The 57671-nt window shown below is 46.2% G+C and carries 51 protein-coding genes, 1 pseudogene and 1 other annotated feature (1 of these 53 running past the window's edge); of the genes and pseudogenes, 37 read left to right on the plus strand and 15 right to left on the minus strand.

Annotation, left to right across the window (positions count from 1 at the left end; genetic code table 11):
* Nucleotides 1-408: 408 nt before the first annotated feature.
* Nucleotides 409-957 carry a CBO0543 family protein gene (locus VN447_RS04435; RefSeq protein ID WP_325523217.1) on the plus strand — a complete coding sequence of 183 codons (549 nt, stop codon included), beginning with the start codon at nucleotides 409-411 and terminating at the stop codon, nucleotides 955-957.
* A gap of 61 nt (nucleotides 958-1018) precedes the next feature.
* On the opposite strand, the gene VN447_RS04440 is transcribed toward VN447_RS04435, so the two are convergent.
* Nucleotides 1019-1306, minus strand: coding sequence for a hypothetical protein (locus VN447_RS04440; protein WP_325523219.1), 288 nt, complete (start codon nucleotides 1304-1306; stop codon nucleotides 1019-1021).
* Between the two features lie 230 nt (nucleotides 1307-1536).
* Here VN447_RS04440 and VN447_RS04445 point away from each other — a divergent pair, with 230 nt between their 5' ends.
* The gene (locus tag VN447_RS04445) at nucleotides 1537-2607 is read left to right on the plus strand and encodes an MBL fold metallo-hydrolase (RefSeq protein WP_325523221.1); all 1071 of its coding nucleotides are present in this window, start codon (nucleotides 1537-1539) and stop codon (nucleotides 2605-2607) included.
* Nucleotides 2608-2698: 91 nt separating this feature from the next.
* Here the strand turns inward: VN447_RS04445 and VN447_RS04450 are convergent, their stop codons facing one another.
* Both VN447_RS04450 and VN447_RS04455 read right to left on the minus strand, forming a co-directional pair.
* Entirely contained in the window at nucleotides 2699-3907 is a 1209-nt protein-coding gene (locus VN447_RS04450) for a DUF401 family protein (protein WP_325523223.1), read from the minus strand.
* Nucleotides 3908-4057: 150 nt separating this feature from the next.
* Nucleotides 4058-4447 (minus strand): helix-turn-helix transcriptional regulator, encoded by a 390-nt coding sequence (locus tag VN447_RS04455; RefSeq protein ID WP_325523225.1) that lies wholly within the window; start codon nucleotides 4445-4447, stop codon nucleotides 4058-4060.
* Between the two features lie 170 nt (nucleotides 4448-4617).
* On the opposite strand from VN447_RS04455, the gene VN447_RS04460 reads away from it, so the two are divergent.
* The 3 genes from VN447_RS04460 (at nucleotide 4618) to VN447_RS04470 (ending at nucleotide 6526) form a co-directional block, all read left to right on the plus strand.
* Nucleotides 4618-5310, plus strand: coding sequence for a two-component system sensor histidine kinase NtrB (locus VN447_RS04460; RefSeq protein WP_325523324.1), 693 nt, complete (start codon nucleotides 4618-4620; stop codon nucleotides 5308-5310).
* A gap of 87 nt (nucleotides 5311-5397) precedes the next feature.
* Complete coding sequence (locus tag VN447_RS04465) at nucleotides 5398-6156, plus strand: MBL fold metallo-hydrolase (RefSeq protein WP_325523227.1); 759 nt, start codon at nucleotides 5398-5400, stop codon at nucleotides 6154-6156.
* Nucleotides 6157-6160: 4 nt separating this feature from the next.
* A complete protein-coding gene (locus VN447_RS04470; protein WP_325523229.1) occupies nucleotides 6161-6526 on the plus strand; it encodes a VOC family protein in 366 nt (121 codons plus the stop codon).
* Between the two features lie 112 nt (nucleotides 6527-6638).
* Here the strand turns inward: VN447_RS04470 and rbr are convergent, their stop codons facing one another.
* Nucleotides 6639-7223: a rubrerythrin gene (gene rbr / locus VN447_RS04475; RefSeq protein ID WP_325523231.1), complete on the minus strand. Its 585-nt coding sequence runs from the start codon at nucleotides 7221-7223 to the stop codon at nucleotides 6639-6641.
* Between the two features lie 282 nt (nucleotides 7224-7505).
* Between rbr and VN447_RS04480 the strand changes: the two genes are divergently transcribed.
* From VN447_RS04480 to VN447_RS04515, 8 genes are all read left to right on the plus strand, one after another.
* Complete coding sequence (locus VN447_RS04480) at nucleotides 7506-8366, plus strand: Cof-type HAD-IIB family hydrolase (RefSeq protein WP_325523233.1); 861 nt, start codon at nucleotides 7506-7508, stop codon at nucleotides 8364-8366.
* A gap of 150 nt (nucleotides 8367-8516) precedes the next feature.
* The gene (locus VN447_RS04485) at nucleotides 8517-9248 is read left to right on the plus strand and encodes a GntR family transcriptional regulator (RefSeq protein ID WP_325523235.1); all 732 of its coding nucleotides are present in this window, start codon (nucleotides 8517-8519) and stop codon (nucleotides 9246-9248) included.
* A gap of 56 nt (nucleotides 9249-9304) precedes the next feature.
* The gene (gene nagE, locus VN447_RS04490; RefSeq protein ID WP_325523237.1) at nucleotides 9305-10702 is read left to right on the plus strand and encodes an N-acetylglucosamine-specific PTS transporter subunit IIBC; all 1398 of its coding nucleotides are present in this window, start codon (nucleotides 9305-9307) and stop codon (nucleotides 10700-10702) included.
* A 59-nt stretch (nucleotides 10703-10761) separates the two neighbouring features.
* Nucleotides 10762-11655: an N-acetylmuramic acid 6-phosphate etherase gene (murQ, locus tag VN447_RS04495; protein ID WP_325523239.1), complete on the plus strand. Its 894-nt coding sequence runs from the start codon at nucleotides 10762-10764 to the stop codon at nucleotides 11653-11655.
* Nucleotides 11639-12808, plus strand: a complete 1170-nt coding sequence (gene nagA / locus VN447_RS04500) for an N-acetylglucosamine-6-phosphate deacetylase (protein WP_325523241.1) — start codon at nucleotides 11639-11641, stop codon at nucleotides 12806-12808. The genes murQ and nagA overlap by 17 nt, the downstream gene beginning before the upstream one ends.
* Nucleotides 12780-13520: a glucosamine-6-phosphate deaminase gene (gene nagB / locus VN447_RS04505; protein ID WP_325523243.1), complete on the plus strand. Its 741-nt coding sequence runs from the start codon at nucleotides 12780-12782 to the stop codon at nucleotides 13518-13520. The genes nagA and nagB overlap by 29 nt, the downstream gene beginning before the upstream one ends.
* Nucleotides 13517-14434 (plus strand): haloacid dehalogenase-like hydrolase, encoded by a 918-nt coding sequence (locus VN447_RS04510; RefSeq protein ID WP_325523245.1) that lies wholly within the window; start codon nucleotides 13517-13519, stop codon nucleotides 14432-14434. Before nagB ends, VN447_RS04510 begins: the two co-directional genes overlap by 4 nt.
* A 22-nt stretch (nucleotides 14435-14456) precedes the next feature.
* A complete protein-coding gene (locus tag VN447_RS04515; RefSeq protein ID WP_325523247.1) occupies nucleotides 14457-14939 on the plus strand; it encodes a PTS glucose transporter subunit IIA in 483 nt (160 codons plus the stop codon).
* 64 nt (nucleotides 14940-15003) lie between these two features.
* Here VN447_RS04515 and larA read toward each other — a convergent pair whose 3' ends face one another.
* A complete protein-coding gene (gene larA / locus VN447_RS04520; protein ID WP_325523249.1) occupies nucleotides 15004-16302 on the minus strand; it encodes a nickel-dependent lactate racemase in 1299 nt (432 codons plus the stop codon).
* 74 nt (nucleotides 16303-16376) lie between these two features.
* Nucleotides 16377-17675 (minus strand): MFS transporter, encoded by a 1299-nt coding sequence (locus tag VN447_RS04525; RefSeq protein ID WP_325523251.1) that lies wholly within the window; start codon nucleotides 17673-17675, stop codon nucleotides 16377-16379.
* 272 nt (nucleotides 17676-17947) lie between these two features.
* Between VN447_RS04525 and VN447_RS04530 the strand changes: the two genes are divergently transcribed.
* From VN447_RS04530 to VN447_RS04605, 16 genes and pseudogenes are all read left to right on the plus strand, one after another.
* Entirely contained in the window at nucleotides 17948-18667 is a 720-nt protein-coding gene (locus VN447_RS04530; RefSeq protein WP_325523253.1) for a hypothetical protein, read from the plus strand.
* 69 nt (nucleotides 18668-18736) lie between these two features.
* Complete coding sequence (locus VN447_RS04535) at nucleotides 18737-20092, plus strand: MATE family efflux transporter (protein WP_325523255.1); 1356 nt, start codon at nucleotides 18737-18739, stop codon at nucleotides 20090-20092.
* 51 nt (nucleotides 20093-20143) lie between these two features.
* Nucleotides 20144-21055 (plus strand): DMT family transporter, encoded by a 912-nt coding sequence (locus VN447_RS04540; protein ID WP_325523257.1) that lies wholly within the window; start codon nucleotides 20144-20146, stop codon nucleotides 21053-21055.
* 36 nt (nucleotides 21056-21091) lie between these two features.
* Entirely contained in the window at nucleotides 21092-21892 is an 801-nt protein-coding gene (locus tag VN447_RS04545) for an AraC family transcriptional regulator (protein ID WP_325523259.1), read from the plus strand.
* Between the two features lie 72 nt (nucleotides 21893-21964).
* The gene (locus tag VN447_RS04550) at nucleotides 21965-22930 is read left to right on the plus strand and encodes a DMT family transporter (protein ID WP_325523261.1); all 966 of its coding nucleotides are present in this window, start codon (nucleotides 21965-21967) and stop codon (nucleotides 22928-22930) included.
* 64 nt (nucleotides 22931-22994) lie between these two features.
* Nucleotides 22995-24245: a M20 family metallo-hydrolase gene (locus VN447_RS04555; RefSeq protein ID WP_325523263.1), complete on the plus strand. Its 1251-nt coding sequence runs from the start codon at nucleotides 22995-22997 to the stop codon at nucleotides 24243-24245.
* Between the two features lie 215 nt (nucleotides 24246-24460).
* Nucleotides 24461-26239, plus strand: a complete 1779-nt coding sequence (locus VN447_RS04560; RefSeq protein ID WP_325523265.1) for a methyl-accepting chemotaxis protein — start codon at nucleotides 24461-24463, stop codon at nucleotides 26237-26239.
* 91 nt (nucleotides 26240-26330) lie between these two features.
* Complete coding sequence (locus VN447_RS04565; RefSeq protein WP_325523268.1) at nucleotides 26331-26690, plus strand: helix-turn-helix domain-containing protein; 360 nt, start codon at nucleotides 26331-26333, stop codon at nucleotides 26688-26690.
* 23 nt (nucleotides 26691-26713) lie between these two features.
* Nucleotides 26714-27526 (plus strand): annotated as a pseudogene (locus tag VN447_RS04570) (IS3 family transposase); the annotation flags it as partial.
* Nucleotides 27527-27721: 195 nt separating this feature from the next.
* A complete protein-coding gene (locus VN447_RS04575) occupies nucleotides 27722-28594 on the plus strand; it encodes a pyridoxamine kinase (RefSeq protein ID WP_325523270.1) in 873 nt (290 codons plus the stop codon).
* 14 nt (nucleotides 28595-28608) lie between these two features.
* Complete coding sequence (locus tag VN447_RS04580) at nucleotides 28609-29139, plus strand: ECF transporter S component (RefSeq protein WP_325523272.1); 531 nt, start codon at nucleotides 28609-28611, stop codon at nucleotides 29137-29139.
* Nucleotides 29140-29266: 127 nt separating this feature from the next.
* Complete coding sequence (locus tag VN447_RS04585) at nucleotides 29267-29749, plus strand: DUF134 domain-containing protein (RefSeq protein ID WP_325523275.1); 483 nt, start codon at nucleotides 29267-29269, stop codon at nucleotides 29747-29749.
* 101 nt (nucleotides 29750-29850) lie between these two features.
* The gene (locus VN447_RS04590) at nucleotides 29851-30171 is read left to right on the plus strand and encodes a cupin domain-containing protein (RefSeq protein WP_325523277.1); all 321 of its coding nucleotides are present in this window, start codon (nucleotides 29851-29853) and stop codon (nucleotides 30169-30171) included.
* A 325-nt stretch (nucleotides 30172-30496) separates the two neighbouring features.
* Nucleotides 30497-31750 (plus strand): C4-dicarboxylate transporter DcuC, encoded by a 1254-nt coding sequence (dcuC, locus tag VN447_RS04595; protein WP_325523279.1) that lies wholly within the window; start codon nucleotides 30497-30499, stop codon nucleotides 31748-31750.
* Nucleotides 31751-31768: 18 nt separating this feature from the next.
* Nucleotides 31769-33073: an amidohydrolase gene (locus VN447_RS04600; RefSeq protein ID WP_325523281.1), complete on the plus strand. Its 1305-nt coding sequence runs from the start codon at nucleotides 31769-31771 to the stop codon at nucleotides 33071-33073.
* Nucleotides 33074-33233: 160 nt separating this feature from the next.
* The gene (locus tag VN447_RS04605; RefSeq protein WP_414714879.1) at nucleotides 33234-34466 is read left to right on the plus strand and encodes an aminopeptidase; all 1233 of its coding nucleotides are present in this window, start codon (nucleotides 33234-33236) and stop codon (nucleotides 34464-34466) included.
* Nucleotides 34467-34544: 78 nt separating this feature from the next.
* Here VN447_RS04605 and VN447_RS04610 read toward each other — a convergent pair whose 3' ends face one another.
* Nucleotides 34545-35960: a DEAD/DEAH box helicase gene (locus VN447_RS04610; protein ID WP_325523283.1), complete on the minus strand. Its 1416-nt coding sequence runs from the start codon at nucleotides 35958-35960 to the stop codon at nucleotides 34545-34547.
* Between the two features lie 135 nt (nucleotides 35961-36095).
* On the opposite strand from VN447_RS04610, the gene VN447_RS04615 reads away from it, so the two are divergent.
* The 5 genes from VN447_RS04615 to VN447_RS04635 all read left to right on the plus strand — a co-directional run bounded on the left by VN447_RS04615 (nucleotide 36096) and on the right by VN447_RS04635 (nucleotide 42932).
* Nucleotides 36096-36509: a GNAT family N-acetyltransferase gene (locus VN447_RS04615; protein WP_325523285.1), complete on the plus strand. Its 414-nt coding sequence runs from the start codon at nucleotides 36096-36098 to the stop codon at nucleotides 36507-36509.
* Between the two features lie 96 nt (nucleotides 36510-36605).
* Nucleotides 36606-37196, plus strand: coding sequence for an HD domain-containing protein (locus tag VN447_RS04620; RefSeq protein WP_325523287.1), 591 nt, complete (start codon nucleotides 36606-36608; stop codon nucleotides 37194-37196).
* A 126-nt stretch (nucleotides 37197-37322) separates the two neighbouring features.
* A complete protein-coding gene (locus VN447_RS04625) occupies nucleotides 37323-38555 on the plus strand; it encodes a pyridoxal phosphate-dependent aminotransferase (protein WP_325523289.1) in 1233 nt (410 codons plus the stop codon).
* Nucleotides 38556-38987: 432 nt separating this feature from the next.
* Complete coding sequence (locus tag VN447_RS04630) at nucleotides 38988-40712, plus strand: HAMP domain-containing methyl-accepting chemotaxis protein (protein ID WP_325523291.1); 1725 nt, start codon at nucleotides 38988-38990, stop codon at nucleotides 40710-40712.
* 306 nt (nucleotides 40713-41018) lie between these two features.
* Nucleotides 41019-42932, plus strand: a complete 1914-nt coding sequence (locus VN447_RS04635) for a [Fe-Fe] hydrogenase large subunit C-terminal domain-containing protein (RefSeq protein WP_325523293.1) — start codon at nucleotides 41019-41021, stop codon at nucleotides 42930-42932.
* Nucleotides 42933-42993: 61 nt separating this feature from the next.
* On the opposite strand, the gene VN447_RS04640 is transcribed toward VN447_RS04635, so the two are convergent.
* The 3 genes from VN447_RS04640 to VN447_RS04650 all read right to left on the minus strand — a co-directional run bounded on the left by VN447_RS04640 (nucleotide 42994) and on the right by VN447_RS04650 (nucleotide 48696).
* Entirely contained in the window at nucleotides 42994-44847 is a 1854-nt protein-coding gene (locus VN447_RS04640) for a PAS domain S-box protein (RefSeq protein WP_325523295.1), read from the minus strand.
* A gap of 196 nt (nucleotides 44848-45043) precedes the next feature.
* Complete coding sequence (locus VN447_RS04645; protein ID WP_325523298.1) at nucleotides 45044-45922, minus strand: SDR family oxidoreductase; 879 nt, start codon at nucleotides 45920-45922, stop codon at nucleotides 45044-45046.
* 362 nt (nucleotides 45923-46284) lie between these two features.
* Nucleotides 46285-48696 carry an HD domain-containing phosphohydrolase gene (locus VN447_RS04650; RefSeq protein ID WP_325523300.1) on the minus strand — a complete coding sequence of 804 codons (2412 nt, stop codon included), beginning with the start codon at nucleotides 48694-48696 and terminating at the stop codon, nucleotides 46285-46287.
* A gap of 166 nt (nucleotides 48697-48862) precedes the next feature.
* On the opposite strand from VN447_RS04650, the gene VN447_RS04655 reads away from it, so the two are divergent.
* On the plus strand, nucleotides 48863-50167 hold the full coding sequence (locus VN447_RS04655) for a uracil-xanthine permease family protein (RefSeq protein ID WP_325523302.1): 1305 nt from the start codon (nucleotides 48863-48865) through the stop codon (nucleotides 50165-50167).
* Nucleotides 50151-51110 (plus strand): P1 family peptidase, encoded by a 960-nt coding sequence (locus VN447_RS04660; RefSeq protein WP_325523304.1) that lies wholly within the window; start codon nucleotides 50151-50153, stop codon nucleotides 51108-51110. The genes VN447_RS04655 and VN447_RS04660 overlap by 17 nt, the downstream gene beginning before the upstream one ends.
* A gap of 63 nt (nucleotides 51111-51173) precedes the next feature.
* Here VN447_RS04660 and VN447_RS04665 read toward each other — a convergent pair whose 3' ends face one another.
* From VN447_RS04665 to VN447_RS04685, 5 genes are all read right to left on the minus strand, one after another.
* Complete coding sequence (locus VN447_RS04665) at nucleotides 51174-52340, minus strand: aminotransferase class I/II-fold pyridoxal phosphate-dependent enzyme (protein ID WP_325523306.1); 1167 nt, start codon at nucleotides 52338-52340, stop codon at nucleotides 51174-51176.
* Nucleotides 52337-52816: an Lrp/AsnC family transcriptional regulator gene (locus VN447_RS04670; RefSeq protein ID WP_325523308.1), complete on the minus strand. Its 480-nt coding sequence runs from the start codon at nucleotides 52814-52816 to the stop codon at nucleotides 52337-52339. The genes VN447_RS04665 and VN447_RS04670 overlap by 4 nt, the downstream gene beginning before the upstream one ends.
* A 51-nt stretch (nucleotides 52817-52867) precedes the next feature.
* Nucleotides 52868-53076 (minus strand) — a binding site (T-box leader).
* A gap of 362 nt (nucleotides 53077-53438) precedes the next feature.
* Entirely contained in the window at nucleotides 53439-54410 is a 972-nt protein-coding gene (locus VN447_RS04675) for an NrtA/SsuA/CpmA family ABC transporter substrate-binding protein (protein WP_325523310.1), read from the minus strand.
* Nucleotides 54411-54449: 39 nt separating this feature from the next.
* Nucleotides 54450-55172 carry an ABC transporter ATP-binding protein gene (locus VN447_RS04680; RefSeq protein WP_325523312.1) on the minus strand — a complete coding sequence of 241 codons (723 nt, stop codon included), beginning with the start codon at nucleotides 55170-55172 and terminating at the stop codon, nucleotides 54450-54452.
* A complete protein-coding gene (locus tag VN447_RS04685) occupies nucleotides 55169-55924 on the minus strand; it encodes an ABC transporter permease (protein WP_325523314.1) in 756 nt (251 codons plus the stop codon). Before VN447_RS04685 ends, VN447_RS04680 begins: the two co-directional genes overlap by 4 nt.
* A gap of 278 nt (nucleotides 55925-56202) precedes the next feature.
* On the opposite strand from VN447_RS04685, the gene VN447_RS04690 reads away from it, so the two are divergent.
* On the plus strand, nucleotides 56203-57671 hold the 5' portion of the coding sequence (locus VN447_RS04690; RefSeq protein WP_325523316.1) for an ATP-binding protein. It continues 64 nt past the right edge of the window; only the first 1469 of its 1533 coding nucleotides appear in the window; it begins with the start codon at nucleotides 56203-56205; the stop codon falls past the right edge of the window.

The raw sequence follows: 57671 nt of genomic DNA on the forward strand, positions 1-57671 counted from the left end.
ATTTAAGCTACCCACCGCAGTTTAGCTGTGAATCTTGTGGCGGGGTAATGCATCCACGTTACTATAAAGGGGTCCATGGATTCGAGTACCGGATTTCGGATGTGCTCGATACCAAAGGACCGCGTTAGCGGTTTTTCTTAATATTACCCTTTTTTGATTAATCGAAAAATTAGCAAAGACCGGCCGTCCGGGTTATGGACTTTATGCAGGGCACTGGCTGCTGCACAATACGCCGCCACTACCGGTAACAATGGCAACTTTTTCAGTGAAATTGGTGAATAGTGTACTGATATTTCTGGGATAACTATGCTAACGCAACACAGGGGACTTGGCATTGCTGGACAAACTGCCTGGAACAATGAGCGGAAGAAGAATGGTAATATTTCTATAAGCTTTAGGAGGAGTCCAATGTCCGGTGTTCTCTCAGAGGAGCAATTGGCGCAATTAACCCAAGAATTAACTCAGGCGCGTATAGAACACTGGTTAGTGCATGATCTTTTCGCATGGCAATGGTGGTTTTTATTAGCATTACTCATCATACCTTGGATAATTTTTTACTACACTGCGGACAGGAAGAAACTTCCCCAGCTTTGGCTATATGGGCTATTTATCCATATAATAATTATTAAGCTTGATGCGATAGGCTTTGAAATTGGCTGTTGGATATACCCTTATAAACTATTACCGTTTGGTTCTTTTGCTGCTTTTATAGATACCAGTCCACTGCCTGTTATTTATATGCTGGAATATCAATACTTTACTTCCTGGCAGAGTTTTATAAAAATTAGTATATTGACTGCTACAGTATTCTCCTTTATTTGTGAGCCAATCTTGGAAGCCATAGGGATATATATTCCTTTGAAATGGCATCATATTTGTAGCTTTCCAATCTATATCGCTATGCCATGTTTGATGAGATTAGTCGTTGAGAAGATATACTTGGCTGCAAAGAGATAAATTCAATAAAAGCCGGCCTCCTCGTGTTATGAGGGGCCGGCTTTGGTGTGCAACGCTGGTTTTACCGTACAAGTACACTGATTTTGGTTATAATATCCTTGAATCTATTACCGCTAATAGAAAAGTTTTCGGCAAAGTCTTGCGGGGATGTGTATTGTTGTTCTGTGTCGGCAGCGTTATATTCTATTACCGATAATTTGTTGTCGTAATAAGTTACTACATACTTTTGTTCGTTATATTCAAAGATAATTTCCTCATAAGTATTGATATCTTCATAAAAATCTTCTAAGGTTTTATATTTATCAGGCAGCGTCTGATGGACGCTATTTCTTAATTTAATGACAACCAAGGTAAAGGGCCTCCTTTAAGTATTTCTTTTATTATACCATATCGGAGGCTTGATATTACCTAACAATATTAAATGCAATCTCTAATGGAATTATTAACCAAAATGATATACTATAATAAAGAGAGACTTAGCTTCAGGTGGGGTTTTACCCCGTCTGAAGTTTAGTCGAACTTATCCAGCGACTTGGTCATCGGACTAAATTAGATCTTCGGTTAAAGGAGCGTGAATGTATGATATTTAAGCAAATAAACCCACATTCCTGCCGTACATACCTTATCGGTAATGAGAACGATAATAGTGTGATTCTCGTAGATCCTGTAATCGATCATTTTGCGGATTACCTCGATTTATTAAAGAAAGACGGGTTAACTCTTACCCATGTTATTGATACACATATCCATGCAGACCATATCTCTGCCGGCTCATCATTAAAGGATGTAACCGGGTGCGAATATGTAATGCACGAAGCTGCGCCGCCCCAATGTGTCAGTGTGCGTGTGCAGGATGGTGATGTCTTACGATTTAACACCATAGAGATCAAAGTCATGCATACACCTGGGCACACTCGGGATTCGATCAGTCTGATCGTAGGGGATAAGCTTCTGACAGGAGATTTCCTGTTTCTTGATGATGCCGGTGCAGGCAGGGATGATCTTCCCGGCGGCAATCCGGCCGACCATTGGGAGAGCTTGAATAAATTGAATGAACTGCCAGACAATCTGATGATATATCCAGCGCATGAATACAGAAACCGGCAGCCGTCTACGCTTGGCAGGCAGCGTCAGAGCAATCCGCACCTGCAAAAACGAAGTAAAGAAGAGTTTATAAAGTACCTGGAAGATCTTCGGCTTGGTCCTGCTGACTGGATGAAAGATGTTCTCCAGGCTAATTACGCGTGTGCCAAAGATCCGAATGCAGCCTGGATTCCCATAGACACACCGGCCTGTGAAATCAAGGGTACAATGGAGAAGGGCGTAAACGAGATTGAGGTCCAGTATATAGAGGCCCAGGAATTGAATAACTGGCTTCAAACAAGCAGATTAGAAGTGCTGCTCATTGATGTGCGGGAAAAAAATGAGTTGACTGGCCCGCTTGGACAAATAGAGGGTATACTCCATATCCCGATAGGCCAATTGACAGGCAAACTTACAGAGCTTCAAGAGCATAAACAGAAAAATATTGTTGTAGTTTGCCGTTCAGGGGCAAGAGCGACTACCGGCGCTCAGATATTAAAAAAGGCGGGCTTTGAAAGGGTATATGTTCTTAAAGGCGGGATGATTTCCTGGAATAAATCTAAATAGTATTAAAAAAGCAAAACCGGCAGGATATGTAACCCTGCCGGTTTCTTCGCCTGCATAAAATATGCGTCCCGCAGGCAATTCTTTTAGTCTATTAGATTGTTACGACAAAATAGACAGCAGCCACCATAATAAGTTCTAAAAAGGCAATAGGCCGTAGTGTCTTTAAAAAATCGGCTTTAAAGTAATCCAGTGTTACCAATAAGCAGAGGTGGGCCGGGGACAGCATCTGCCCAGCCGTACCCAGGACAAAGCAAATCATAGCCAGGGTAACATTGCCGGGTGACAATACGGCGATAAAGGGAAAGGTTATGGCAACAAAGCCTTGGGAGGTACCTGTTAAAATCCCGGATACAAAGGCAATTGCGCCGATAACGATAGCGTTAGATACAGCTAAACTGTTAAGCAGTACAGCAATATCCTCAATCGCGCCGGTTTGGCGTAGAATGTTTTGAAAGAAGAGGATGGCAATTATGCCCCACAGTAGCTTACGATCAAAAGCATGAGAAAGCATGGCGCGAATATCAGGTACGCCTTGCCGTAAGATCAGTACCATAGCTGCGACAACAAGGGCCATGGAAATAGAAGCGGCTAGTTTGAAAAAAACGACAAGAACAAAGTTTACAAGTATGGGGCCTGCCGCCAGTGTAATATAATAATACCCGCGCTCGGTGTCGTCAGTGGTGCTGGTGGGAGCGGTTGTGCCCTGCTGTTTTTTTAGGGCCGATAAGAAAAACAACCAGCCGATAATCGTCGCAAACGCTGTAAGCCAAGCCATGTTAGCGATAAGGGCACTGAGCGGTATAGCGGAAAGCTGGCTGGCAAGCAGCATGCCTGTGAAAATTGGGTTAGTAAATTCCCAAATGTGGCGAAACCAATAGTTAACCGCTGTTTTGGCTTCGGCGGTCAACTGATAGGGTTTGCTGGCGCTTTCTACTAAGGGAGCCGAAAAGATAGCACCACCCAAGGAGGGCAAGAAGCCGAGAAAAGCAGGCATTAAGGCCAACAGGATACGCTCGCTGCGCAATATTCTGCGGGCGGTTGACATTAATCCGTCAACAATGCCGCCGATACGCAGCTGGTATTCAAGGCACATGACAAAATATAAGGCCAGCACGATCTCCCAGGTGCTGTGGCTAGTAATGGTTGTTAATACTGCCGTTTTTATGTGTAACAGGTTAAGACCGGATAGTACCCATAAAACGCTTGCGCCGACTAGCATAGCGTTGCCCATTTTTACTTTACGGTTAAGCAAGAGTACAATAATGGCGAGTGTGATCAGCACTTTTAGTATGGCAAGCATATACGTCAACAACTCCTGTATAAAAAATGTAACTCCCTGATGTATTCCATATGGGGGCTGCGATACCTGCAACTTCTGAAATGCAAGAGATCAATAAACAGTGAACGGGATATCCAGCCGTTTTGGCATCGAATATCCCGTTTGCGATTGCTATTTTGCTTTGCCGTTTTTTAATGATAACGCTATTTTTGCGTTTAATTCCAGTAGTTGTTGGACAGCGTCAGGTCCAACGCCGTAGGCTTGAGCGGTGGCGATTACTTTTTCCCATGATTTATCAATATATATCTGGTAGTCGCCGACAGCCTCATGCAATAAAACTGCCTTTGACGGACTGCCTGCTTTGTCAAGCTTATGGCCCACAAGCCAGTCAATACTTACCTGGAAAAATGCTGCGATGCGGCTTAAGGTTGCTATATCCGGTTCCCGGCGGTCAACCTCCCAGGAAGCCAATGTTGAGCGGTCTACTTTAAGTATGGCAGCTAATTCTTCTTGCGTTAAATTATTTCGCAGTTGTTTGATTCTTGCACCTAGGGTTTCCATAAGCCCACACTCCTTACTACTACGATAACGTGCTTATGTCCCCGGTTCAATTATTGTGTCTATAAGACATTTGTTGAAAAGGGATTTTGAAATAACTGCCGAATTAAGTGTCTTAAAGACACTGGCAAGAGGGAAAGGTATACATGTGAGGGGGCATTTCGGTGGATAGTATGTATCCAAGGGCAAACGATATCGAAGCAGCTAGGATTTCTCGCCGGGATTTAATTGGGCGAATTGCTATTGGGGTAGCGCATGAAATTAGAAATCCACTGACTGTGATAAAAGGATATTTGCAACTACAGGGAAAAAAGTCAGCATACTGTACAGGAGAATCGCTAGATATTATCTTGCAGGAATTACATAAGATCGAGGAATTAGTAACCGATATTATATCATTGGCCCACAATAAAGTGAGTAAAAAAACTCCTGAGAACCTCAACCGCATACTTGAAAAGGTTTATCCGGATGTCCGGAGGGCTGCTGCCAGGAACGGTATTGTGGCTGAACTACGGCTAAGCGATAATTTACCATTGCTGAACTTAAATGCAGAAGAGATAGAACAGCTGATAATGAATCTGGCCTACAACGGGATAGAGGCTATGAGGACAAGCGGTAGATTAACGCTTGGTGCCGTCCGTGAGTCGAATGGTGTTATCTTGTATGTTCAAGATGAAGGTCGAGGCATCCCGCCGGAGCAAATAGAACAGATTTTCGACCCGTTTTATACTACCAAAGCAAATAATACGGGTCTGGGGCTTGCGGTCAGTCTCAGTATTGTTGAAAGGCATCAAGGAGAAATTGAGATCATATCAACTATAGGAGCGGGGAGTGTATTTAAAATTTTGTTTCCGGTTGTGGAATAGCGCAGGGGAAGGTGGTTCTGTTGCTCGATTTAGTAAAATGTGGTAATATAAATTAACCAAAATACATAAAGTATGGATGGTGGGAACATGAATTATTTGGTGTCCCGGCTGACTGCCGGAGCTTACGTAATAGCTGTTGAAGATACTTTCACCTGGGACGGTGCATCTTATACCAACCTATATGTATTACAACGGAGCGGGCAAACCATCTTGATCGACACAGGGCTGAAACAATACCAGCCTGCCATCGTCGAGGCGCTTGCCAAAATTGGTGTGACGCCTGAGCAGGTTACTCATATCCTGCTGACCCATGGACATCACGATCATGTTGAGGGAGCTGACCTATTTGGGCGTGCCAAAAAATTTGTGCATCATGCGGATTTGCCTTTGCTGACGGCGCCGCTGGCGGCACAGTTTGTTCCCTATTCGCCACTGACCGATGAAAATAAGCTGTCGGCGGACGGTGTCGGCGATTTGGACATCATATTTGTCAATACGCACTCCCCTGGTTCGGTCGCAATATATGACCACATATCAAAGGCTTTGTTTGTTGGCGACTTTTTCTGCTACTTTGGCGAAGCTTTGCCTGAAGGAGAACTGGTCACTAATAGTGACTATGTCCGGCGGGGGTCTTGTCAGTATGTTGCTGCGCAGGCTGCTGCCGGCGGTGCGGAATTTAAGCATTTTATAGCAGGCTTAAGTAGACTGCTCGGTTATCAACCAGATTTCTTTTGCACCGGTCATGGTGTCGTCCTTTGTGATGATATCCAAGCTTTCATAAAAAATATGTGGCTGAGTGGAACACAAAGCCGCGAAGCAAATGCTAACTCAAAAAAGGAGCGATAAAATCATGGATTTTAGGTTTGCACACAATAACATTAATGTTCTAAACTTGGAAAAAAGTATGGCCTTCTACAAGGAGGCGCTGCAATTAGAAGAAACACGGCGTATTGAAAAATCTAGCTTTACCATTGTTTATCTAGGAGATGGGCAGACGCCGCACAAATTAGAGCTTACCTGGATTAAGGAGCGGAAGGAAGCCTATAAGCTTGGCGAAAACGAGTTTCACCTGGCCTTTATCACTAGTGACTTTGAAAAAGCATACCAACTCCACAAGGAGATGGGGTGTATTTGTTACGAAAACAAAGATATGGGGATCTATTTTATTTCCGATCCGGATGGCTATTGGCTGGAGGTTCTCCCTGAACGATTCTAACCGGCAAGGCAAATGTTGTAACAGTGAAATCGTCCATTTTAGAGCTCAGCCTGCGGATATAATAAAAGCCGGAACCCTAGATTATAGGGTTCCGGCTTTGCTTTAGCATCGTTTAATATGCTTCAACAAACACTTCAAAGAAGCCTTTTGGGTGGATACAGGCCGGACAGAGTTCGGGTGCTTGGTCGCCTGTGTGAATATAGCCGCAGTTGTTACATTTCCACTCAACTGTGCAGTCCTTTTTGAGCACAGTGTCGTTGACCAGATTATTGTACAACTTTCTGTATCTGGCTTCATGGTGTTTTTCCACTTCAGCTATTTTTCTAAAAACAACGGCGACCTCAGGGAAGCCCTCTTGGTCAGCAACATCGGCAAAATGGGGATACAACTCAGCCCATTCTTCGTTTTCGCCATGAGCAGCGGCCAAGAGATTAGCTTTGGTGTCACCCCAGGCAACTGGATAATCGGCATGAATGTTAACCATTTCACCGTCTAAGCTTGCGATAAGAAACTTATAGAAACGCTTAGCGTGCTCCTTCTCGTTGTCAGCTGTTTCGATGAACAGATTGGAGATTTGTACATAGCCTTCTTTTTTAGCTGTTGAAGCATAGTAGGTGTAACGGGTTCTGGCCTGTGATTCGCCAGCAAATGCTTTCATCAGGTTTTCGGCAGTCTTTGTTCCTTTTAAACATTTCATAGTAGTCTCCCTCACTTATAAAAATTTTTTACATAATTAACAAGTTGATCGGAATGCCTTTCTCCGGCAGTTGCTTCTAAAGTAATATTTACTACAAAAATGAGGAAAATCCTGCATGATTGCTGAAAAAGTTGTTTCAATAAACAGCCGATTGGCAGTGAAGTATAATGATTGAGCAAATATGTCCGCTTTACAAGCTGCTCACAGATATAATTTACTAGGATACATTGGCAGGTCTTTTTTGTGTCAGGACGAATGTATTAGCTATGTGAGGTGGTGTATGTGAAACTTATTGCGATTGATTTGGATGGTACCTTGTTAGGTTGCGAGGACCAAATTAGCCGGGAAAATGCAGCTGCTCTTAAGCGTGCACAGACACTGGGGATAGAAATAGCTATTGCGACTGGCAGAACATATCGTGAGGCTGTTGATTTTTGCCGACAGATAGGTATTACAACCCATGTGATCAGCTCAAACGGGGCGTTAGTCCACTCGAAGGCAGGTGACAGGCTATTAGCGGTAACGCTTGATAAACAAACAACTGCGCACATTGTTAGCTGGCTCGAAGAGCAGCGGTATTATTATGAAGTGTCTGCCGAAGGGGCTATTTGGAGCCCCATGCACGGACGGCAGTGGTTAGAACAGGAGATCCAGCAGTTTGAACAAAATAATCCCCTGGAGGATTTATCCCGGCTTCGGTTTGAGTCAGGGAAAATTTACCGCTCAATCAATCTGGTTGACCGTTATCAACAGATATTGGAGAAGAATGATAGCTATTATAAGGTGTACGTCTTTGCTGCAGATGCCATGCGGTTAAAGGCTGGCTACACCAAATTCGGGGATAGTGAGGATTTGGCTGTCGTTTCATCAATGGATTATAATTTTGAACTTATGCACCGGGAGGCCAGCAAAGGCAATGGTTTGAAAACCCTGGCCGGAGAGCTGGGAATTTCGGTCGATAGTACTGCGGCTATCGGGGATAACTATAATGATGTGTCAATGTTTGCAACCGCCGGGTTTAGTGTAGCCATGGGTAATGCCCGGGCTGATATTAAGGCAAATTGCGATATGGTAACAGATACAAATGAAAACCACGGTGTGGCTAATGCATTAGACCGGCTGATGCAGTTGCATTATGGTTGAGTAATAAGCCGATTGCCGGCAAGGTTAGATGAATAAATAAAATATTATAAAAATATCATTGTTTTTACAGTATTTGGTGTTATAATGAATGTGGTGGTATATACAACATGACAACATATCAATACATTTACTTTGTTTGGAGTGACGTGCATGAAAAAGATAGATAAAGATTCACCCCTACCATTATATTATCAATTGAAAGATATTATCTGTGAGATGATTGAAGATGACGAATTACAGCCTGATGACCCTATCCCCTCTGAGCGGGAGTTGTGCGAGCAGCATGACATCAGCCGGATGACAGTCAACAAGGCCATTACCAGTCTGGTAACCGAAGGCATACTGTACCGGGAACAGGGAAAGGGCACGTTTGTCGCCAGGGGCAAGGAAAAGCACTCGCTATCCAGTCTGCTCGGCTTTACCGAAGAGATGCAGCAGCGCGGCCTGGATGTATTTACTAAGCAGATTTCCTTCCGCAAAAAAATGGCCAATAAGTGGCTGCAGCAGGAGCTTCTATTAGACAAAGACCAGGAGGTATTTGAAATCATCCGGTTACGCTATGTATCCGGTCAGCCGTTTGCACTTGAAACTGCCTATCTGCCGGTTTTCCTGTGTCAGGAGCTGACTGCCGGGCGGCTTGAAGGCAAAGCCCTCTATGAGGTGCTCAACCGGGAATTCGGCCTGCAGATGAACTATGCCTATCAGACGATAGAACCTGTAGCTGTCAACGATTATGAAAGTGAACTGCTGGAGGTTAAGCAGGGGGCTTTGGCGCTTTTGTTTTCCCGCCGGACGTATCTTAAAAGCAATGTCCCGATGGAGGTTACTAAAGCCATCTACCGGGGCGACAGATACAAATTTGAAATCACCTTACGCCGGTAGTGGCATGCGGGATATCCCGCGTGACAAATAGAGCTACAACAGGAGGTACATAGGTAATGGATGGTTGGTTTGGAAAACTCCAAAAGATCGGCAAGGCGCTCATGCTGCCTGTCGCCGTACTGCCGGCAGCAGCCCTGCTCCTCAGGTTTGGTGCTGACGATGTCCTTAATATCCCGTTTGTCATGCAGGCCGGGGCTGCTGTTTTTGACAATCTGGCGCTGTTGTTTGCCATTGGTATTGCGGTCGGTATCGCCCATGACAACAATGGTGCTGCCGGATTGGCCGGTAGTGTAGGCTACCTTGTTCTTACTAATGGAGTAAAAGCCATTGACCCTAAACTCAATATGAGTGTCCTCGCCGGTATTATTAGTGGTTTATTAGCAGGGTATCTTTATAATCGGTTCTATAATATCAAATTACCTGAATTCCTGGGCTTCTTTGGGGGGCGTCGCTTTATCCCCATTGTGACGGCAGCTTCAGCCATTGTGCTGGCCGGTGTCTTTGGGGTTATCTGGCCGCCGCTGCAGAATATGATTCATGCCATCGGCGAGTGGATTATCGGTGCCGGCGCAGTCGGTGCATTTATCTTCGGGGTATGTAACCGGTTGCTGATTCCTTTTGGCCTTCATCATATTCTTAATAGCTTTATTTGGTTTGTTTTTGGCAATTATACCGATAAGGCCGGTAAAGTAGTGACAGGTGACCTGAACCGCTTCTTCGCCGGCGACCCGACAGCCGGAAACTTTATGGCCGGTTTTTACCTGATCTTCATGTTTGCCTTGCCGGCGGTGGCGTTTGCCATTTACCGCTGTGCGAAACCTCAAAACCGTAAGAGTATTGGTGGTGCGTTGTTTTCGGTGGCGTTTACCGCTTTTCTGACAGGGATTACCGAACCAATTGAATTCATGTTTATGTTTTTGGCACCCATGCTGTATTTCTTCCATGCCATTCTCACCGGTGCGGCTATGGCAGTTTGCTATTCCTTTGGGATTTTACACGGCTTCGGTTTTTCGGCCGGTTTAATTGACTATCTGCTTAACTGGAAACTGGCGACAAATCCAGGCATGATTATTCCTGTGGGTTTGGTGTTTGCCGGCGTTTATTATGGTGTTTTTTCCTGGGCCATCAAAAAATATGATATCCTGACACCAGGACGGTATGACGAGAGCGAAGAGGCTGTTTTGCAAAACGCCGATCTTGGCACATTGCCAGCAGCGCTGCTTGCTAAGCTGGGAGGCAGTGCCAATGTCGAAAGCCTGGATTCCTGCATCACCCGCTTGCGGATGACAGTAAAAAATGCTGATATCATTCAGGAAAGCGAGCTTAAAGCCTTGGGCATCAGCGGCATGATTCGCAAAGGCAACAATCTGCAGGTTATTGTTGGTACCAAAGCCGAGCTCATTGCTGACGAAATCAAGAAACTACTTGCAGTAAATAAGAACATCAATATGTAGTTGAAAATTCGGGAGCTGACCGGCTCCCCATTTTCAATTGCCTGGGGGAATACAGGTATATGCGGCAGTCGATTACAGCGATAAAAGAGATAGACGAGATGTCTACAATAGAACTGATAGAATTGTTTAACAGTGAGGATAAAAAGGTTGCCACCTCAGTAGCGGCCAGCATTGGCTCTATCGTCAAGGCCGTTGATGCGGTTAGTGAAGTGCTTGCTGCCGGCGGCCGGATGATCTACATCGGTTCGGGTACTGCCGGGAAGATTGGTGTCATGGACGCGTCCGAATGTCCGCCGACTTTTGGTGTGGCTGATGATTTAGTATCAGCGGTCATCTCAGGGGGGGCACAGGCTGTTGTCGGCTGGTGTGAAGACACCGAAGACGATGAAAGCCAGGCTGTGCGGGATATCGCGGCTAAAACGGTAACCGGGCAGGATATTGTAGTCGGTATCAGCGCCAGCGGCAACACCCCCTATGTATTGGCTGCTGTACAATTTGCCAGAGAGCAGGGAGCCAGAACAATTGGAGTCAGCTGCTCCCCCCAGAGTAAGCTCGCCGCTGCAGTTGATATATCCATAATGGTGGATGTTGGTCCCGAAATCATCCTGGGTTCGACAAGGCTTAAGGCTGGCACGGCGCAGAAGATGGTGATTAATATGCTGTCATCCTGTGCCATGATTAAGCTGGGGAAAACCTACGGCAGCCTGATGGTAAATGTCAGGCCAATAAACGCGAAGTTAAAACAGCGGGTTCTTGACATTATCCAGGAGGCTGCAGCGTGCAGTGCCGAAGCGGCGCGGCAGGCGCTGGCACAAACAGGCGGGAACACCAAAGCGGCTATCCTGATGCTGCTTACCGGACTGGAGCCTGCGGCAGCCATAAGGCTGTTGGAGAAAAATAAGGGTTACTTAAAAATAGCGATAAAGGACGATCAGCTTGAAAGCTATTTATAATGCGAGAATCATCACAACAGCAGGCATACTTGAAAAGTACGCAGTAGTTTATTCAGATAAGATTATTGCTGTTGTTCCCGAGCCGGCGCTTGCCGGCTATATTCTGACAGACAGGATGAATGCCCGCGGGCATTATCTTGCCCCAGGTTTCATAGATTTGCACATTCACGGCGGTGCCGGAGCCGATACCATGGATGTAGCGGGAGATGCCCTGGCAGTTATGAGCCGAATTCTGCCGCAGAGCGGTGTGACGGCTTTTTTGCCGACAACCATGACGATGAAGTTTGAGCTTGTAACAGCGGCGCTTGAACGGGTTAGAGCCCAAATAGGGCATTGCCCCGGTGCTGAGATTTTAGGCTGCCATTTTGAAGGGCCGTTTATCAATGCCGACTACAAGGGGGCGCAGGATGCACAATATATCACAACTCCGAGTTTTGCGAAGATTGCCGGTTTTGCCGATGTCATAAAAATCGCCACAATAGCCCCGGAACTGCCGGGCAGCCTTGCTTTTATTCGTGAGGCGGTAGACCACAACATTGTTGTGTCTATCGGTCATAGTGCCGCAACCTACGAGCAGGCCTTAGCGGCTATTACCGCCGGAACGTCTCATGTTACCCATATGTTTAACGCGATAGCAGCCTCTAATCACCGCCGTCCCGGTGTCTTGGGGGCCATCCTGGACAGCAGTGTTACGTGCGAATTGATTGCCGATAATATCCATGTTCATCCTGCCAGCCAGCGGTTGCTTTACCGGCTGACTGGCGGTGAGCGCCTGATCTTAATTACCGATGCTATGCGGGCCTGCCTTATGCCTGATGGGTACTATGAATTAGGCGGGCAGCAGGTCAGTGTGGCTGACAGCACAGCCCAACTGGATAACGGCGTTATTGCCGGTAGTGTGCTGACGCTTGACAAAGCTGTGGCTAACTTCAGAAAGACATCCGGGTTAGCGTTACATGAGGTTGTCAATATGGTGACAATGAATCCTGCCCGAAAACTAAGGATGGATCATTGTAAAGGCAGTATTGTACCGGGAAACCAGGCTGATATGGTCATTTTTGACGAGAATATTACTATACTTGAGACAATTGTTAAAGGTAGGACTGTTTACCGGAGGTGGCCGCATGCGGATAGTGATTGCCAGAGGTTATGAGGATATGAGTATGCGGGCTGCCATGATTGTCGCCGGTCAGGTATGCCTTAACCCTGACAGTGTGCTGGGCCTGGCAACAGGCAGTACACCCCTGCTGATGTATAATAAACTGGTTGAGATGCACCATAAGGCCGGACTGGATTTTTCTAATGTTATTTCGTTTAACCTTGATGAATACCTGGGGTTGGCTAAAGAGGATCAAAACAGCTACTACTGGTACATGTACCATAATTTTTTTAATTATATTAATATTGCCAGTGGCAACATTCACATCCCAAACGGCATGACTCAGGATATTGACCAGGAATGCCGCCGGTATGACCGGGAGATTCAGCAATGTGGCGGGATTGACCTGCAGATTCTGGGTATTGGCACCAATGGCCATATCGGGTTTAATGAGCCTGACATAAAATTCGAGGCGACAACCCACAAGGTAAAGTTAGACCAGGAAACAGTGAGTGCTAATGCCCGGTTTTTTGCTGATATTAGTGAAGTGCCGCGCTTTGCCATCAGCATGGGTATTAAAACCATTATGCATGCCAAAAAGATATTGCTTTTAGCCAATGGCAAGAGCAAGGCAGATGCCATATACCGGGCAATATACCAGGGGATTACACCAGAAACGCCGGCATCTATTCTGCAATTGCATCAGGATGTTACCGTCATTGTGGAGGAAAGCGCGTCAGAATATATTAGGGAGAAGATCGCATGAGTATTGCCAGAATCTTGGATTTACGGCCTGAAGAATTAGTTAGGGCGACCGCAAAAGACCTGCTGGCGGCAATAAGGGCAGCCGAGGGGCGGACAATTCTTGCTGAGGTGATTTGCCCGGTTATGCCCATTCTGTATGATGTCGGTAACGCCGAGCTTGTGGCAGCGATGGGGGCTGATATTATTCTACTTAACCTTTATAATGCACAGCAACCGGCCGTGTTCGGACTCTCGCCGGTGGTAGGGCAGAGCGTTATTGAAACAGTCAAAGGACTGACAGGACGTCCGATTGGGGTTAACCTAGAGGCTGTTGATTGGGACAGCGATGTGCAGGGAAAACGGGTTAAGGTAGAGCAAGGCAGAATGGCTACACCGGACAACGCCCGGCAGGCCTATGAACAGGGTGCCTGTATGATAACCGTGACTGGGAATCCTGGGACAGGGGTAACTAACAGCCAGATCAGACAAGCGGTAGCACAGATTCGCGCTGAGTTAGGTGAGAACATTATTATTGCCGCAGGTAAAATGCATGCAGCCGGAATCGACGGCGTGGCGGGAGACTCTTTTTTGAGTCAAGCCGAAGTGGATGGCTTTCTCTCAGCAGGTGCAGACATTATCCTGATGCCAGCACCTGGAACAGTACCGGGAATAACGGTAGATAGTGCCAGGGCGGTGGCTGCCTATGTGCATGGTCACGGCAGACTTGTTATGACAGCAGTGGGCACATCCCAAGAAGGTGCAGACACGCAGACCATCAGGACAATTGCTCTCAACGCCAAAATGGCTGGTGCTGACATTCATCATATTGGTGACTCAGGCTACATGGGGATAGCCGTACCGGAAAATATCATGGACTACTCGATCGCTGTGCGCGGACGTAGGCACACTTTCCGGCGTATGGCCATGCGGGTATAGCATACTAATAGGTGGGAACAGCATGTTTAATTTATTTACAAGCAAAAAGACAGTAGTAACATTATATGCCCCGGTAAAAGGGCGGATCATAGATATAACAGAGGTGCCTGACCCCGTTTTTGCCGGACTCATGATGGGCGATGGCCTGGGGGTTGAGCCGGCAGAGGGCGTGATAATTGCCCCGTGCGACGGCGAAATAGTGCTTGTATCCAAAACCCTGCATGCTGTGGCACTCAAGACCTGTGAAGGGTTGGAGGTATTAATTCATGTGGGCCTGGACACGGTAGAACTAGGCGGGCAGGGGTTTGTTGCTCATGTACAGCCTGGAGACAAAGTAACACGCGGCGACAAGCTGCTGACATTTAACCGGGACTATATTCAGAGTCAGGGAAAATCACTGATAACGCCTATTGTTATCACCAACATGGCCGATAAAGTTGCTGGTATCAGCAAGTTTTTGGACAAAACTAACGGCATCATCATGGAAGTGGCAGTCCGGAAGTAATAGCGAAAGCAGAAAAAAACAGCCCGACCTGGTTTTCAGGTTCGGGCTGTTTCCTCTTGTAAAACTATCCCTGCAGCAGCGGCACAGTATTGGCCGCATGCGGCATAACGGTGATGGTGTAGTCTTTGCGGCCAAGCTTTTGCTCGGCGATTGCCATGGCTTCTTCAATGGTAGTAGCGGCAATCAAGCCGGCTTTTTCAATGAAATCCTTGTTTTCCGGGAGGGTGACAATAATGAAGGGAACTTTACTGGCCATAAGACCGGTTTTAAGGGCGATAAAACCAGGCACAGTAAAGGCTTTGCGCAGCGCTACTTCCCGGTCGTAGAGGGATTCGTAGTTAAACCAGCCGCTGAAATCAGGCGGTTCCATAATATCACGGCATTCTAACAGGATAATAATAACGCCGCCGTCCTCTTTAACAGCCATATACGCGTTATCGGTAGTTTTTGAGCCTTGATAAAGGTTAATATCTTTGGGGAAGCCGCCGGCAGACGCAATAACCAAATCGGCTTTAGCGCTAATGGGTACACCGAAAATCTCTTCCACCGTCTTGCAGCCTTCAAGCCAGGCGTTATACCAGTGGCCGGCCACAAAGCGGGCGAATTTCCCTTCTGGGGTGAAAACGGCATTTAGCAGGAAGGCCGGCTTCACCATAGCAGCCATCTCGGTCATATCTTCATGCATGTTGTTGCCTTCCAGCTTGCCGGAAATGCAGCTAGGGCTAATGCCCTGGCCGACAACGTCATGCAGACAGAAGCTGTGATTGCCCTGAATGCTGGAATAACCGGCAACACCGGGCATGATGGCTTTGCGGCCGCCGCCAAAACCAGCCATGAGGTGGTAAACAATACCTCCTGTCAGGATGACTTTATCGGCGTTAACAACATGTTTATTGATATATGTCTCAACACCGCGTGAGGTTTTGCCGACAAGAACAAAGTCTTCGCTAGCTGGTGCGTAGCTTTGTTCAATTTGTATGCGGCTGACAACCTCTTGGCCGTATACCAGTATGTTCTCTTTATCAGTGTGATGACGGTGAGCCCCAAGGCTGACGACCAGTTTGATATTGCTGTCAGCCACGCCTGCTGCATTAAGTTCATTTAGCAGTGTCGGCAGGAATTGATCATATTTAATCCATTGGCGCGTAATATCGCTGGCAATGATGGCAACTGTGTCGCCAGCTTTTACCACTTCGTTTAAAGGCGGTGAGTCAATCGGACTATTTACTGCCGCTTTTACTGCAGCAGGTACATCGGTAATAGCGTCAGCGTGTTTGCCTTCGACAACCTCAATCACTTGTTCTTCCGGCAGAGCGAGTTTGACCTGGCTGTCACCAAGACCTAAAACAAATTCTTTTACCATGTTTCATCCCTCCAGGTAAGCATATACTAGATTCAATTCACTATTTCCTGCAAGAAATGAGGTAAATTCCCAAATTAATATTTTTGCAAGGAAAGTATTGTCATACAAGCACAGCCGAGCGCGGCAATGCCGACCAAGAACATCAGACCGCCTACATAGCTGCCAGTCAGGCTAATGAAAAAGCCGATTAAAACAGGAGCAAACGCCGAACCGCCGTTACTCAAGCCGTTCATCATACCAGCACCGGCACCAATGGCTTTACCAGGTACAATGCGCTGCAGAATGGCCCAGGACGAAGGTAAGCCGATTGCAATGGAGGCAATACCGACCGAGATCAGCAAGGCGGCTGTCATGTTATCAGAGGCTGTTGCGCCAAAGTAAATTCCTAAAGCTGAGCCGAGATGGGCAATGGCGATAAAGGGAGCGCGACGGCCATATTTGTCAGCAAGATGGCCGAAGAACAGGATGCTGAGGGTGCCGAGAATGTAAGGCAGCGAGGCCAGTGCGCCCATTTGGGCCCAGGAAAACCCACGAGCCGCTTTGAGATAAGAAGGCAGCCAGGCCATAGTGCCCCACCAGACACAGGCAATACAGAAATAGTTAATTGTCAGCAGCCAGAAACGGTAGTTCAGAACAAAGGATTTTAGGCGCTCGCCGAGGCTTTCGGTTTTAATTTTAGATTCTTCTTCAGCCTCGACTTTTAACGCGCTTTCGATATGTTCTAATTCGGCCTTATTGATCCGTTTATGCTGGCGCGGATGATCGGTTACGTAAAACCAGAGCAATGCTAAGGGGATAAGCCCTAGAGCGCCAAGGACAAAAAAGCTGGGACGCCAGCCCCATGTCGAAACAATCCAGGTGAAGAAGGGCATTGCCAGGGCCGGACCGCCCATAAGACCAATCAACCAGACGCCATTGGCTTTGCCACGTTCATTGGGTGGAAACCAATTTTTGACGAAAGTACTCTGCATCGGCCAGTGCATGCCTTCGCCGATGCCCAGGATGACCCTAGCCACAAGCATGGTACCAAAAGTCGCAGCCCAACCACCGATAACAACCGAGATTGTCCACAGCAGTATGGAAATCGACATGGCTTTTCGGGGACCGATGTAATCGCCAAGCGGACTGAGCACCACGTTAGCTACACCATAAGCAATTAAGAATAATGTCATTAAAAGTCCCATTTGAACTGGTTGACCTTTAATCCCCATGTCAGTAAGAAAAGTATTGTCGGCAAGTAAAACAGACACATTTACCCTGTCAAGGTAAGCAACAAGTAGGGTTAAGAGCAGGATTGCCACTAACACTACCCGCTGTTTTGTCGGCTGCACAGACTCTACAGTTTCACCAGAGGCTGTTCGCGTTGTTTGCATTTCAGATTTCCTCCCATCGTGTTCTCTGTACGAAGATATTAGTGCTTGCTAATCATTATAGAGATTGTTTCATATACCGTCAATAGGGGAAATGGTTTTGGATGATTGCAATATTGAACAAAAAATGTATAGTTTTGTACTAAAAAAATAATATCTGACTGCTCTAGATACAGAAGTTGCTCTCGTCATCTTACCTCTATTAAGGCATACCTACATAAACAAACATGCGGGTGGGAAAATTAGAGGAAAAGGCGACAGGAGCAAATGAACAGATGAAAATATTCAAAGATATTCTAAAACAAGCGACTGCGGCAACCGATAAGCAGAAGCGGGCAAAGTTCCAGGTAGTCGATACCTTATCTTCCTTTTGGCAGAATGTTAATAACAATAATATGAAGGCTAAAATCTTCGATGCTTCATCATTGCTGGCGTCTTTTTCGAAGGCGTCTCCCGCTGTTAATTCTTTTGCCCGTGATGTGGAGTATGGGAACTTATCACCGTTTGCCCAATCGATATGGGTTGAGGTTGTTGACTCAGAGCTGCCTGCACATCTAGGGGTTGCATTATCATATAGTGAAAAGACGGAGCAATCAGCTGAGTGGGCTAAACAAAATGGGATAAATAGCCCGTTTGCCTGGGTTTGCCAGGCTCGATCTTTCATAAAAAAACGGTATCAGCAAACGCTGCCGCTCAAATGGGAGTGGATGGAGTACATTGACGATAAAGGAGAGTCTGTTAGTAGCATTCTGCAGCCGGCAGACATTCCACAATATATTGACAAGGCACTTGCGTCCGAGTTGAAAAGCGTGGAGTTCATTCATCACCATTTGTGCGCCTTTATTGCTAACCTGGGCTTGTATGCAGTTGACTTAATAAACCGCGATCAGGTCAGTGTAACATCACACCCAGGTGCCCAGTATAGTTATTATGTTTTAGAAAATAAGACAAATGTGTTACAATCGGGGTTTAACTGGACGAGATGTGTAGATTAATGATAAGATAGTTACAGAATATGGAGACGAAGCCAGGCTCTGTCTGGCTTCTTAATTTTGAGGTGCCAAGTGAGAGAAACCCATTCACTACAGGACAAAGTACAGCAATTTCTTATTATCTTTTTTCCGATATTTATTACCCAGCTTTCGCTAATGGCAACAGGCTTTTTTGATACGGTGATGTCAGGCAAGGTAAGTCACTATGATTTGGCCGGAGTTGCCATTGGTTCAAATCTTTGGATGCCTGTTTTCACCGGGATTGGCGGAGTTTTGGCAGGGATTACGCCTATTCTTGCTCAGCTCCACGGCGCTGGACGGAAAAAGGATATGCCGTTTCTGTTAATACAGAGTGTATATATCGCTATAACACTTGCTTTCATTATAATTGCTGGCGGTTCAGTAATGCTTGTCCCGATACTGAACACCATGAATCTCGAACCGGCTGTCCACGACATTGCTTATCGTTTTCTGGCTGCGCTGGCTATGGGGATCTTGCCCTTATTTGTTTCTGCTGTCTTCCGGAATTTTATTGATGCACTGGGCTATACGCGCATAACAATGATGATAACGCTTTGTGCAGTGCCAATTAATATTGCGCTAAACTATCTGCTTATTTTTGGTTATTTCGGCTTTCCGAAGCTTGGCGGGGTGGGGGCAGGGTATGCATCAGCTATAACGTACTGGTGCCTTGCTTTGATCAGCATGGGGGTTATTCATTTTCTGAAACCGTTCAAAGATTACAATGTGTTTGGCAGCCTTGCCGGCATTTCGTTTAAAACATGGCGGGAACTGCTAACTGTTGGTTTGCCGATTGGTTTATCGATATTCTGTGAAGTCAGCATTTTTGGTGTTGTTGCCTTGCTGATGGCCGAATATGGAACAGCCGTTATCGCTGCCCATCAGGCCGCCATTAACTTTGCCGGTTTAGTTTATATGGTGCCACTCAGTATCGGGATGACCCTAACAATTGTCATAGGCTTTGAAGTCGGTGCCCGCCGGTATCGCGATGCCCGGCAATATAGCAAGCTTGGTATTGGTATTGCGGTAACGATTGCTGGCTTTTTTGCTATCGGGTTATTTGCGTTTAATCGTCAGATCGCCGGCCTTTACACCCAGGAACCAGGCGTCCTGGAGCTAATTCAGAACTTCCTCGTATATGCTGTCTTTTTTCAACTGTCTGACGCCATTGCCGCTCCTATTCAGGGGGCATTGCGCGGCTATAAGGATGTTAGGGTGACCTTTCTGATGGCTGTTTTATCCTATTGGGTCATTGGTATGCCTATCGGCTATCTGCTTGCTAAGTTTACAGCCTTAACGGCATATGGCTACTGGGTGGGGTTTATCGCAGGCTTGGCCGTAGGGGCGGTTGTATTATTAATACGACTGATTCGGCTGCAGCAAAAGGTTACAGTGAAAATATTGTAAAACCTGTGCGTATTTCTTGATTAACACAAAATATAAAGGGGATTGTAGACAATGAGTGCTTTAAAATCAAATTTGCTGTTGTTACTAGCGGCAGCCATATGGGGGCTTGCCTTTGTGGCCCAGCGGGTGGGTATGGAACATGTAGGGCCTTTTACGTTTAATGGGATAAGATTTGCGCTAGGCAGCCTTTCGTTACTGCCGCTTATCTTCCACTATCGCAAAAAGCCTGAGCAGATACAAGGCAACTGTTCCAGGGAAGCGGTGCGGGCGGGTATTTTAGCCGGTTTAGTCCTTTTTACGGCAGCGTCTTTGCAACAGATTGGCCTTATTTATACCACTGCGGGAAAAGCCGCATTTATCACTTGCCTCTATATTGTGCTTGTGCCTATTTTAGGGATATTCTTAAAACACTATGTCAGCATCACAACTTGGCTTAGCTCAGTGCTGGCCCTTGTAGGTTTGTACCTATTATGTGTGAAAGAAAATTTCTCAATTTCGTATGGTGACTTTCTGCAGTTAGTGGGCGCGGTGTTTTGGTCTGTTCATATTTTGCTTATCGACCATTTTGCTAATAGAGTAGATGTATTGAAATTATCTTTCTTCCAATTTATTACTTGTGGGATACTAAGCCTGGTTACTGCGTTCTGGCTTGAGACCATGACGGTAGAGGGGCTTGCCGGGGCACTGATACCCATCTTGTATGGGGGTATCTTTTCGGTAGGAATCGCTTATACCCTGCAGGTAATTGGTCAGAAATACTCACCGCCTTCGCATGCTGCCATTATTTTGAGCATGGAAACCGTTTTTGCGACTGTGGGCGGCTTTCTGCTGCTTGATGAACGCTTAGGATTTAAAGAATTAGTCGGATGTGCCCTGATGTTGGCTGGGATGCTGTTAACTCAACTGCAGAGTATGCGATCAACGCCAGTGGTAGCAGAAGAGCCAAACGGAAAGGTTGGCTGATATGGACTCCGGCTAGTTCGCAAATGGAGGTATGTCATGCAAGCAGTCCAGTTTTATCGTGACGCTGATTTGCCGTTTTTTGAACTAAAACTGTGTGATGCCTGCCACCTTTCCTATAAAAAGCATGCTCACGAGGAGTATTCGCTTGGCATTGTCGATTATGGCAAGAGCTCTTTTTGGTATGGAGGAAAAGTCAGCGAGGTTTGTCCTAAGACGGTTGTGCTTATTCCGCCAGGAGTGGTACATTCCTGTAACCCGCAGGCGGAAAACCAATGGAGATATAAAATGCTTTTTATCGACGCAGCTTGGATTAAGACGTTCTTTGAGAACAAGGGACTGCGCGCAGCTGGCTGTCCGGTCGTGAAAGATATGTCAGATGCACAGGCATTCGCTGCTATGAATGAGGTGGTTGAAAGCCTGACAAGCCCGTCAAGTCCTTTGGAAAAAGAAGCGAGTATTATGGCTCTTTTGGAGCAAGTAGTCAAAGATATGAACCAGGTGCCAAAAAATAGCCAGCCCCAAGAATTACCTAAGTTAACAGCTATCAAAGACTACTTGCAGGATAATTTTTTGAAGAAGGTTACACTGGAAGAATTAGAGCAGATATCCGGGTTAAGTAAGTTTAATATTATTCGCTCTTTCAAAGAAGAATTTGCGATACCGCCGCATACCTATCAAACACTGCTGCGAATTAATTATGCCAAAAGACAGCTGCGTCAATGCAAGCATATTGTAGAGGTAGCCTATGAAGCAGGCTTCTACGATCAAAGTCATTTCAATAAAGTATTCAAAAGCCATACCGGCGTGACACCGGAAAAATACCAAAAGCTAAGATAACAGGCAAAGCAATTTTTTACAATACACCTGCTTGTTTTTTCTATATGATGGAGAAAAAAACGGGAGGGTACTATGCACGAGAATATTGTAGAAACACAGGAGTGTGTTAGTGTACGGGAGAGAAAATATTTAATCGCGAATATAATGATGCTTGTGACAATTGTATTGTGGGGAATTTCTTTCATAAGCATAAAAATTGCTGTTGCCGAAGTGCCGCCGGTCACGCTGGCGCTAATTCGGTTTGTCATTGCCTCTGTAATGCTGTGGGGGCTGCTCAAAAAAAATGAGTCTAATGCAAAAATCGATAAAGCCGATTGCCCCAGAATGATATTAGCCGGTTGCTTAGGCATCACCCTGTACTTCTATTTTGAAAATATCGGCGTACAACTGACAACAGCTGTCAATGCCTCACTGATTGTAACAATCATTCCGATTATTGCAATAGGCCTTGATGTACTGTTTTTCCGTGCCCCGCTATCGCCCCTGAAAATAACCGGAATAGCCATTGCTGCGATTGGCATGTATCTGTCGGTAACGGCAAACGGCGAGCTTGATTTTAGCTCTGCACATTTTGTCGGCAATCTTTTTGTCATTGGGGCCATGCTGTCCTGGACGTTTTATACACTTGTGAATAAGTCACTACAAAATAAATACTCGGGACTCTGTATGACTACCTATCAAACAGTTATTGGAACATTCTTTTTGCTGCCGTTGTCATTGACAGAATGGACTGAGTGGCGCATATTTTCTTTGACAGCCTTCTGGCATATCTTATTTCTGGCAGTGTGCTGTTCAGTGGTTTGTTATTTATTATACATGTATGCGCTGAAGTATTTAGATGTTGCTATTACGACATTGTATCTTAACTTAGTTCCCGTCGTTGGCGTGATGGGCGGCTATTTCATTTTAGGTGAAAGTGTGCTGCCTATCCAGCTTGCCGGTGGGTTACTAACGCTGCTGGCTATTTTGATTATGAATTTTGACCGCTCAGGCAAGATACCCGATCATCCGGGTCAAAGGGTGCTGGATAATACATAACCTACAGAAAAAAACTGCAGCTAAGTGCACTACATACCTATATCTACTGCAAAGGAGTAATTATATGATTTGTTCTAAACGACTTGAAGAAAATTTTTGCAAATTAGCAATGATTGGTGCGCAGGCAGGCGGTGGTATTACACGTTTGGCCTTCAGTGACACCGACTGGGAGGCCCGTGATTTTGTCATTGGACTTATGGAGCAGGCTGGGCTTGTCGTTCGGGTTGACGCCTTCGGCAACCTCATAGGCCGGAGGGAAGGGACTAATCCCCAAGCGCCGGTCGTCATGCTGGGATCACATATTGACAGTGTTCCAAGTGGTGGTAATTTTGACGGCGTGGCGGGCGTATTAGCCGCCATAGAAGTCTTGCAGTATCTGGAGGAAACCGGGGTCCAAACGGTTTATCCTATTGAAGTTGTAGTTTTTATGGCGGAGGAGTCAAGCCGCTTTGGCATGGCCACTCTGGGGAGTAAGGCTTTTTGCGGTAAACTGTTGCCTGCCCAATTGGAACAGTTTAAGGACAAACAAGGTGTAACACTGGCTCAGGCCATGAGACAGCGAGGGCTTGAGCCTGAGAGAATTGAGTTGGCGCGGTACTCTGATGCCATTAAAGTCTTTCTTGAACTGCATATCGAGCAGGGAAAAGTACTGGAATTCACGGGAAAACAAATCGGAATCGTCACCGGTATTGCTGCTCCAACCCGCTTTCAGGTAGTTGTAAACGGGCAGGCCGATCATTCGGGCGCTACACCTATGAATATGCGTCAGGATGCATTAACGGCGGCAGCGGAAATCATTTTGCTGGTAGAAAAACTGGCAGGGCAGGAAGGGCGTAACGGTACTGTAGGTACAACCGGGATTGTTAAGGCCGAGCCAGGAGTAATGAATGTTATCCCCGGACGCGTCGAACTGGGGATTGACATCCGCGGCATTTCTCAGGAGAGTAAGCAGCAGGTGGTTCAGGAATTAATGGCAGCAATTGCTGAAATAAAAGACCGTCGTGGCGTCGAGATTGAAATTATTACACTTACTGACGAAAAACCAGTTGAAATTTCCCGGGAAATAGTCGAATTTCTGCACGATATAGCGAAGAGACAGGGATATCCCAGTATGCTGCTACCAAGCGGCGCCGGTCATGACGCGATGCATCTGGCAGCAATGGCCCCGACAGGGATGATCTTCGTACCCTGTAAAGCCGGAATTAGTCATAACCCGGCAGAATGGGCAAGTATTGAGGATATTGCTACCGGAGCACAAGTTCTGCATGAGGCTGTTAGTCAATTAGCAGTGAAAGTGTGTGGCAGAAAGGGTTAATAAGAGCAGTGGCAAGTCTTGAGGATAAGACTTGCCACTGCTTTTTTTGATGAAATCGGTGTAAGTTGATTATTTGTCGTGCTATGATATGATATTTGCGAAAAATTCGCTAAAATCGACAGAATTCGATTGCTTTCCGGGAATATGGGCTATAAAATGTAGATAGGAAAGGCAATGGTTTTATAAGAAATGTAAATTTATGGGGGAGGTATTGTATGGGTAGCATACGTACAAAAGTGGTAGCCGTCATCTGTGCGATTATTCTTTTTGTAGCAGCTATTTTAGTCGGTTACAACTTATACCGTATGAAACAGGATGCGCAAGCGAACATAGCTCTAATGCGCCAAGCAACGATGGCGCAGTTTGAACAGGTGCTAAAACTTCAGGTAGAGGGTGCTGTCAGTATTATTGAAGCTATTTACAAAGACCAGCAAAAGGGGTTATTGACAGAACAAGAGGCCAAAAAGAAAGCGGCTGACATTATTCGTGAAATCCGTTACAATGACGGTAATTACCTGTGGATTGATACATATGACGGCTTCAATATAGCTTTGTTAGGTAATAAAAATGTCGAAGGCAAGTCGCGGTGGGAGTTTAAAGATGTAAAGGGTAGTCTGATTATCCAGGATCTTTTAAATGCAGCGAAAAATAATGGGGGTGGGGGATTTCACGACTACTGGTTCCCTAAACCTGGACAAACTGAGCCTTTGCCTAAGCGGGGCTATGTTAAAATGTTTGAACCTTATCGATGGACGGTTGGTACTGGAGCTTGGTTTGACTCGATTGATGCAGCAGTATTAGAACGTCAGCGCGAGTATGAGAACGCCATGACCAAAGCGATGCTGATGCAGGGGATGATCGGGCTTGTTTCGCTGCTATTCGCTTGCGGTTTTGCCTTTGTGGCGGTGCGTTCCTTAATCAATCCATTAGTCCATACCCAACAAGCGGTTAGTGAAATGTCAACAGGTAATTTGACTGTCAGCATTAATGGTAACGTACTTGGACGCAAGGATGAAATAGGCCATTTGGCAACAGCGATTAGTAACATGAATGGTAATTTGAGGAAAATTATCACCCATGTTTCACAATCGGCAGACCAGATCGCAGCCGCATCCCAGCAATTTACTGCAAGTGCTGAGCAGTCTGCTCAGGCAGCCTACCAAGTGGCGGCATCCATTACCGATGTAGCAAAAGGAGCTGAGGAGCAACTGGCTGCAGCCGTTGACACCACAGGCGTGGTTGCCGAGATGTCGTTAAGTATAAAGCATATGGCAACAAATGCCGGTAAAGTAGCTTCACGAACAGCTGAGGCCGCAGGCAAGGCGCAGGACGGAAGGAAATCTGTAGACCAAGCTGTCAGCCAAATGTCGCAGATTGAACAAACGGTAAACAACTCGGCGCAGGTAGTGGCTAGACTGGGGGAACGCTCTAGCGAGATCGGACAAATCGTGGATACTATCTCCGGCATTGCGAGGCAGACAAACCTACTGGCGCTCAATGCTGCTATCGAGGCTGCCCGGGCCGGGGAACAGGGAAAAGGCTTTGCTGTGGTGGCTGAAGAGGTAAGAAGGCTGGCTGAACAATCTCAGGAGGCTGCTAAACAGATCGCAAACCTCATTACTGAGATACGAGGCGATACAGATAAAGCGGTGGTAGCTATGAATGACGGCACTCGGGAAGTCAAGATGGGAGCTAATGTGGTTCATGCTGCAGGACAAGCTTTCATGGAAATTGCAAATACGATAGCTGAAGTGTCAGATCAAGTACAGGAGATTTCCACTGAGATTGAGCAAGTGGAGGGTGTTAGCCGGCAAATTGTCAATTCAGTAAAAAGAATTGACGATTTGAGTAAAGCTGTAGCAGGCGAAGCCCAGACAGTATCGGCAGCAACAGAAGAACAGTCGGCTTCAATGGAAGAAATTGCTTCTTCAAGTCAGGCGTTAGCTAAGCTGGCTCAAGACCTTCAGATTGCAGTCGGTAAATTCCGGATTTAGCTTGAATAATTATTAAAATAAGCCAGGCTGTATGAACTGCACCCCCAAAGTTAGACAGTATAATATACTGGATAAAACTGGGGGTGTTTTCATGCCAAAAGGAATACCTTTCACCGGAGAGTTTAAGCAAAAAGTAGTAGAGGCTATGCGAATGCATGGGCTAGCTTATCGAGAAGCAGCGAGGAAGTTCGAGATTCCAAACCATGGGATAATTATGAAATGGGAACGTATTTACCTAGAGGAAGGTCCTGAAGGATTGTTCGTTGATCGGCGTGGACGTGCCAGTGCTGATAGTGGCACACGAAAAGGACGTAAGCCAAAGCTGGACAAGAAAGTAGAAGAAGATTTAATTGCTGAAAACCAACGACTGCGGGCAGAGATTGACTACCTAAAAAAGTTGAATGCCTTAGTGACCGAGAGGGTACAGCGAGAGAAAAAGCACAAGTCGTAACGGAACTAAGGCACAATCACAGGCTCGATGTACTCCTAAACGTAGCGAAGCTGTCGCGCGCTACGTATTACTATCATCATAAAAGGCTGGCGACGCCGGATAAATATAGTAAAATCAAGGATGAGATAAAAGTAATCTATACGGAAAACAAGCAACGCGTCGGCTATCGTCGTATTACAATGGAACTGAAAGTCAGAGGAATCACCATCAACCACAAGACCGTACAGCGACTTATGAAACAACTGGGCCTCTTCTGTCGGGTACGGATGAAGAAGTACAATTCGTACCGTGGGGAGGTAGGGAAAAAGGCTCCCAATATATTAGAGCGCAACTTTGAGGCCGACAAGCCCAATCAAAAATGGGTTACGGATATCACAGAGTTTTCGCTGTTCGGACAGAAACTCTATCTGTCTCCCATTCTGGACTTGTGCAGCCGTGATATTGTCAGCTATGCCATCAGTAAACGTCCATGCTTTTCGCTGGTGACAGGCATGCTCGATCAAGCTTTTCAAAAAGTACCGGACGATTCAAATCTGATTCTTCATTCTGATCAGGGATGGCAATATCAAATGAAGCCGTTTCAGCGTATGCTAAAGGCCAAGGGCATCCGGCAAAGCATGAGCCGTAAGGGGAACTGCCTTGATAATGCCGTTATGGAAAACTTCTTTGGCTTGCTGAAGACCGAGCTGCTATATCTACAAGAGTTTGAATCCATGGAGCATTTCGAACAGGAACTAATCGAGTATCTCAGTTACTACAATAATCGTCGTATCAAGATAAAGCTAAAGGGTCTGCCACCTGCTCTACACAGGCAGCAAACCCTCTTGGCGGCTTAAAAAAATATTTGTCTAACTTTTCGGGGTCACTTCAACAGCCTGGCTTATTTTAATTCAGAGCATATTTAACTGAATTTACCTATTGCCCGGCAGGAATAATATTCCTCATATCGAATACTATTGTTTTGGAGATTTATTCTATTTTCAATATATTATCAGCCACTACGATGCAGCAATTTACGAAGGGAGAAAAAAATGATACCAGTAGTTCCGCGGGTGGCCGCTGTTCATGATATTTCCTGTTTTGGACGTTGTTCTTTAACAGTAATTATACCCATTTTATCAAGCATGGGGATTCAAGTATGTCCGCTGCCTACTGCTGTATTAAGCACACATCTGGGCGGTTTTAAAGATGTTGCTTTTTGTGATTTTACTGACCGCATGCCTGAGTTTTATCGCCATTGGAAGCAGGAAGGGATTACCTTCGATTGTATCTACAGTGGTTTCTTGGCATCAGAACAGCAAATTGATACAGTATCTCATTTTATTGATGAATTTTCAGAAAACCATCCGCTCGTGTTGGTTGATCCGGTGATGGGTGATGAGGGCAAGCTGTATTCTGTCTATACGCCCACAATGCAGGAACAGATGAAGCGGCTTGTTAGCAAAGCTAACATTATAACCCCTAACTTTACGGAGGCCTGCTTCTTATTAGGGGAACGGTATGAGGATCAAGTGGCTGAACCGGACAGGTTGAAAGAGTGGCTTATCAGGCTGGCTGATTTCGGGCCGTCAATTGTAATCATGACAGGAATTCCTTTGGCCGATCAGCAGATTATGAACATTGGTTATGAGCGGGAAAGTGGCTCTTTCTGGGAAGTGGCCTGTGAACATATTCCGGCACGATACCCTGGAACAGGCGACATTTTTGCCAGTGTATTGGCTGGCGCGTTACTCTATAAGCACAGTTTGCCTTTAGCCATGAAGCTGGCAGCTGCTTTTGTAGCAGCTGCCATTGCAACGACTTTTGCAGCCGGGACTCCTACCCGGGAAGGCGTACTGCTCGAAAACGCGCTGCCCTGGCTGGGACAGGAGTGGGCCAATTGCCGCAGGGGTACTTTTGAGTGAGGGGGAGTCGAATAATGTTTGAAAAACGTAGATTAAGTGTAAGAGATATCGTGTTTATAGGAGTACTGGCTGCCATGTGCGCTATTGCTACCTCCTTCAAAATTCCGTTTGGTGTTGGGGCTATGGTTCACCTTGGCACAGCTTTTCTCTTTACTGTCGGTATTTGTTTTGGTGGTGTGTATGCCGGTTTAGCCGGCGCCATTGGGTCTGCTTTTTATGACCTTATCATGGGTTTTTCGCCTTACACTGTATGGTCTTTTGTTATTAAAGGAATAGCCGGGCTCATTGTCGGGACAGTCGCTAAAGGATTGTGGCCTGTGCGTGTATCAAGCTGGGCTGCCGGCGGCTGGGTTTGGCGGGCCGTTTTAGGCTGTGTGCTTGCGGCTGCCTGGACGCTAAGCGGTTATATTGTTGCCTGGTGGCAAGTAACCGGCAGTCTAGCAACGGCGTTTGCCAATATGCCAAGTTCGCTCATGACCTCCGGGGTAGGACTGGTGGTTGCTATGATTTTGTCACCTAAGTTGCGTAAAAGCGTAAATTGGTAAGAAATATAAAATGGTCTGAAGCTTGCGAGAGTGAGTCAGACCATTTTTTTTATGCTCTATTGTATTTATGGGATTATTTGGTGTATACTTAAATTGAGCATATGCCCAAATGAAAGGTTGATAATGAGTGTCAAGGCGACGTTGTTGCGGGATAGTCGATGAAGTACCGCTTTGCCGGGAATTCTCTCCCCATATGCAGGGCGGCGAGAAGCCGGTCGTTTTACAAATAGAAGAATTGGAAGCAATTCGGTTGAAAGACCAGAAGGGCTGGGAACAGGCCACATGCGCATCTGTCATGGGGCTGTCCAGACCTACTTTTCAGAGGATTTTGCAAGCAGCTAGAAACAAAGTTGCGATAGCCCTGGTAGAAGGGCGGGCCATAATTATCGAAGGAGGGAATTATGTTATGAAAAACAGAGTTTTTGAGTGTGTCGAGTGCCGCCATGTCTGGGAAGAGGTCCCCTGTACTGAGGGTGGAAAACATGGCTACGAAATTGCCTGTCCTAAATGCGGCAGCATGAAGAAAATGAAGCTGGAAAACGGGGCTAAGCAGGCTTGCGGCGGTGAGCCTCAGCATAATCATGGCGGTTGCTGCTGCGGCGGTCACTAAAAGCCAGTCTGTCATTATGACTCCAAGAACTGGACAAAGCCTTCTACTTACTTTAATATTAATCATAGGGTTTTTTAAATATGATTAGGAGAGTAATAGTTATGAGTGAAACTATGTTACCGTATGTTCAGCTGGATGCCAAAACAACACGCCGGGTGTTAAGCTACGGCGAAGGTCTAATGTTAGTTGAATTTGTTTTTAAAAAAGGTGGTATCGGCCAGCCTCACAGTCATGCCGACCATGAACAAATTGGCTACATTACTCAAGGAAGTTTTGAGTTGACCATCGGCGATGAGAAGAAAATAATAAAGCGTGGCGATACCTATTATGCTCCGCGCAATACAGTGCATGGCGTTGTAGCCCTTGAGGATGATTCCATTATTATTGATGCCTTTACGCCGATACGTGCCGATTTCCTTTAATTAACCAGTTACTAGAAGCGCTATTTGAGAAAGCCAAATAGCGCTTCTGTTCATTTCCCAGCTTTTCTTCCGCTTAAAAACTAACAGTTGTAGTAGCAATGTTGTCCCTGTAATCGGGCCGCTCATAGGGGCGATGCTTTCCTATGTGCTTGCTACGGCGATTGGCATAATTTAAGTCATAGAGCTAATTCAGATTTATGCAAAAGTTGCGTAAAGGGCTGTTATAAAAACAGAAGGAGATGGGTGTCTCCTTAGAGAAGATATAATATACATTAGCAATTATTGAGATTGCAATGAAATAACGTTAATGCGGGGGAGAGTATTTGTGATTTGGTTAGGTAGTCTTATTGTTTTACTGACTTTTGCTGCAATTATCAAACGCTACGAAACAAGAATGGTCTTATTTTTATCCGGTCTCACAATGGCATTGTTTTCAGGAAAACCGCTAGTGGCCATCGACGCATTTAGCACTGCAATGGTTAATCCTGGGCTGGTTACGGTTATTTGTACCGTTATGGGTTTTGCTTATGTTATGAAACTAACTAAATGTGATGCCCATTTGGTACACTTGCTGGCCGGCGGACTAACTAAGTTCCGGCCGATTCTGATTCCTGGAACCATTATTATTACATTTGCGATTAATATTGCCTTACCAAGCGCGGCTGGCTGTGCGGCAGCTGTTGGCGCCATCATGATTCCGGCCCTGATTGGAGCCGGGGTGCATCCGGCTATTGCAGGCAGCGCCGTGTTGGCAGGTACCTGGGGCAGCACCTTAAGCCCTGGCGCAACGCATAACCCTTTTATCGCCAAGCTGGCCAATGTTGACGTTATGACAGTTATTGCTGTTTTAACACCGGCTGACTTAGTCGCTCTCGCTGTTGTGGTAGTTACGCTGACTGCAGTAGCCTATATCCGTAAAGAGCATCATATTGAAACACAGTCTGCCATTAATACAAGTGGCGTAGATGATTTTAAAGTCAATTTTATTAAAGCTCTTGTGCCTGTCGTGCCGCTCGTGCTGCTGGTATTAGGCAGTAAGCAGGTACACCTTATTCCGGAAGTAACCGTGCCCCAGGCCATGATCTTCGGCGTAATCCTCGGCTTTATTGTTACCTGGGCTAACGCGCAGGAGATTTCCAAACAGTTTTTTGCCGGTATGGGTGATGCCTTCGGTAGCGTTATCGGTATTATCATAGCTGCTGCTGTATTTAATAAAGGCATGGAACTGATTGGCCTAACTGGAGCTCTAATTGAAGCGATGAAGCACTCGGAAAGCATTGCTAAACTGGCTGCTACCTTTGGCCCCTTCATTATTGCTGTTCTATCCGGGTCAGGCGACGCCGCTACACTGGCCTTCAATGGCGCCATTACCCCACATGCTAAACAATTTGGTTTTGGCATTGTCGAGATGGGGCAACAGGCACAGGTTGTTGGAGCACTTGGCCGGTCCATGTCGCCTGTTGCCGGGGCAGCCATTGTTTGTGCCGGTCTTGCAGGTGTCAATCCTATCGAACTGACGAAACGCAATGCGCCAGCGATGATTCTGGGCGCGATTGTTACTATGCTAGTATTAATGTAGAAACATTTGGGAGGACTTATGGGAATAAATATTGTAGCACAGGCTGAGAGCCTTAAAGAGAAAACAATTGCCAGACGCCGGGACTTCCATAAACATGCCGAGGCGGCCTGGACCGAGTTCCGCACCGCCGCCACGATTGCCGATATCTTGACAGACTTGGGTTATGAAGTTTTTGTTGGCTCTGAGGTAATTGACGAACAGGCCATGATGGGTGTACCGTCAACGGCTGAACTCAAACGGCATGAAGAACGAGCATTGGCGCAAGGGGCTAACCCGCAGTGGGTTGAAAAGATGCAGGGTGGCAAGACCGGCGTTGTCGGTGTGCTGAAATGCGCTAAACCCGGGCCAACCATCGGTCTCCGTTTTGACATTGATGCTAACGATGCCGTTGAGGCAGACGATGAGGGTCATCGCCCTGCCCGCGATGGTTTCGCTTCAGTCAACCGGGGCGCTATGCATGCCTGTGGTCATGATGGCCATGCGGCGATCGGATTAGCGGTGGCTGAGGTACTTGTATCGTTAAAAAACGAACTGAGCGGAACAGTGAAACTTGTTTTCCAACCAGCCGAGGAAGGGGTACGCGGGGCACGGGCGATGGTTGTCAAAGGGATTGTTGACGACGTCGATTATCTTTTGGGACTTCACCTCGGGTTTAATACCAAAAAAAGCGGACAGCTCGCTGCCCGTATTGAGGGCTTTTTAGCTACCACTAAGCTTGACGCTGTGTTCACCGGGGTGGCAGCTCATGCCGGCGCAGCGCCTGAAGCCGGCCGCAATGCACTCTTAGCTGCGGCTGCGGCTGCACTCAACCTGCACGCGATTGCCCGGCATAGTCAGGGGCCGTCGCGAATTAATGTCGGTCAGTTAGACGCAGGAACAGGGCGAAATGTTGTTCCTGCCAATGCTGTCATTAAGCTGGAGACCCGCGGTACAACCAGTGCAATAAATGAATATATGTGCAGCGAAGCCAAACGGATTATCAAGGCAGCTGCAGATATGTATGGCGTGCAGGTCGAAATCCGCGAGATGGGCGGGGCCGCAGGCGCAGAAAATGATCTCTGCTTTGTTGAACAGATTGAGATAGTAGCTGGAAAATTAGGTATTTTTGAAGAAATTTTGCCTAGCTGTTATTTTGGCGCCAGTGAAGATTGCACCTATTTTATGGAACGGGTGCAGCAGCATGGCGGTAAAGCCGCCTACATAATGCTCGGGGCTGAACTGATGGCCGGGCACCATGATTTCCGCTTTGATTTTGATGAAGAAGTATTGACTAAGGCTGTGGCGCTGGTGAGCGCGGTAGCAGCAGATTTGCTGCAGGCATAGTTTTCTGACAGAAGGCCTGGGCCCTCTCAAGGGGTTCAGGTCTTTTTGCCCTAAAGGGTCGGCCATAAGCTATGTTTTCTTTATTACTGGTATCATAATAAAGAGCATAGTATATGATAAGAATAAGGTAAGAAATGATGAACTCATGAAAGGAGACATAATGAATACTACACCCCTTGAAAAATATGCCCAGCTTGTTGTTAAGACCGGCATAAACATTCAAAAGGACCAAACGCTTGTAATCACCTCGCCAATTGAGTGTGCACCCTTTGCCAGGGTAATCGCTGAGGTGGCTTACCAAGCTGGCGCCCGAGAGGTTGTCATGAATTGGAAGGATGAATTATCTTCTAAGATTAGATTTTTACAGGCCCCTGAAGAAATATTTGATGAGTTCCCAGAGTGGCAGAAAGAGTTTTATCTATCCTATGTGCGTAAGGGAGCCGCCTTTGTCAGTATTGCCGCTTCTGATCCTGAACTCCTAAAAGAGGTTAACCCGGACAGGGTAGTACGCGTGCAAAAAGCCAGCAATAATGCACTCAAAGAATACCGGGAGCGTCTCATGAGTAACAAAAATGCCTGGTGTATTGTATCCATTCCAACCCACTCCTGGGCCAAAAAGGTGTTTCCTGAGGTATCTGAGGGAGAAGCTGTTGAAAAACTATGGGAGGCTATTCTGAAAGCCGTCCGGGTTGATACTGATGACCCGGTTGCCGCATGGCAGGAACATAGCAAGGCGTTGAAGAAGAATATGAATCATTTAAACACCCGCAATTTTAAAGTACTTCATTATAAGAACTCGCTGGGAACAGATCTAAAGGTCGAGCTGCCAGAGGGTCATATCTGGCTTGGCGGACCGGAACACACAGCAGGTGGCATTGAATTTGTTGCCAACATGCCAACTGAAGAAGTGTTTACACTGCCTAAGAAAACAGGTGTTAATGGAACTGTAGTCAGTTCTAAGCCGTTAAACTACAATGGTACGCTGATTGATAACTTCTCGTTAACCTTTAAAGACGGGCGTATTGTTGATTTCAAGGCTGACCAAGGCTATGAGGTTCTAAAAAAGCTTGTGGAAACTGACGAAGGCTCGCATTATCTTGGTGAGGTAGCGCTTGTTCCGTATAATTCACCAATATCCAACTCAAATATCCTGTTTTATAATACGCTGTTTGATGAAAACGCCTCCTGTCATTTTGCTATCGGCAAGGCATACCCGATATGTATCGAAAAAGGCGTAAGCATGAATACCGGCGAGTTGGAACAGGCTGGGGTAAACGATTCTATCGTGCATGTTGATTTTATGATTGGTACCGCCGATCTTGAAATCACAGGCATTACTGCAACTGGTGAGTCCTTAACGGTATTTAAGAACGGCAATTTCAATCTTGAGTAAAACCAAGAAAAAAGAACCGTCCCTGCGCTTCGAGAGCGCGGGACGGTTCTTTTGCTTCAGCACTATAGGCTGTTTTGTCTATTTTTTGTAACCGCCTGTTTTATAACGTGGTTTGCCGGCAGGGGCACTTTTTCTGTTGTCCTGCGGTCTACGCTTGTTGCCGAACGAGCGGGTACGTAGGGGCGCTTCTTCGGTAATTTTGATTGGGGTGGTATCAGGTTCTTTGGTTAATAGCTTAAGTGCGGCTGACAGCAGGGAAACAGAATCTGTTTCAGCGAGCAGTTCTTCAGCACGGCCCCGATATTGTTCGAGGTTTCCTTCTTCAATCTGATTAAGCAGTTTTTCGATTGCTAAGCGTTGCTGGCCTTCGATGGCCTCATTCACGGTAGGTACAGTCATACGTACAATTTTCCGCTTGGTAACTCGTTCAATTGACCGAAGCTGTTCAAGCTCACGGGGGATGACAAAGGTGGTAGCCAATCCGGTTTGTCCGGCCCGTCCAGTACGACCCACGCGATGTACATAGCTTTCTGGGTCTTGCGGGATATCAAAATTATACACATGGGTAACGCCGCTGACATCAAGGCCTCTGGCCGCAACATCGGTGGCAACCAGGATATCAATGATTCCTTCTCTGAATTGCCGGAGGACAGCGTCACGCTTGGCCTGAGTGAGGTCACCGTGAATGCCTTCAGAAGAGTAGCCGCGTTTCTTTAACGCCTCTGTCAGCTCATCTACCCGGCGTTTTGTTCTGCCAAAAACGATTGCCAGTTCAGGAGATTGGATGTCAAGGAGACGGCAAAGAACATCAAACTTTTGCCGGTCATGCAGCTCGTAATAATGCTGTTCAATGAGTGGGACAGTAACTTCCTTGGATTTGGTACTGATGAGAACCGGGTCTTTTAAGAACTTCTGTGCCAGGTTCTGAATCTGTCTAGGCATAGTTGCCGAAAAGAGCAACGTCTGCCGTGACTCAGGTGTGGTGCTCAAAATCTTCTCAATATCCTCAACAAAGCCCATATTGAGCATTTCGTCTGCTTCATCCAAAACCACCATTTTTATGTCGTTAAGTCTAATGGTGCGACGGTCCATGTGATCCATCAGGCGGCCTGGTGTTGCTACAATAATTTGTGGCCGTCTTTGCAAGGCCTTCATCTGGCGTTGAATGTCTTGACCGCCGTAAATGGGGAGGGAGCGAATGTTTGAGAATTGACCAAGTTTATTTAGCTCTTCAGCAACCTGAATGGCCAGTTCGCGGGTCGGGGTCAACACGATGCCCTGAATAGCACCTATGCTGTTTTTAAGGTTTTGTAATAAGGGAATGCCAAACGCGGCCGTTTTGCCTGTGCCTGTTTGTGCCTGTCCGACTAAATCCTTGCCTGTGAGCAATGTGGGAATAGCCTGTTCTTGTATTGGTGTCGGTTCTTCAAAGCCCATATCACTAAGAGCCCGAATTATCAAATCACTAATTCCTAGCTCTTTGAATTTTTCCAATGAGGGTAGCCTCCTTTGTTATCATGTCTTTTTAAATAGTATCGCCCATGTATAACATGTTGTATACGTTGAAATGCGATGCTAAAATATGAAGGTGAGAACTATGCTGGCAAAAAAATGATTTAGGAGCTCAACATGGAAATAAAAATAATCAAGCCAGAGCAAACGTGGGAGTTGCGGCAAACGGTGATGTGGCCTGATAAGGAAATTGCCTATGTAAAACTGCCAGACGACCCAATGGGAACCCATTATGGTCTTTTTGAAGATGGCCAGCTTATCTCGGTTGTATCTGCATTTGCCAACAAGCAAGAAATTCAGTTTCGTAAATTTGCTACAGTAAGCAATAAGCAGGGTCAGGGGTATGGTACTAAATTACTCCGGTTTATCATTGCAGCCGCTAAGGCCGGCGGAGCGAAAGCCATCTGGTGTAATGCCAGAAAAGACAAAGCGGCTTTTTACCGGAAATTTGGGTTTGAGGAAAGGCCAATACAATTTAAGCGGGACGACATCGCCTATGTTGTAATGAGTAAAGACCTGACCAGTGAATAAGACACTATACCCTGAAAAACCAGTATACCATTATATAGCAAAAAAGTACAGTAGGAACTAAAGAAATTTGTCGATATACAAGAGAGGTGTGATGGTATGACTACACAGAGATTACAGCAGCAGATTGCGTTTATTATCGAAGTGGATAAAATTAAACAGATTTACCGGAAAAACTTTGTTATCGGCGGAGAGAGGCATGAGACAGATGCCGAGCATTCCTGGCATTTGGCGATTATGGCGATCCTGCTTGCCGAGCACATCGACTATCCGCTTGATATACTAAAGGTTATCAAGATGGTGCTTATTCATGATATTGTTGAAATTGATGCCGGGGACACCTACTGTTTTGATCAGATAGGCGGACTGGATAAAGCGGTACGGGAACAAGCGGCAGCTAATCGATTGTTTGGACTATTGCCTGAGGACCAGGCGCAGGAATTGCGCAGCCTGTGGGACGAGTTTGAACAGCGAGGCAGCCTTGAGGCCAAATTTGCCGACGCACTTGACAGACTGCAGCCCCTGTTATTGCACTATAATACTGAGGGCAAGTCATGGCAGCTTAACGGCATAACCAGTGGCAAGGTGATTGAGCGTAACCAACGGACCAGAGAGATATCTGACAAGCTAGGGCAGCTTGTTGATGACATTATTGAGGATTCGATAAGCAAAGGCTACCTAAAAAAATAGTGGGTTTGAGGTATTGGATTTCAGATAGGCTATTGCCAGGTATAGGGAATTAAAGTATTATGTATACAAAAAGCAAATTACGGCAGGTTTGTATATAGCTGCTGTATTCATTCAGGGGGGAGAGATATGCTTAGCTTTGCTGCGTCGCACGCCAAGGGGAAAAGTGCTGCTGATAAGATATTTGATACTGTCATGGCAGCCAACAAGGCTGGTGCCAAGTATGGCAAGGACAAGGTGGTTAATGCTGCGCCGGGAACCTTTTTACAGGATGACGGGCAGATTGGTTTTTTGCCAACGGTCGAAAAAATTTACCGCAGCCTGCCGCCGGGTGAAATTGTAAGTTATGCGCCCATTGCCGGTATTCCTGACTATTTGGATGCTGCTATGACCGCTGCTTTCCGGGAATACAGACCTGAAGCCTACGCCAAAGCGGTAGCCACTGTTGGCGGCACTGGCGCACTGCATAATATTGTTAATAATTATTCAGAGATTGGCGATACCGTGTTAACCACTGAATGGTGCTGGGGACCGTACCGGTCGATCTGTGAGGACCTTCAGCGTAAATTTGCCACTTTTGCTATGTTTGATGAAGCTGGCTTGTTCAATATACAAGGACTTACGGCCAAAATAGATGAAATCCTTGCAAAGCAGGAACGGCTTGTTCTTATCTTAAATACGCCGGCTCATAATCCTACCGGCTATAGTTTGTCGGAAGCCGACTGGAATACTATACTGGCCAAGCTCAAGGAGTATACCGGGCGTGGCCGACGGCAATTTATACTGGTCATTGATATCGCCTATATTGACTATGCCGGTCAAGACAGTCGGCAGTTCCTGAAAAAACTGTCGGCGCTGCCGGAAAACATTCTGGCCGTCTTAACCTTCAGTATGTCAAAAGGCTATACGCTTTACGGTCAGCGGGCAGGCGCTATGATTGGCGTCTCACGCTTCCGGGAGGTTATCGAGGAATTCGATAATATTAACCAATATTCGTGCCGGGCTACCTGGTCTAACGTTAACAGAGCCGCCATGCGGACACTGGCCACTATTTATCAGGAGTCCGGTTTGGTTCAACAGGTCGACAGTGAGCGTCAGCAGTATGTACTTAAGATAAATGAACGGGCAGGCATTTTTACAGCCGAGGCCCAAGCGGCCGGACTGGAAATGTATCCATACAAAGCCGGCTTCTTCTTAACAATCCCATGCATTGATCCTGGGCGAAGCTGCCGGAAGCTGGAAGAAGAGTTGATTTTTGCTGTGGCACTGGGTAAAGGGATTCGCCTCTCGGTGTGCGCCATCCCTACCCCCCAAATCCCTGGTTTAGCTGGCAAAGTGGCTGCCGCGATTTGTGAAATATAGATACCAATAAAATGTAAATTAAAGCCAGAACCTAGTGTATTCCAGGTTCTGGCTTTATTTGGGAATTAAGTCCTACAGGACTATGGTAGTATTTGGAGAAAAGAGTATTAATCTATCAACTTTAGGTTCAAGCTACCAATCGCAGTACTTATAATATATGTGCCCAATTTTGAAAATTAAACAGGTGATGGCGGAGTCTAGCGGCGGCCGCTTACTTTGAAACTACTTCAGCCTAGTTGCCACTTGGCTAAGTCGCCCTTTTTTGAAATTAGTGTACGTTTTTGCACACAATGTGTACAAATTTGTCGATTGAATAGCTGATTAGATAGAGCCAGGGCGAAAAAAATGCCACAATCACAAGATGTAAGTAGTGGCATAGTTATTGCATATGACTGATGTGCATCCGCAGCTAAAATTGTTATGGAGGTCATTATGAAACTTAGAATTGGAACCAAAATTGGCTTGGGATTCGGTATTGTTATGGTGCTTATTGCCGTGAATGTTTTCTTTGCCGTATCTGCGCTGTCAGGCATAGCCAGTAATGCTGAAATTGTCGAATCAGCAAATGAGCGACTCGCGCTCGGTAATAATATTGCGTATCAGTATCAGAAGGCTGTTGTTACAATCCGCACATATGTTGCCTTCGGCGATCCTAAGGGTGCAGACCGGGTGGAAGCTGAGCTTAAAGAAGCAATTCGTCTAGAAAATGAACTTCTAAAGATAGCCCGGCCGGATAAAAAAACTGACGTCGAGCAAATGATTGCAAGTTCCCAAAAATACAGTAATATTATTCTCAATGACTATATGCCTGTAGCCAGGGCATACCATAAGGAAATTGCCGCAGGCAACTATGTACAGGCGCAGGAGCACAAGGCAAAACTAAACGAAATTGCCAAGGTAGTTGTGCCATTGTCTGTAGAAGTGGATAAAACCCTGAAAACTGTTGCTGATGACAATGCGAAAATAGTAGCAGATAATCTGCATCATACCGCAATTTCAGCCCAGAATACCAGAACAATATCAATGATCGTTGGGGCCGCTGCCTTGATACTGGGGGGGATTTTAAGTATAGTCTTAACACTAATGGTCAAAAAACCGGTTGTACAATTGGCAAGCGTTACCGAAAAGTATGCTCAGGGTGATCTTAGAGCTGTCGCTGACATTACCTCAAGCGACGAGTTGGGGGATCTTGCGAATTCACTGCGTACGATGAGAGAAAACCTAACGGCTATTGTGACAAATATCGCACGTTCATCAGAACAAGTTGCCGCTGCATCTGAAGAATTGACAGCCAGCGCCCAGGAGTCAGCGCATGCCGCAACACAAGTTGCTTGTGTTATTACCGATATTGCGCAAGGTACCGAGAATCAGGTCCGGGCAACGAACGAAACAACACTGGCTGTTGAGCAGATGGCTGCTGGTATCAAACAGATTGCGGTAAGTGCTGTAGGCGTAGCCGGAATGGCAGATAAAGCAGCCGAAGCCGCGAGTGGTGGTGGTAAATCAGTTGCTACCGCTGTCGCTCAAATGGATAATATTGAAAAAACGGTAAATGAGTCCGCGGGGGTAGTTACGAAACTAGGCGAGCGGTCAAAAGAGATTGGACAAATCGTTGACACTATTTCCGGGCTTGCAGGTCAGACTAATTTGCTGGCCCTTAATGCTGCAATTGAAGCGGCGCGCGCTGGTGAGCAGGGGCGTGGTTTTGCCGTCGTTGCCGAAGAGGTCCGTAAGCTGGCTGAGCAATCGCAAACCGCCGCCAAACAAATTGCAGATCTTATTTCGGAAATTCAGGGAGATACAGATAAGGCCGTCTACTCCATGAGCGAAGGAACACGTGAAGTAAGAGCAGGAACCCAGATTGTTAACGCTACAGGCGAAAGCTTTAAAGAGATCATAGGTTTGATTACTGAAGTATCATCTCAAGTCAGGGAGATTTCCGCGGCAATTCAGCAGATGGCTGCCGGCAGTACACAGATTGTTAGTTCAGTCAAGGATATTGAAGGGATCTGTAAGGAAACGGCTGGGCAAACCCAAACGGTTTCGGCGGCAACCCAAGAGCAATCAGCATCTATGCAAGAGATTGCGGCTTCTAGCCACAGTCTTGCCAAGCTTGCTGAGGAACTGCAAGGGGCGATCAGTAGGTTTAAGCTCTAAGCAATCAGTCATGAGAAAGTCATTGCACGAATTGGACAATGTCAGGTTACATGAGTTACAAAATAACAACGCGCCTAATGGCGCGTTGTTTATTTTGCGTTGATATAATGCTATTAAGTACATCCTATATTGTTGCCCTGTAAGACAGATCTACGCGACAGTTCAAGGTACGCAGCGGATTAGCCAAATTATGTAATATGAGACCATATCTAGCAGGAAATTGACAAAATATAGCGAATATTATTGACTATGTGATAAAATGAACTTATATATACTGTTGAATAAACTACGTATTGGGGGAGCGGCATGTCAGAGATCCTAATGACTTGTGAAGAAAAATGTGCCGGTTGTAACAAATGTATTGCCAAATGTCCGGTTAATGCCAACATTGCATATGCTGTCGGAGAGCTAAATAAGGTAAAGGTTGACCAAGTCAAATGCATCCATTGTGGTGAATGTATCGATGTGTGTGATCATCAGGCCAGAGACTTCGCAGATGATACCGAAAGGTTTTTTAATGATCTTAAGCAAGGAGTAAAGATCTCGGTAGTAGCTGCCCCAGCAGTACGGTTCAACTTTGAATACATGAAGTTGTTTGGCTACCTAAAGTCGGCCGGGGTGAACGTAATTTATGATGTGTCATTTGGTGCAGATATTACTACATGGGCTTATTTAAAGGCGATCAAAGAATATGGGCTTGATTCTATCATTGCTCAGCCATGTCCGGCAATTGTCAATTATGTTGAGAAGTATAAACCAGAATTAATTCCGAGGCTTGCCCCTATTCATAGTCCTATGATGTGTACCGCTGTGTATCTCAAAAAATATGCCGGACTCAAAGATAAGCTTGCCTTTCTGTCGCCCTGTATTGGCAAGATCGATGAGATAAATGAAACAACTACTCAGGGATTAATCGATTATAATGTGACCTACGCAAAATTGGGAGAATACCTCGCGCGAAACAATATTGTTTTGTCGCAGTATCAAGACGCAGATTTTGACGGCGACAACTGTGGGATAGGCCTTACCTTCAGCCGCCCTGGCGGATTACGGGAGAACGTCGAACACCATACTAAGGGGAGCAACGTCTGGATTCGGCAGGTCGAAGGGCCGCAGCACGCCTACCACTATCTTGAGGAATATGCCGCAAGGATGACGGCCGGAAAGAAGCTGCCATTGCTAGTCGACATCCTAAATTGCACATATGGTTGCAACAAAGGTACAGGCACAACCAAGGATATTTCCATTGATGATATTGACTATTTGATGAACGGGTTGAAAGCCGATAAGGTTGCAGAGCAGAGCAAAAACAGGTTTTATAAAAAAGTTTACGCGTTATTTGCAAGGTTTGATAAAGAGCTCAAGCTAAGCGATTTTTCCCGTAAGTATCAGGATGAGTCTGGCACTGTCAAAGTGCAGGAATTTTCTAAGACAATGCTTACGCAGGTATTTACCGATCTTCATAAAACGACTGAGGAATCCCAGAACATAAACTGTTACGCCTGCGGCTTTGGCAACTGCCGGAATTTTGCCCAAGCTGTAGTTAATGGGTTTAACCATCTGCAGAACTGTATTGACTATAATCGTCACGAATTAGCCTTAGAACACCGGGCTACGATAGGGAAAACCCAGGAGATAGAAGAGATGATGGCCGAAGTGAATACATTAAGTGAGGAGCGGGCTGTGGCTGCTAACCAGCTTGAAGAACGGGTCAGAGATATAACAGGTGCTATTCAGGAGGTATCTCTCGGCAGCGGCGAAAACGCTAAAAGCATTGAAACGATTAATCTGGAAGTGCTGTCCTTACTGCAAACTGCTAATGAGCTCCGGGACAGTGTACGCCAAGTAGAGGTTAAGCTGAAAGACTTTACCCATGCCTCAGACGAAATAGTCGGCATCGCCGGTCAAACTAACTTACTATCACTTAATGCCACCATCGAAGCTGCCCGTGCCGGTGAGCATGGTAAAGGATTTGCGGTGGTTGCGAACGAAGTCCGCAGTTTAGCCGATAAGTCCAAGGATATTGTATCTTCTACTAAGGCCAGTGAAGCGGCTATTGCAAAGCAAATTGAGGCCATCCTTGATATATCGAATGTTCTTGAAACAAAGATGGACGCAGTAAGTTCAGAAATAACCAGTATTTCAGCAACTATCGAAGAAGTAACGGCAAAGTGCCAGGAGATAGCTGCAACTGCTGATAGTCTGGTGAATAAACGATAATTAGTTGACAAAGGCTGAACCTCTTAGATTGAGGTTCAGCCTTTATTAACTAATCAACTAATTATTGTACTTTAAAACGGACATAAATGGCAGTACCTGCAGGACTTGTATCAAGAGAAATGACTGCGTTATGACGTGCGGCAATACTGTAACAAATCGCCAGGCCGAGACCGGTTCCGAAATCTTTAGTCGTGAAGAAAGGGGTACCAATCTTTTCTAGTAATTCTTCTTGAATTCCTGGGCCTTGATCCCGGACTACCAGGAATACCTCGCCATTATCCAGATAGGTTTTAATCGTGAGGGTAGTTCCAGGCTGCATGGCCTCGAGCCCGTTACGTGTGAGGTTTAATAGTAGCTGGCGAATTTCTTTGGCATCGATTAATAAGTCGGGAGTATCTGTTAATACAAGATGAAGATTCTTGCCGGCGATGGCTGCATCGGCTAGGATTAACGGAGCCAGTGCTTTAACAATGGCTGTAAGGTTATGGGGCTCTAGATGCACAGCCTTGTTTTTGGCTAGGGAGAGATATTCTGTAATAATCGAGTTGGCTCTGTCTAGTTCTTCAATCATCAAGGTGAAGTGCTCTTTAAAACAGTTGGATTCTGGTTTATTGCTGAGAATTTGCAAAAAACCCCGTACCGTGGTCATCGGATTGCGTAATTCATGTGCGATACCGGCGGCCATCTCGCCGACTATATTTAGTCTGTCAAGGCGGACCAGCTCGCTTTGGAGTTGCTTGAGTTCAGTGACATCACGGACTATAAACAATACTTCGTTACCTGTTGCCCAGACTACCCTGGCTTCAAAAGTAAACAGGCTTTCGTTTAGCGTAAGCTGATAATCGAAAAACTGGGTTTCGCCGGTTGCGAGGGCGCGGTCAACATAATACATTACTTTTTTGCTTGTCTCAGCCGGTAATACTTCACTAACTGTTTTTCCTATGAAGTTTTCAGGTGATGTATATGGTAGTGTTCCTGTGGCAGCCTGGTAATCCAAAAATACACCTGACTTGTTAATCAGAAATAACAGGTCGGGAAAGGCAGCTAAGATGCGTTGTTTACGTTCTTCGCTCAGCCGTAACGCCTGTTCAGTTTCATTTAAGGTAGTTATGTCGCGGATGCTGCACAGTACGTACTCAACTGAACCATCAAGCGCATATTCGGGGGCTAAGTGAGCCTGATAGTAGTATTTACGTCCTTGAACTCCAGAAAATTGTCCCTCGAAAAGCGACTTTTTCCCGGTTTTAAACACGCGGCAGGTATGCGAACGCCAGAGATCACAGAATTGGTTGTCAAAGCCCATTTCAGCCTGTGTTCGCCCGATGAAATCTGCTGCCGGCATGCCTGTTATGACTTCAATTACTGGGTTAATATACATGTGGCGTAGATTCTTATCAAAGCGGGCAATTACATCCGGGGAGTTTTCCGCAAGTGTTTCAAACTCCTGCTTTTGCTGCCATAATGCTTCTTGTGTTTGTTTTAATTCAGTTATATCTACACACCAGACTAAAAGATAGTTTTTGCTTGCTTGGGTTACGCATTCGCCTGAAAACAGCGTAATACGTATTTCGTCCGGCCTTTTACGGATTCTAACCTCAGCGTTACGTACTTTATATTGCCGATTTATACTATCAATTACTGCATTCCGCTCAGCAAGACGTTCCCAGAGGTTTAACTCCAGGTCAGTAAATCCGATAATTTCCTGCCGTGAATATCCTATGAAGGCAGCAAAACTGTCGTTGACGTCAAGGATGCGCCCTTCGGGAAAAGTTGCAACAGCCATAGGAATTGGGCTTGCAGTAAAGGCTGTCGAGACGCGAAGGTTAGACTGGTGCAATTCGACTAAAGCCTGCATTTCTTGGCGCATTGCCGCTAATTCATCAAGGAGACAACTATTTGGAATATCATTACTCATTTTTCATACCTCACATTGCAGCACTTTTGCTGGAACGTATTGGATAATTCGCCCAAATATTGAAAAAACCTCCATAAAAATACGATATACCAAGAAAAAGTTAACGACAATGTTCGCATACCCTGTTATATATAATGAAAAAAAGCCGCCTATATATAGAGGCAGCCTGATTTACTAGGTACAATATGAGCATTAATTAGCTATTTATCACTGTGCCCCCATTTACATGGAGTACCTGTCCAGTTATATAAGCAGCATCGTCGGAAGCGAGAAAAACATAGCAGGGAGCCACCTCGAACGGCTGACCGGCACGTTGCATGGGCGTATTTTGGCCAAATTGGGATACATGCTGAGCACTAAAAGAGGCAGGAATAAGCGGAGTCCAAATAGGGCCGGGGGCAACGGCGTTGACACGAATGCCTTGGCTGACCAAAAGCTGAGATAATGAGCGGGTCAACGTTACCACAGCACCTTTTGTGGTTGAATAATCTAGCAGCTGGACATGGCCCTCATAGGCAGTTATCGAAGCCGTATTAATAATAGTACTGCCATTTTTCAGATGCGGCAGGGCAGCTTTGGCTGTATAAAAATAGGAAAATAGGTTTGTTCGAAAGATTCGATCCAGCTTATCGGGGGTGATGTCCGCAAGCCCATTTCGGACATGCTGCTCGGCGGCGTTGTTGACCAAGATGTCAAGTCGCTTGAATTCGTCAATTGTTTTTGCTACTGCTGTCTGGCAGACGGTTTCGTCACCGACATCGCCTGTGATAAGAAGGCAGCGGCGTCCGAATTTTTCTACCTGACGTTTGGTTTCTTCAGCATCGTTATGCTCGTTTAAGTAAACAATAGCCACATCGGCCCCTTCTTGGGCGTAGGCATACGCCACCGCCCGGCCGATGCCGCTGTCGCCGCCGGTGATAAGGGCTGTTTTACCTGTGAGTTTATTGGCTGATTTATAGTTTGGGTCAATGGCAATTGGATGGGGCTTCATATCTGATTCTATTCCAGGCTGGGTTTCTTGGTGTTGGGCTGGAAAACCTAGTGCCTGGGTAATTAACACACTTTCCAGACTCATGGTGTAACTGGCACTCCTCTCATGGTGATCTACCTGCTTAATATACCCAGCCAAGGTATTTGCTACACTGTAAATAAACTGACCGCGGCCCGGACAGGGCTGCGGTCGGTTTGTTAAGTATGGATGTGGTTAACAGCTTGATGAATCGTTATCAAAACTGAAAAATAAAAGAATGATAATAATTATTATTATAATTGAATGGTTACCTCTGCCAAACCCACAGCTCATTGAGTAATCCCCCTCTTAATCTATTACGCTTATGCAGCGCTGATTTGTTGCATTGTATGCGGGAGGGGCGATTTTGGTTAAAAAATAATAGAGCCTGGCAACGGCAGATGGCTGTTGCCAGGCTCTAGTCTCTTTTAAATTCCCGAATAATAACTGATAGATGTCAAAAATACATCGACAAGGCGGGGGTCAAATTGGCGGCCGCTATACTTAATAATCTCAGTGATGGCTTGTTCGTGGGTGAGCGCTTTACGGTACGGCCGATTGTTGGTCATTGCGTCATAAGCATCCGCTATCGCGATAATCCGGCATTCCAGAGGGATTTCTTCTCCTTGCAGCCCTTGTGGGTAGCCATTTCCATCCCACCATTCATGGTGGGCGAGGATATAAAGGGCAATGTGTGATAACTCTGGTACTGACAAAGCAATCCGGTGACCAATCTCACAGTGGCGTTTCATGTCAGTAAATTCCTGTGGGGTGAGCGGGCCTTGCTTAAATAAGATACTGTCAGGAATGCCAACTTTGCCAATATCATGAAAATGGGCAATGAGACGCAGCTGGGCCAGTTCACGGTCAGTCATGCCAAGCGCAAAGCCTAATTCTGACGCAATATCCTGCATCCTGTCGGCATGACCTTCTGTAATATAATCTCTTGCTTCAAGCGCTTTTAACAAACCTTGCACAATAGAACTGCGGACACTGTAGCCGCGATGCAGTTTTTCCCGGTACATCGAATCGTCGGCGCGTTTTAAGAGAGAGGCAATTGTATCAGTAGGTGATTGCCTTATTGCGTAACCTGTAGAGATGCTCAGTGGATGTTGCGGATTACCCTGATTATATGTGGCAACAGCTGCTTTAAGGCGTAAACAGATAGTTTCGGGACAGTTTTTGTCGGTGCATTGGGCAGCAATGGCAAATTCATCGCCGCCGACCCTGGCAACCAGACTGCCAGCGGGCGACACCGCCTTAAGCGCCTGGGCGGCAGCCACCAGCACAGCGTCACCGGCAGCATGGCCCATGCTGTCGTTAATTAGTTTAAGACCGTCAACATCACAGGCAAGCAGGCAATAGGTGAGGCCGGCAGTATCCCACGCCGTTAACTCTTCTTCAAATTTGGCCCGGTTATACAAGCCTGTAATATAATCATGGGTACTGATATATCTTAGTTCGTTTTCAATCCGCATTCGCCTAACAAGCTCTTTTTGCGAGGCGGTATAAAGTCTGGCGTTATCTAAAGCAATTGAGGCCAGTTCAGCAAACCGGCTAAGCAGTTCTTTTTCATGATGACTTAGGCTTGGTTCAGTATCCATTGTTGTCAGACCAATTACGCCGATAACTCCCGCTGCAGACAGCAGTGGAATGCCCAAAGCAGATTTTATCCGGTCAGCAGCGAAAGAATTAGACCGGTTTGGCCATTCCTGATAATTAGTTACCAGTACCGGGTGGCCAGTATGCCATACCGTTCCGGAAATACCCTCATTAGGCCGGAACGTTCTACCAACTTGTTTTTCATATATGCCGCAGCCAATCGTTATTTCAGGAAAACCGGTAACAGGATTTAGTAGGCTAATATAAGCATTAGCTGTCTTGGACAGAGAACAAGCTTTTTGCACGATTGTTTCAAGCAGTTCATTAATGTTGAGACGGTGAATCAAAGCCAGGGTTGTTTCATGCAGTAACTGAAGATAGGCGTTTTGCAGCCTCAGCTTCTCTTCAGTCTTTTTCTGTTCGGTTATATCCCGCCATATTGTCACAATACATTCTTCGCCATCAATGCAGATCACTTCGGCTGATAGGGATTCTATACGTAGTTCCCCGGACTTCATACGGGCAAGGGCTTCATAACAATATATCACCCGGTCAGTTGTAAGTATTTTAATAAACTCGTTTCTTTCAGCCGGGTTTACCCAAAGTTGGAGATCCTTCACCGATTTGCCAATCGCTTCCTCCCGTGTATAGCCGGTGAATTTTGTAAATGCGTCATTCACATCCAGAAAAGTTCCATCAGACAAACGGGTGATACCAATCATGTCGGCAGTATGGCGAAAGGCAGTATCAAGCTTTTGTTGAGAAAGCCTGGAAGCTTCCTCAGCCTTTTTTCTGTCAGTTACGTCCCGGCTGCACAGCATATATCCGGTCACTGAGCCATCCGGACAACAAATTGAATGTCCAGTAGTGAAGACCCAGATATAATGGCCATCATGATGTTTTACGCGATATTCGGCACCCCAGCTAATTCCGCAAGCCTTGAGACGGTTAAAGGCTTCATAAGTAAGCAGCAGGTCATCCGGGTGAATAAAATCAAACATTGAATTACCAAGTATTTCTTGGGTATTATAACCTAGATTGACTTGGTAAGATGGACTAACATATTCGATGACGCCGTCGTTGTTAATTTGATGAACCATATCAAGAGAACAGGCAATGACTTTTTTCTGCAGCGCGTTTTCTTTTTTTAGTAAAGCAATTTCGGCGCGTAGATTGGCAATGCTCTTTAGTTGAAGTAAACGAGTACGTCTGGTAGTAGCTTTACTTCTGCGGTTCAAGGTAAAACCACCTTAAAATTAATATTATTCTACATATTTCGACAATATATAGAAAAATCCTCCAATCATTACTATGAGTTTGAAAATGCTGCTACTCCTGGAGGAAATAGCCTGCCGCATAAAGAAGCTAAAGATAATAAAGCAATGGAGAGAGGATTGGAAACACTTGGAGTTTAAGTACCAGCTTGATGAGCGCCCACCATTTGCCGAAACGGTGCTTTTTGCCTTGCAGTGGTTTTTGGTGGTTGTTCCTTTTATTATCATTCTCGGCACAATCGCGGCAGGCATTCATTACCCGGATTCGCCTGTTTTACAGCTAAAGTATCTGCAGAAGGTCTTTTTAGCAACAGGAGTAACATTGCTTGTTCAAGTTCTAGGGGGGCATCGTCTGCCAATTATTGTTGGGCCAGCGGCGGTGCTCTTAAGTGGCCTGGTGGCAAATCAGGGTGATGCGACTAGCGGCGCAGCTTATTTCTCTGTGGCTGTGTGTGGATTACTAATTACTGTCTTGAGCAGTTTAGGGCTGCTCAGCCGAATTAGTGTCCTTTTTACACCCCGTGTTGTTGGCATAGTATTGTTGTTAATTGCCTTTACCATCTTACCTACTATTTTAAATCTAATACTTGACGGAGTGAGTAATCCTTTTGGGCAGCTGATGTTTGCCATTGCGATGATCATGGCGTTGATGGCTGGTCAGCGATTTTTACCTGACGCACTAAAGTCAACAATCGTGATTTGGGCGCTGATCCTGGGCAGTCTGGCTTATTATGGCTTAATTGCCGGCGCTTTGCCGCGTTCACAGATTGTATCACAGGCTGCTGCTGATGGGGGACTTATGGCTGTAACCTTAAGTTTTGATCCTGTTGTTGTTATTTCGTTCTTATTTTGCTTTTTTGCACTGACGGCCAATGATCTGGGGTCGATTCAGAGTACAGCCAATCTGCTTGGTGTCAGGGATGTCGAAAAACGCACCAATGCGGGCTTGATTGTGACCGGGTTGGGCAATATACTTGCCGGTTGTCTGGGCGTTATCGGCCCTGTTAATTACTCTCTCAGCAGTGGGGTTATTATTGCCTCAGGCTGTGCATCACGCTTTCCGGTTGGGACTGCGGCGCTTGGCATGATACTGCTCGCGTTTACGCCAGGCATCATCAGTATATTTTCGTATATACCGGCTGTGGTGACTGGCAGTTTGCTCTTTTACACTATGTGTTCCCAGGTAGCCGGCGGGCTGATGATGCTAGGCAAGTCCTTCGAGGCGTCAGGAATGGAGACCGGTCTGCTTATGGGCTTTTCGCTCATGTTGGGCACCTTGGTGGCCTTTTTGCCAAGTCAGGTGGTAGCGGACATTCCGCCGTTAATCAGGCCGCTGTTAACCAACGGCTTTGTTGTTGGTGTGACGGCAGCATTGATTCTTGAGCATTTGGTGTATGGAAAGGGTGGTGGCAGCAACTATGCCAAGACTGACTGATATTTCCGGAATCAAGATCGGACATGCACAAGACTTCATGGCAGCCACCGGCTGTACGGTAATCATTTGTCAGGATGGGGCCGTGGCCGGTGTTGATGTGCGTGGCGGCGCGCCTGGTACGCGTGAGACTGATTTGCTTAATCCGGTGAATTATGTAGACAAAGCGCATGCGGTTTTGTTGGCTGGCGGCAGCGCCTTCGGCCTGGACGCAGCCGCCGGTGTTATGCAGTACCTGGAGGAACAGGGCGCCGGTTTTGATGTCGGTGTAACCAAAGTGCCGATTGTGGCCGGGGCGGTACTGTTTGACTTAAACTGTGGCGATCACCGGGTAAGGCCGGATAAAGCCATGGGGTATGCTGCCTGTCTGGCGGCCGGTAGTCAGGAACTGGCTGAAGGGTCGGTGGGCGCTGGTACCGGGGCAACTGTGGGCAAGGTGTTCGGTGTTCAGCATGCCATGAAAGGTGGGATAGGCACATGTTGTCTGGCCTCCGGCCCACTACTGGTAGGCGCGGTTGTTGCCGTCAACTGCCTTGGCGATGTGGTCAACCCGGCTGATGGCAGTATTTTGGCCGGCGCTTTCAAGTTAAATCCCTTTGCTTTTTTAAACTGTGAAGAAGGGATGATTTCACAGCACAATAAACAGGGGAGCAGATTTTCCGGTAATACGACTATTGGTGCGGTAGTCACCAACGCTGTTTTAACCAAAGGCCAGGCCAATAAGGTGGCGTCTATGGCCCATAACGGCTATGCCCGGACCATCCGCCCGGCCCACACCCTCTTTGATGGTGATACGATCTTTGCCCTGGCTACTGGGGAAATATCAGCAGATGTAAATGCAGTTGGCATACTGGCAGCGCGGGCTGTTGAGCAGGCGGTAATTCGGGCCGTAAGCCAGGCTGCGCCATTAGCTGGATTTAAGTGCTGTAACGATTTCGTTGGGTAAGCTGCCCCTAAAGTTATATCCAAAAAAAGAAAATGAGATTGCCGAGCAATCTCATTTTCTTTTTTAGCGTCGTTGCTTAACAAACCGTCCGATTCGCTCCAGGGCTTCTGAGAGGTTGCTGATGGAAGAGGCGTAGGAGCAGCGGATAAAGCCTTCACCGCTTTCGCCGAAGGCGTCACCGGGAACTACAGCTACCTTTTCAGCCTTCAGAAGCTCTTCCGCAAACTGCATGGATGTCAGGCCGGTTTCTTTAATAGAAGGGAAGATGTAGAAGGCACCTTTGGGTTCAAAGCAGGTTACGCCAATACTCTGTAGACCTTCCAGCATCAACTGGCGGCGACAGTTATACTCGGCCACCATTTTTCCCATCTTATCTTTACCGTGCCGGAGTGCTTCGATAGCGCCCAACTGGGCTGTGATGGGGGCGCATAGCATGGTGTATTGGTGGATTTTATTCATGGCGGCAATAAAGTCCGGATTGGACAGCGCGTAGCCGATACGCCAGCCTGTCATGGCATAGGCTTTGGAAAAGCCGTTTAAGAGAATGGTGCGGTCGCGCATATCAGGCAAACTGGCAAAACAGGTATGGGTTCCATGGTAAGTTAAGTCAGCATATATTTCATCAGAGATGACGATAAGATCATATTTCTTGGCAAACTGGGCAATGGCCTCCAGTTCTTTTTTCGGCATAATGGCGCCAGTCGGGTTGTTGGGATAGCCGATTAAGAGCGCCTTGGTGCGAGGTGTTACCAGCTTTTCCAATTGCTCTACCGTGACGCGGAATTCATGCTCAATGGCTGTCGGTACCGGTACAGGCATGCCGCCTGCCAGCATTACGCAGGCTTTGTATGATACATAACAGGGCTCAGGAATCAGTACCTCGTCTCCAGGACTTAGAATGGCTCGTATTGCCAAATCAAGTGCTTCACTGACACCAACAGTGACTAAGGCTTCCTTGCGGGGGTCATAGGCCACGTTGTAGTTGTTGTAAATAGTACGGGCAATCTCTTCTCTGAGCTCTAAGAGGCCGTAATTTGAGGTGTAGGTTGTATAGCCTTTGTGCAAGCCGTGAACACAACTTTCACGGATATGCCAGGGGGTCACAAAATCGGGTTCACCAACACCTAGCGAAATGACGCCTTTCATTTCAGCGGCAATGTCAAAGAATCGCCTGATGCCTGAGGGTGGCACAGCTTTAACGGCAGGGGATATGCGATCAGCCCAGCTCATGGCGACACCACCAGCCGGTGATCGTCCTCGCGGTCTTCAATGATGACTCCGGCATATTTGTACCGTTTTAACATAAAATGGGTTGTTGTGCTAATAACACCGTCAATCGTTGATAGCTTTGTGGCGACAAATTGTGACACTTCTTTGAGTGTTTGGCCTTCAACCATGACGCTCAGATCATAAGCACCTGACATCAGATACAGGCTGACAACCTCGGGAAAGCGGCAAATGCGTTCAGCGATAGCGTCAAAGCCCACTTCTCGCTGGGGCGTAATTCTAACGTCAATAACGGCTGTTACCCTGTCTTCGCCAACTTGTTCCCAATTAATAATGGGCTGGTATTTGACAATGACTTTCTCAGCTTCAAGTCGCTTAATTTGGGAGGCGACCTCCTCTTTCGAGGTTTGGAGCAGGGCGGCAAGATGTTCAATGGGTTGGGTACAATCTTTTTCTAATAATTCAAGTAGTTCTTTCATGAGTATATCCTCCCTAAATTTGTAATAAAAAATAAAAAATCCCGTCCTTAGAAAAAGGACGAGATATTAGTTCCCGCGGTACCACCTAGATTAGCCGAAAAGGCTCGCTCTGACCTGTTAACGCTAGGCAACGGTAGCACTTACTAATTTCAGTCTACAGCTCAAGGGTGGCTTTCCCAAACTATCTTCCGCCGGTTTTCACCCTAGCCGGCTCTCTGGGGGTAAGATCGTTTTGGTACTGTCCCTGTCATCGCATTACTCATGTTAATTTGTAAACATAGTATCATAAAAAATAGTTCAAAACAAGTCATATTAGTCAGTTTTTTTATTCACTACTTAATTAGAATAGTATACTTGCTGGGAGTAAGTTCCTGTATAATGTAATAGGGACGAGCTTACACCTCGTCCCTAAAACTGAATAAGGAGGTGATTTTCATGCGCTTGAAAACGAAATGGTTTGAGCTAACCGTTTCAAGCGGTTTTCTTTGGATGATTTACCAGATCATCCGGGAACTATGGAGATAACCTCCCTATTCCTACAAACGCCCTTGTTCGCGCAGGGGCGTTTGTTATTCAGCCTATTTACAGTATAACCTATTTAGTATTTTTTCAAAAGAAAATTTTAAATTTCTTTGCTCATATCCTTGATTAACTTCTGTATCGCTACCTTTTGTGTCAGTAAGCCGTTTTGCAGTAAAAACTCCTGGGTCTTTTCCAAATCTTTTATATCGTTGTCAGTTATAGCCGGGTTAAAGTCATACCAACTGTACATTTTCTTGACATCTTCTACCGAGATGCCTGTCTCATCCGTAGCCATGCGGTATACCTCGTCCGGATTTTCTTTCATAAATGTTAAGCTTTGCTGGTGTACCTTCATATAGCGCTTAACAACCCCTAAGTTTTCTTGCAGAAACTTGCCTTCTACGGCGATTACAATGGTAGCATCAAGGAAGCCCTCACCGGTGGCGATGATTCGACCGCTGGCTTCCACGGCTTTAGGTACTGCCGGGCCGGCAACAAGTGCAGCATCGGCATCGCCGGACATCATGGCTGTAACGCCTTGAGGGATGCCCATGTTAACAAATTTTACAGCATCACCAGGCAGATTCTGCTGTTTCAGCGAGGCTAAGAGAAGCTGATGAAGAATGGTTCCCTTAGGACCGGCCACTGTTTTGCCTTTGAGGTCAGCCACTGTTATGATGTCCGGGTTTTTAGCCATAATGACAAAAGCTTTGGGGGCACGGCTATACATCCCAATGATCTTAATATCAAGGCCGTTGGCAGCAGCTAAAATGGCTGAGGTACCACCCAGGGCATTGCAAAAGTTCAATGAACCGGAAGCCAAAGCAGCTGTCATTTTTGGTCCTTCGGTTATCTCAGGGAAAGAAACGGTGATATTGTCTTTGGAAAATTCTTTTTCAAAAAGTTCGAGTTTTTTCTCGACAATAGATGGTACATTGAGTGGCAGTTTGACATAGGAAATATTGATGGTGTCCAGTTTTTTTACTGTTGGCTGACTCGGTTGGCTTGTGCCGCAGCCGGTGATTGTCAACACAAAGAGACTTATTAGAACCAGTACAATACCTTTTTTCATAGGTCACGCTCCTTTTAGATCCGTAGTTGCTCTCGCCTGTTACTCTAGCATGATGGCTTGCAGCACTTGGGTTCTGATATCGTAAAACTCCTTGGAAGCTGTGATACGGGGATAGGCGAGTGGTACCGGGATGTTCTCAAGAATGCGCCCGTTGCCCATGACAATTACCTGCTGGCCCAAGAGTACCGCTTCGTCGACATCATGAGTAACAAACAGAATTGTTTTCTTGGACAGTAAAAATATATTAATAAGTTCTTTCTGGAGGCTGGCTCTGGTAAACGCATCTAATGCGCCTAAAGGCTCATCCATTAAAATGATATCAGGGTTGTAGCAGAGGGCACGGCCCAGAGCCGTCCGTTGCGCCATACCGCCGGATATTTGGACAGGGTAAGCCTTGCTGAAGTCTTCCAGATGCAGCATTTTTAAATAATGCGCTACTGTCTGCTGTACGCGATCACGATCTTGTTCATTTAGTAGGGCAAAGGCCATATTCTTTTCTACTGTTAGCCATGGCATAAGCCGTGGCTCTTGAAAGACCAGTCCGATTTTGGCATTTGCGGGGTTAAATACCATTGTACCGCAACTAGTGGGCTCCAGGCCTGCGATAAGCCGGAGCAGTGTTGTTTTGCCACAGCCGCTGCGTCCGACAATGGTGACAAACCTACCGGTTTCAATAGTCAGGTTAATGTCAGCCACCGCGGATACCTGTTTGGTTTCGAGGGTATAGGTTTTGCCTATACCACTCAGCGTTAAAGCGATCACGAATCTGCCGTCCTTTTTACCCAGGGCATGCCATATTGGGTTATTTTCAAAAACAGATAATCAATAATGTAGCCGATGGTGCCAATGGTAAGAATACCGATGATAACAATGTCTGAGCGGGAGATCTGTTCGGCGTCCAAAATCATATAGCCGATACCGGCTGACGCCGCAACAAGTTCGGCACCGATGAGCGCCCGCCAACTGTACCCTAGCCCCAGGCGCATACCGATAATGATAAAGGGCAAAGTGGCAGGCAAAATGATTTTGAGGAATTTTTCGCAGGCGCTCAAGCCAAAAGCGTCACCTACCTCCAGCAGCTTTTGATCACAGTGACGAATACCGTTTATCGTATTTAAAAATATCGGGAAGAACGCGGCAAGGATAATTACAGCAAGTTTTGATGCTTCGCCGATACCAAACCACAGAATCAACAAAGGAATGCAGGCCAAGGGCGGGATATGCCGGACAAATTCGAGCGGTGGATTAATGAAAGGTTCAAACTGCCGGTTTATACCAAGCAGAACGGCTAGCGGGAAAGCAAGCAGAAAGGAAAAGAGAAATCCGGAGATGACTCGATAAAAACTGACGGAAAGGTGTTTTAAGAGTACACCTTTATCCAACAGGGTGAGTACTGTGGCAAATACTTGCTCAGGCGGCGGCATAATATAGAAACTGACAAGCTTAAGTCTGGAGACCACAAGCCAAAGCAGCATAATGATAGTTGGAATCAGGAGACCTTTGATGAAGTTCATGGTGCAAGTAGCTCCTTTTTGGCTGTTAGTAATGCTCCACTAATGGCGCTTGACTTGTGCTTAACCTAATCGCATGCCTGTAAATCTTTATTTATACCTATATATTGGATAATTTCGACAGAGTTGCATAGATATTCCTGCAAATAATCAGGTTATCTTACAATTGAGGACCTGATTTTATTTGAATAGGCAGCAGGATTATACAGAATTTTACTAGAATAAAATCCATTTGAATAACTGATGATTATTTTTACCGAGTCAGGAAGGAGGCGGCATTGGTGGGGCTTAGCAACTTAGAAGGAGCCATACTGGTTTTGTTTTTTTTTGCTATCGCTGTGGCTATGCCGCTTTCTAGTTTTCTTATTAGCAAACAAAACAGTAGTGTGTTTTTTGCTATCAGTTGGCTGGCTTTTTGCGCCGGTATACATTTATTCGCACAACTGGAAATAAAGAGTGTTTTCATTGATGCAGCACTCTTTTGGAACAATGTCGCTTTGCTTGCCTCTTATTTAATACCTGCGGCGCTTTATGGTTTGTTAGAACAGAGTGTAAGTCAGAGGGGCCATAGCTGGCTGGCTCGTTTTGCCAGGCTGCATGTTATATATGCAGTAGGCGCATTATTAGGCGTATCGGCTAACATATTTGCCGCTACTGCGGCTGACGTTGTTTTTGTCGGTATAACAACTGTCACAGGATTAGGTGCTGTTAGTGTTGTTATTTACAAGGCGGTTCAAGGAAATCCAGCCGCAAGACTCATTGCCGCCGGACTTGGCCTAATTGTCGTTTTGATAGGCACTTCGCTGCTCTTTAAGGGGGCAGGCGTAGTTTGGTCTGTGCTGTACATTTCACATTGGGGGCTTGTCATAATCATACTGACATTTTCGTTGTTGCTGCGACTGCAATTATTTGAAGAGAATGTGAGTAGCCGAAAGGTTCTGGCAAGGACTTGGCGAACCTTAAGTAGTCCAGGAAGCGATCTCAGCTTTAGTGGCAGAGAGCCTCCGGGGGTTCAGACACAGAAGGCTGTCCCCACGGAAGAACCAGTGCAGGCAGTAGCCGGCACTCCCTGTCAGTCAGAGGGCGTAACTGTCACAGCAGACAAAATTGCCCGTTTTGCCCATGAGATAAACTCGCCGCTCGGGACAGGCATAATGGCAGCCTCTTATCTTGGTCAGGAAGTGGAAACATTAGCTCAGTTATTTAAACAAGGGGCTGTAAAGAAGTCAGATCTTGAAAAACATCTTAACCTGTACAGCGAATCAGCCGATAGTATACTTGCCAACCTTCAAAATGCCGCAGAGATGGTTAACGATTTCCGGAAGTCAGTAGCCGGACCAGAGCAACGGCGGGTTTTTAGTGTGAAAGCACAGGTTAAACAGGTGCTGTTGGCGCTCAAACCCCGGCTTACACAGGCTGGTCACAAAATACAGCTGATTTGCGGTGCTGATTTTAGCATAAACGGTTTTCCCGGTCTCTTGACCCAGATCATTACCAATCTGGTGCTGAACTCACTGATTCATGCCTATGACCAGGGTGAGCAGGGGAATATCGTTCTAAATCTAATAAAAGAAGATCAGGTGGCGGTTCTTGAGTATTCAGATGATGGGAAAGGGTTGAGCGAGAGTACACTTGCGCATATTTTTGACCCCTATTTTACAACTAACCGGGAGCACGGCAGCACTGGACTTGGGCTTAGTATCGTTAAAGAGATCATTACGACAAAGTTTGGTGGTACTATTGAGTGCCG

The organism is Sporomusa sp. (genome assembly GCF_035561155.1).
Classification (GTDB): Bacteria; Bacillota; Negativicutes; order Sporomusales; family Sporomusaceae; genus Sporomusa.

Excerpts from the sequence above, each read along its gene's own strand:
- VN447_RS04515 (WP_325523247.1), top strand. The coding sequence starts at position 14,457 with ATGTTTAATTTATTTACAAGCAAAAAGACAGTAGTAACATTATATGCC.
- VN447_RS04560 (WP_325523265.1), top strand. The coding sequence starts at position 24,461 with ATGGGTAGCATACGTACAAAAGTGGTAGCCGTCATCTGTGCGATTATT.
- VN447_RS04465 (WP_325523227.1), top strand. The coding sequence starts at position 5,398 with ATGAATTATTTGGTGTCCCGGCTGACTGCCGGAGCTTACGTAATAGCT.
- VN447_RS04620 (WP_325523287.1), top strand. The coding sequence starts at position 36,606 with ATGACTACACAGAGATTACAGCAGCAGATTGCGTTTATTATCGAAGTG.
- nagB (WP_325523243.1), top strand. The coding sequence starts at position 12,780 with ATGCGGATAGTGATTGCCAGAGGTTATGAGGATATGAGTATGCGGGCT.
- VN447_RS04485 (WP_325523235.1), top strand. The coding sequence starts at position 8,517 with ATGAAAAAGATAGATAAAGATTCACCCCTACCATTATATTATCAATTG.
- nagE (WP_325523237.1), top strand. The coding sequence starts at position 9,305 with ATGGATGGTTGGTTTGGAAAACTCCAAAAGATCGGCAAGGCGCTCATG.
- VN447_RS04525 (WP_325523251.1), bottom strand. The coding sequence starts at position 17,675 with ATGCAAACAACGCGAACAGCCTCTGGTGAAACTGTAGAGTCTGTGCAG.
- VN447_RS04675 (WP_325523310.1), bottom strand. The coding sequence starts at position 54,410 with ATGAAAAAAGGTATTGTACTGGTTCTAATAAGTCTCTTTGTGTTGACA.
- VN447_RS04640 (WP_325523295.1), bottom strand. The coding sequence starts at position 44,847 with ATGAGTAATGATATTCCAAATAGTTGTCTCCTTGATGAATTAGCGGCA.
- VN447_RS04460 (WP_325523324.1), top strand. The coding sequence starts at position 4,618 with ATGTATCCAAGGGCAAACGATATCGAAGCAGCTAGGATTTCTCGCCGG.
- rbr (WP_325523231.1), bottom strand. The coding sequence starts at position 7,223 with ATGAAATGTTTAAAAGGAACAAAGACTGCCGAAAACCTGATGAAAGCA.
- VN447_RS04565 (WP_325523268.1), top strand. The coding sequence starts at position 26,331 with ATGCCAAAAGGAATACCTTTCACCGGAGAGTTTAAGCAAAAAGTAGTA.
- VN447_RS04450 (WP_325523223.1), bottom strand. The coding sequence starts at position 3,907 with ATGCTTGCCATACTAAAAGTGCTGATCACACTCGCCATTATTGTACTC.
- VN447_RS04470 (WP_325523229.1), top strand. The coding sequence starts at position 6,161 with ATGGATTTTAGGTTTGCACACAATAACATTAATGTTCTAAACTTGGAA.
- murQ (WP_325523239.1), top strand. The coding sequence starts at position 10,762 with ATGCGGCAGTCGATTACAGCGATAAAAGAGATAGACGAGATGTCTACA.
- VN447_RS04545 (WP_325523259.1), top strand. The coding sequence starts at position 21,092 with ATGCAAGCAGTCCAGTTTTATCGTGACGCTGATTTGCCGTTTTTTGAA.
- larA (WP_325523249.1), bottom strand. The coding sequence starts at position 16,302 with ATGGTAAAAGAATTTGTTTTAGGTCTTGGTGACAGCCAGGTCAAACTC.
- VN447_RS04510 (WP_325523245.1), top strand. The coding sequence starts at position 13,517 with ATGAGTATTGCCAGAATCTTGGATTTACGGCCTGAAGAATTAGTTAGG.
- VN447_RS04455 (WP_325523225.1), bottom strand. The coding sequence starts at position 4,447 with ATGGAAACCCTAGGTGCAAGAATCAAACAACTGCGAAATAATTTAACG.
- VN447_RS04685 (WP_325523314.1), bottom strand. The coding sequence starts at position 55,924 with ATGAACTTCATCAAAGGTCTCCTGATTCCAACTATCATTATGCTGCTT.
- VN447_RS04645 (WP_325523298.1), bottom strand. The coding sequence starts at position 45,922 with ATGAGTCTGGAAAGTGTGTTAATTACCCAGGCACTAGGTTTTCCAGCC.
- VN447_RS04625 (WP_325523289.1), top strand. The coding sequence starts at position 37,323 with ATGCTTAGCTTTGCTGCGTCGCACGCCAAGGGGAAAAGTGCTGCTGAT.
- VN447_RS04590 (WP_325523277.1), top strand. The coding sequence starts at position 29,851 with ATGAGTGAAACTATGTTACCGTATGTTCAGCTGGATGCCAAAACAACA.
- VN447_RS04670 (WP_325523308.1), bottom strand. The coding sequence starts at position 52,816 with ATGAAAGAACTACTTGAATTATTAGAAAAAGATTGTACCCAACCCATT.
- VN447_RS04550 (WP_325523261.1), top strand. The coding sequence starts at position 21,965 with ATGCACGAGAATATTGTAGAAACACAGGAGTGTGTTAGTGTACGGGAG.
- VN447_RS04635 (WP_325523293.1), top strand. The coding sequence starts at position 41,019 with ATGTCAGAGATCCTAATGACTTGTGAAGAAAAATGTGCCGGTTGTAAC.
- VN447_RS04530 (WP_325523253.1), top strand. The coding sequence starts at position 17,948 with ATGAAAATATTCAAAGATATTCTAAAACAAGCGACTGCGGCAACCGAT.
- VN447_RS04575 (WP_325523270.1), top strand. The coding sequence starts at position 27,722 with ATGATACCAGTAGTTCCGCGGGTGGCCGCTGTTCATGATATTTCCTGT.
- VN447_RS04540 (WP_325523257.1), top strand. The coding sequence starts at position 20,144 with ATGAGTGCTTTAAAATCAAATTTGCTGTTGTTACTAGCGGCAGCCATA.
- VN447_RS04555 (WP_325523263.1), top strand. The coding sequence starts at position 22,995 with ATGATTTGTTCTAAACGACTTGAAGAAAATTTTTGCAAATTAGCAATG.
- VN447_RS04435 (WP_325523217.1), top strand. The coding sequence starts at position 409 with ATGTCCGGTGTTCTCTCAGAGGAGCAATTGGCGCAATTAACCCAAGAA.
- VN447_RS04605 (WP_414714879.1), top strand. The coding sequence starts at position 33,234 with ATGAATACTACACCCCTTGAAAAATATGCCCAGCTTGTTGTTAAGACC.
- VN447_RS04615 (WP_325523285.1), top strand. The coding sequence starts at position 36,096 with ATGGAAATAAAAATAATCAAGCCAGAGCAAACGTGGGAGTTGCGGCAA.
- VN447_RS04660 (WP_325523304.1), top strand. The coding sequence starts at position 50,151 with ATGCCAAGACTGACTGATATTTCCGGAATCAAGATCGGACATGCACAA.
- VN447_RS04445 (WP_325523221.1), top strand. The coding sequence starts at position 1,537 with ATGATATTTAAGCAAATAAACCCACATTCCTGCCGTACATACCTTATC.
- VN447_RS04580 (WP_325523272.1), top strand. The coding sequence starts at position 28,609 with ATGTTTGAAAAACGTAGATTAAGTGTAAGAGATATCGTGTTTATAGGA.
- VN447_RS04665 (WP_325523306.1), bottom strand. The coding sequence starts at position 52,340 with ATGAGCTGGGCTGATCGCATATCCCCTGCCGTTAAAGCTGTGCCACCC.
- VN447_RS04600 (WP_325523281.1), top strand. The coding sequence starts at position 31,769 with ATGGGAATAAATATTGTAGCACAGGCTGAGAGCCTTAAAGAGAAAACA.
- VN447_RS04630 (WP_325523291.1), top strand. The coding sequence starts at position 38,988 with ATGAAACTTAGAATTGGAACCAAAATTGGCTTGGGATTCGGTATTGTT.